20 protein-coding genes and 1 tRNA gene (1 of these 21 cut by a window edge) are annotated in these 57,671 nt (G+C 48.9%); 4 read left to right on the top strand and 17 right to left on the bottom strand.

Annotation, left to right across the window (positions count from 1 at the left end; all coding sequences use genetic code 11):
* The 8 genes from NSQ37_RS16125 to NSQ37_RS16160 all read right to left on the bottom strand — a co-directional run.
* On the bottom strand, positions 1-1,774 hold the start of the coding sequence (locus NSQ37_RS16125; protein ID WP_085342060.1) for a non-ribosomal peptide synthetase. 2,030 nt of this gene lie to the left of the window's left edge; only the first 1,774 of its 3,804 coding nucleotides appear in the window; its start codon is at positions 1,772-1,774; its stop codon lies off the left edge, out of view.
* An 18-nt stretch (positions 1,775-1,792) separates the two neighbouring features.
* A complete protein-coding gene (locus tag NSQ37_RS16130; RefSeq protein ID WP_327941847.1) occupies positions 1,793-12,568 on the bottom strand; it encodes a non-ribosomal peptide synthetase in 10,776 nt (3,591 codons plus the stop codon).
* Positions 12,569-12,593: 25 nt separating this feature from the next.
* Positions 12,594-20,243, bottom strand: a complete 7,650-nt coding sequence (locus tag NSQ37_RS16135) for a non-ribosomal peptide synthetase (RefSeq protein ID WP_099566786.1) — start codon at positions 20,241-20,243, stop codon at positions 12,594-12,596.
* 15 nt (positions 20,244-20,258) lie between these two features.
* Entirely contained in the window at positions 20,259-27,956 is a 7,698-nt protein-coding gene (locus NSQ37_RS16140; protein WP_099566787.1) for a non-ribosomal peptide synthetase, read from the bottom strand.
* Positions 27,957-27,981: 25 nt separating this feature from the next.
* On the bottom strand, positions 27,982-35,640 hold the full coding sequence (locus tag NSQ37_RS16145) for an amino acid adenylation domain-containing protein (RefSeq protein WP_341124157.1): 7,659 nt from the start codon (positions 35,638-35,640) through the stop codon (positions 27,982-27,984).
* Positions 35,641-36,120: 480 nt separating this feature from the next.
* Positions 36,121-37,596: a D-alanyl-D-alanine carboxypeptidase/D-alanyl-D-alanine endopeptidase gene (gene dacB, locus NSQ37_RS16150; protein WP_025284824.1), complete on the bottom strand. Its 1,476-nt coding sequence runs from the start codon at positions 37,594-37,596 to the stop codon at positions 36,121-36,123.
* Between the two features lie 18 nt (positions 37,597-37,614).
* The gene (locus NSQ37_RS16155) at positions 37,615-38,583 is read right to left on the bottom strand and encodes an aldose 1-epimerase (protein WP_015239977.1); all 969 of its coding nucleotides are present in this window, start codon (positions 38,581-38,583) and stop codon (positions 37,615-37,617) included.
* 115 nt (positions 38,584-38,698) lie between these two features.
* Positions 38,699-40,087 (bottom strand): MATE family efflux transporter, encoded by a 1,389-nt coding sequence (locus tag NSQ37_RS16160; RefSeq protein WP_007407362.1) that lies wholly within the window; start codon positions 40,085-40,087, stop codon positions 38,699-38,701.
* A gap of 228 nt (positions 40,088-40,315) precedes the next feature.
* Here NSQ37_RS16160 and NSQ37_RS16165 point away from each other — a divergent pair, with 228 nt between their 5' ends.
* Entirely contained in the window at positions 40,316-40,858 is a 543-nt protein-coding gene (locus tag NSQ37_RS16165; protein WP_099566789.1) for an IseA DL-endopeptidase inhibitor family protein, read from the top strand.
* Positions 40,859-41,003: 145 nt separating this feature from the next.
* On the opposite strand, the gene NSQ37_RS16170 is transcribed toward NSQ37_RS16165, so the two are convergent.
* The 3 genes from NSQ37_RS16170 to NSQ37_RS16180 all read right to left on the bottom strand — a co-directional run bounded on the left by NSQ37_RS16170 (position 41,004) and on the right by NSQ37_RS16180 (position 42,209).
* Positions 41,004-41,076: transfer RNA gene (locus NSQ37_RS16170), tRNA-Arg, on the bottom strand.
* Positions 41,077-41,118: 42 nt separating this feature from the next.
* Positions 41,119-41,664 carry a site-specific integrase gene (locus tag NSQ37_RS16175; RefSeq protein ID WP_003153850.1) on the bottom strand — a complete coding sequence of 182 codons (546 nt, stop codon included), beginning with the start codon at positions 41,662-41,664 and terminating at the stop codon, positions 41,119-41,121.
* 314 nt (positions 41,665-41,978) lie between these two features.
* On the bottom strand, positions 41,979-42,209 hold the full coding sequence (locus NSQ37_RS16180; protein WP_003153848.1) for an excisionase family DNA-binding protein: 231 nt from the start codon (positions 42,207-42,209) through the stop codon (positions 41,979-41,981).
* A 243-nt stretch (positions 42,210-42,452) separates the two neighbouring features.
* On the opposite strand from NSQ37_RS16180, the gene ggt reads away from it, so the two are divergent.
* Entirely contained in the window at positions 42,453-44,228 is a 1,776-nt protein-coding gene (gene ggt, locus NSQ37_RS16185; RefSeq protein WP_326365264.1) for a gamma-glutamyltransferase, read from the top strand.
* A 46-nt stretch (positions 44,229-44,274) separates the two neighbouring features.
* Here ggt and NSQ37_RS16190 read toward each other — a convergent pair whose 3' ends face one another.
* The 4 genes from NSQ37_RS16190 to NSQ37_RS16205 all read right to left on the bottom strand — a co-directional run bounded on the left by NSQ37_RS16190 (position 44,275) and on the right by NSQ37_RS16205 (position 49,112).
* On the bottom strand, positions 44,275-45,450 hold the full coding sequence (locus NSQ37_RS16190) for an MFS transporter (protein WP_007407356.1): 1,176 nt from the start codon (positions 45,448-45,450) through the stop codon (positions 44,275-44,277).
* A 143-nt stretch (positions 45,451-45,593) separates the two neighbouring features.
* Positions 45,594-45,896 (bottom strand): ArsR/SmtB family transcription factor, encoded by a 303-nt coding sequence (locus NSQ37_RS16195; protein WP_003153841.1) that lies wholly within the window; start codon positions 45,894-45,896, stop codon positions 45,594-45,596.
* Between the two features lie 46 nt (positions 45,897-45,942).
* A complete protein-coding gene (gene thrS, locus NSQ37_RS16200; protein ID WP_326365265.1) occupies positions 45,943-47,862 on the bottom strand; it encodes a threonine--tRNA ligase in 1,920 nt (639 codons plus the stop codon).
* Positions 47,863-48,245: 383 nt separating this feature from the next.
* A complete protein-coding gene (locus NSQ37_RS16205) occupies positions 48,246-49,112 on the bottom strand; it encodes a LysR family transcriptional regulator (protein ID WP_015239982.1) in 867 nt (288 codons plus the stop codon).
* A gap of 118 nt (positions 49,113-49,230) precedes the next feature.
* On the opposite strand from NSQ37_RS16205, the gene NSQ37_RS16210 reads away from it, so the two are divergent.
* Positions 49,231-50,211, top strand: a complete 981-nt coding sequence (locus NSQ37_RS16210) for a zinc-binding dehydrogenase (RefSeq protein WP_015239983.1) — start codon at positions 49,231-49,233, stop codon at positions 50,209-50,211.
* A 323-nt stretch (positions 50,212-50,534) separates the two neighbouring features.
* Here NSQ37_RS16210 and gltD read toward each other — a convergent pair whose 3' ends face one another.
* Both gltD and gltB read right to left on the bottom strand, forming a co-directional pair.
* Positions 50,535-52,016, bottom strand: coding sequence for a glutamate synthase small subunit (gene gltD / locus NSQ37_RS16215; protein WP_012117713.1), 1,482 nt, complete (start codon positions 52,014-52,016; stop codon positions 50,535-50,537).
* A 16-nt stretch (positions 52,017-52,032) separates the two neighbouring features.
* Positions 52,033-56,592 carry a glutamate synthase large subunit gene (gene gltB / locus NSQ37_RS16220; RefSeq protein ID WP_253612924.1) on the bottom strand — a complete coding sequence of 1,520 codons (4,560 nt, stop codon included), beginning with the start codon at positions 56,590-56,592 and terminating at the stop codon, positions 52,033-52,035.
* A 145-nt stretch (positions 56,593-56,737) separates the two neighbouring features.
* Here gltB and NSQ37_RS16225 point away from each other — a divergent pair, with 145 nt between their 5' ends.
* Positions 56,738-57,640: a LysR family transcriptional regulator gene (locus NSQ37_RS16225; RefSeq protein WP_082998582.1), complete on the top strand. Its 903-nt coding sequence runs from the start codon at positions 56,738-56,740 to the stop codon at positions 57,638-57,640.
* The last annotated feature ends 31 nt before the right edge of the window (positions 57,641-57,671 follow it).

The raw sequence follows: 57,671 nt of genomic DNA on the forward strand, positions 1-57,671 counted from the left end.
GAGCTGCAGCCGGGATAGAGATGATGTGAGAAAAGTCAATGTCAGTCTCAATCCCTTTTTGTACCGTTAACAGCTGTGCTCCGCTCTCAGTGAGCATATCGGCGATCCTGTCGGTTGGCAGTTCTGCATCAAGAGGAAGGTACGTCCCTCCCGCTTTCAATACAGCGAGAACAGCGATGATAAATTCCGGTGATCGTTCGGCCAGAATCCCGGCAATTCCTTTTGGCGCCAAACCGTTTTCCAGCAGGGTGCGGCCGAATGCAGTTGACCGTTCATCGAGCTCCCGGTACGTCATCGTCAGCCCGCCGGCGTGAAGCGCCTGATGGTCCGGGGTTTTCTTCACCTGTCGGCTGAACAGGCTGATGATGCTTTCACCTCTTTCATAAGTTGTTTTCGTGTCATTAAATTCGCCGATTATTCTTGATTTTTCCTTTTGTCCGAGCATCGGAAGCCGATCAGCCGGAACATCGGGATTGAAGGCGGCGCCGCGCAGAGCTTCTTCCAAGTGTCCTTTTACGCTCTCTATCCATACTTCGTCATAAACGTTCGCATTGTAGCTGAATTTGATGAGCAGCTCATCGCCAGGCGCTATGATGAGGTTAAAATCGTAGCCCGATTGTTCCGAAACGTTGACATTCCCGATCCGGAACGGTGCATCCGATTCCTTTTCCGCGTCTTTCATCTGCTGCTGAATCGGATAATTTTCAAACACGATGATATGGTCAATTAAATCCTGTTTCAGCTCAGTCTGCGATTGGATGTCAGCAAGCGGATGATAGCTGAACGCCTCTGAATCAAGCATTTCTTTCTGCAAGCGGCCCAGCAGTTCTCTAAAGCTTTCGTCACCCGTTTTAATGCGTACCGGAACGGTATTGATAAACAGCCCGATCATGCTTTCCACGCCGTCAATGACGGAAGGCCGCCCTGATACGACGGCGCCGAATACGGCATCATCCGTCCGGTTGTAGCGCTGCAGCATCAGGCCCCATACAGTCTGCATAAGAACCGCGAGCGTAGCGCCCTCTTCTTTGGCGATGGTTTTCAGCTTGTCCGTCAGGTTTTGATCTATAGAAAACAGCAGCTCTTCCTTGCGGTAGCCTTTTTCCTGGGGACGGGCCGATATTTTCGGGAGTCCTGAGGGTGTCTCGCAGCCTGCTAAATATCCTTTCCAATACTCAGAAGCCGCGTCTTTGTCCTGATCCGTCAGCCATGTAATATAAGAGCTGTAAGGCTTTGCGGGCGCCAGTGTGACGGGTGAGCCTGATTCAATCGCCCGGTACATATGCATGAATTCCTGAAGGACGATGCCGAGGCACCAGCCGTCCATAAGGATGTGATGGTGGCTCCAGACGCATACATATTTTTCGTCAGCCGTTTTAAACAAAGAAACACGCATCAGCATATCCTTTTGCAAGTCAAAGCCTTTTAAGCGGTCACGTTCCTTAAATCGCTGTAAATAGATGCTCTGTTCCGCTTCCTCCAAATGTGTAAGATCTTCGCGGTGCAGCCGGAATTCCCGCTCACGCAGCACAACTTGGCGGGGGCCGTTCAGCTGAGCGACATGAGGTAAAAAAACCGTTCTGAAAATATCGTGGCGGCTGATGACAGACTGTACGCTTTGCTCAAACAATTCCGGACGAAGCCGGCCTTTTATGGTGAAGACGGATTGCTCGATATATGCAGCCCCCTCCTTTTGCAGAAAGGAATGAAAAAGCATTCCTTCCTGCATTCGGCTGAGGGGATAAATATTTTGGATATTTTTTGTTTTGTCCATGTGTTCCTCCCGCTCGGTTTAGTGGAAGCTGAGTAAGTCGGCAATATCCTGCAATGCTTCCTCAGTCAGCTCCCGATCATCAAAGTCACTGACGGTCTTCTCCGTATCGGTTTTGCTGAGGCAGTGTTCCGACAGTTTCAGGAGATAATACCGGCAGCTTTCGGACAGCCGTTCGATCGTATCTTGCCGGAAGCGCTCCGTTTCATAGGAAATGCTGACGGTCATCCGGCCTTTTGCCGCAATCGCGCTGATTTCAAGTGACTGCTCCCGTTTCCATGTATCTGTCACATCATCTCCGCCTCCCAAAGGAGAAAACTGAAACGCGTCAGGCTGTTCCGTTTCTGCCGGGTTCCCGCCGGGCGCATCGAATTGTCCGAGATAATTAAAGCTGATCTCCGGTGCTTTCCCGAAAGTCATCCCGGCAAGCTTCGGCGGTGTTAAATATTTGAGGACGCCGTATCCGTTCCCTTTATCCGGAATGCGCCGCAATGTGTCTTTGACGGTTTTCAATGTGCGAATTTCATATTCTTCAAGAGGTTCATAAACTCCGCTCCGGAAAAGCACCGGGTAAATGGAAGTGAACCACCCCACTGTCCTGCTGATGTCCGCACCTGCCTGCTCCGATTGGCGTCCGTGTCCTTCAAGGGCGATTTTCAAAGCGTGCCGCGGCGACCACTTTTGAATGGCAAGCACGGCGGAAGCCAAAAGCACATCTTGCGTATCCGTATTGTAGGCGCTGTGTACATCTTTCAACAGGGCGTCCGTTTCACTTTCTGTCAGAGTGAAGGATACCGTGTTCCGTTTTTTTGCAGGAGTTTGAGATAAATCTGCCTGTTCGTAAGGAAGACTTTCTGTTTCATAGTGTTCAATCTCCCGCCAATACTCCGCCTGCTGAAGAAGCTGTTTACTTTCCGCATAATCGGCCAGCTGCTCCGTATATGTTTTGAATGACATGGTTTTCGGAGGGAGTTTGATTTCCTGTCCAGAGATGGCCTGTTCATAAGCAGAAGCCAAGTCTTCCAATAAAATCCGCCATGATATCCCGTCGACAGCGAGATGATGGACCGTCAGAAACAAGTAATCTTCTGCTTCAGAGCGGAACAGCCCCGCCTGTACCAGCGGCCCGTTCTCTAAATCCATGTTTCTCTGAAGCTCTGCGACGCGGCGTTTTACAAAACGTTCCTTCTCATGCTCATCGCCTTCCATTTCTAATATGGTCAGGCTGTAAAGCTGTTCATCTGCGAGGTCAGCCGGTCTGTTGAAGAGGAGAAGACCTTTCTCTTCGTCTTTTATGCAGACAAGGCGCAAGGCATCATGATGTACGGTAATGGCTTTTAACGTTTTCCTCAGAGCCTCTTCATCTATTGAATTTGCTCTCGTCAGCATGACGGACTGGTTAAAATGATTTGCTTCCTTCATGTCTTGTGTGAAGAACCATTTGTGAATCGGCGACCACTTCACTTCTCCTTCTGCAGGAGCTTGGCTGACCGGCTGCCGCTCTGTACGGACATAAGGCGCCAGCTCCCTAATTGTCGGCCGGCTGAAAATATCTTTTACGGCGATCTGTTTTCCTGCCTGATGTAATCGGGCTGATACTTGCAGGGCTTTGATGGAATCGCCGCCCAGTTCAAAAAATGATTGATCCGCGGCAATGTTTTCAGTTCCGAGCACTTCGCTCCAAATCGCGGACAGCTCTTTTTCCATGTCGCTTTCAGGCTCGGTAAATGCCTGTCCGGTGTGCGCTTTTTTCCGCGGCTCAGGAAGCGCGCGGCGGTCAAGCTTCCCGTTCGGTGTGACAGGCAGTGCTTCAAGTGTTTCAAAGAACGCCGGCACCATATAAGCGGGCATTTCATTTCTGAGCGCCTGCTGCACGGTTTCACTTTCTGTTCCTTCTTCTGTCACGATATAAGCGCATAGTTCCGTTTGGCCTGCTGATGCGGTATGAGCGGTGACGGCTGCTTCTTTGACACCTTTTATGCCTGTTAAGGCGGATTCAATTTCTTTCAGTTCCACCCGGTAGCCTCTGATTTTGACTTGCTCGTCCATTCGGCCGATATATTGCAGCGTGCCGTCCGGCAGCCATTTTGCCAGATCACCCGTGCGGTACATGCGCCGGTTCTTCCGGAACGGGTCTTGGACAAAGGCTTGAGCCGTTTGCTGAGGAAGATTGCGGTACCCTCTTGCAAGACCGGAACCCGAGATGCAAAGTTCTCCCGTTACACCGATCGGCTGCGGATGATCTCCGTTTAAAATATAAACGTGTGAATGCTCAATCGGACGGCCGATCGTAATGTTCTCACTTTGTTCTATATGTCTTGCCGCTGTAGTGGCGACGCTGTTTTCCGTCGGGCCGTACTCATTGGCAAGCTCCGTGTGTGGACAAACTGATAAACTGCGGCTGATAATGTTTTGGTCGACAGCTTCTCCCGCTAATGTGACAATTCTGAGAGACTCTGCATCCCCCGGCTCCAGTACGTCAAGCAGTGTACGGTACAGTACGGGAACAATGATCATGTGAGTGATGCGGTAAGATGCAAGATAGTGTTTAATAGCAAGAATATCTCTTGCTTCATCTTCGGCTAAAACGGCCGCTTTCGCACCGGAAATCAGCGGTGTGAACATGCTTGTTACAAACCCGTCAAAGGAAAATGAAAAGAGCTGAAGAATCGTATCTTTCTCATTCAGATCATAAAATCCGCTCCGCCATTGAAGGGTTTGGCTGACGGATCGATGTTCGACCATAACCCCTTTCGGCCTGCCTGTCGTTCCCGATGTATAAATGATGTAAGCCAAATCTTCCGGTGCTGATAATGACTGGACCGGCGAAGCATCCTGTTCTTGGATATCCTCCAGTGCGAGCACTTCACCGTTAAAACGATCAGGCACTTGTTCTATCGCACCGTGTGCGGTAAGGAGAAGCGCTGTGCCGCTGTCCGAGATGATATATTGCTTGCGTTCCTCCGGATATTCAGGATCTATCGGGACGTAGGCTCCTCCGGCTTTCCAAACCCCGAAGACTGCCGCTACTTGTTCCGGCGATCTTGGTATCACAATGCCGACGGCTGCATCAGGTCCGATCTGCCGTTTTTGCAGGGCTCTGGCGATTTTATTCGACCAGTCATCTAATTCTTTGTATGTGATCAATGTTTCCCCGCTGATAAGGGCCGCGGCATCAGGTGTTTTTCGCGCCTGGGTGATGAACAGTTCATGAACTGTTTTTTCAGGCAACTGTTGATCCGTCATGCCGTTAAAGTCTGAAAGAATCCGGTTCCGTTCCGGAGCAGTCAGCATGCTGATCGCTTGTAAAGAAGTTTCCGGTTCACGGACAATGTGTTCAAGCATCGTCATAAAGTGGGAAGCCCAGCGCTGCATTGTTTCTCTCCGGAATAAAGACGCCGCATATTCAAACAGAAAATGAATCTGTCCTTTGCCTTCAGAAGCCTGCAGAGTGACATCAAATTTGGAAACCGGACGGGACACGTCCGCAGGCTGAATATGCAAACCGTCCAACAGCAGTTCCTCATGCTCTATATTCTGGACGACAAGCATGGCGTCAAACAGCGGATTGCGGCTTGTGTCCCGCTGCACACCGAGCCGTTCCACAAGCTCTTCAAACGGATAGTCCTGATGCTCATATGCCTCAAGCGCCGCCTGGCGGACTTCTGCCAAGTAATCGGTGAACCGTTTGTCTCCTTTCGGCTCCGTTCTGATGGCCAGCGTGTTGACGAACATGCCGAGAATCGGTTCTAGGTCTTTGTGCGGACGCCCGGCAATCGGCGAGCCGACGATGATGTCTTCCTGCCCGCTCAATCGCGCGAGTAACGTATTGTACGCGGCGAGAAGCACCATATACAAAGTGGAGCCGTGATCCCGGGCGATGCGGTGAAGGCCGGATGCCGTTTCAGCGTCAAGCGTGCACGATACGCTGCCGCCCGCAAAGCTTCTGACCGCCGGACGGGGCTTGTCAGCCGGAAGCTCAAGCACCGGAAGCTCTCCTTCAAGCCGCTTCAGCCAATACGCTTCCTGCTTCTGGTACCCTTCTTTCTCCTGAAACGACCGCTGCCAGACGGCATAGTCTTTATATTGAAGGCGCATCGGCGCAAGCGAACGGCCTGCGTACAGCTCGCCGAATTCTTTTATCAAGGTGTTGACGGACACACCGTCAGAAATAATATGATGCATATCCGTTAATAAAAGATGACGTTCGTCCGATTCTTTCACGAGGGCCGCACGGAAGAGCGGCGCTTCTTCCAGACAAAACGGCCGGACGAATGCGTCAGCTGACTCGGCCTCATCCAGCTGAAACGGCACGCTGTCATGGATGCGCTGCACCGGTTCGCCGTCAGGCCCCGTTTCAAAGGACGTTCTGAGCGACTCATGCCGCTTAACAAGCTGCCGGAACGTCTCCTCCAGCCGGCCGCGGTCAAGCGGGCCCGTCAGTTCCAGCACAGCCGGCATATTGTAGCCGACACCGCCGTCTTCAAGCTGCTGGAGCACATACATCCGTTTCTGCGCCGAAGACACCGGGTAGGTGTCCTGTGTTTGCGCAGGCTGAATCGCTTCATACGGGCTCTCTTCCAAGTCCTGAATAACCGAAGCGAGCTCTTCCACCGTCGGCCGGGCGAAGATGTCCTGTAACGGCACCTGAACACCGAACTCTTTGGCGATGCGGGAGACGAGAGCCGTCGCTTTTAACGAATGGCCGCCCCGCTCAAAAAAGTGATCCCGGATGCCGACGGGGCCGTTTTTCAGCACCTCTTCCCAAAGGGCGCAAAGCTTCATTTCCGTGACGTTCCGCGGGGCGGTGTACGCCCGTCTGTCTGCCGCTCCGCCGGGAGCCGGCAGTGCGCGGCGGTCAAGTTTTCCGCTCGGCGTGACCGGCCATTCGCTCATCTTTATGAACTGAGCCGGCATCATGTAGGCCGGAAGGCGTGTCGCAAGCTCCGCCCGCACGTCATCGCTTTCCCGTCCTTCGATATAGGCGTAAAGCGCGGTTTCGCCGTGTTCGGTCCGGGCGGTGACCGCCGCCTCACGAATGCCGTCGATGCGCCGGATCGCCGCTTCGATCTCTCCCGGTTCAATCCGGTAGCCGCGGACTTTCACCTGTCCGTCTGAACGTCCGAGCCATTCGACTAGGCCCTCTTCTGTCCAGCGTGCGATATCGCCCGTCTGATACATGCGCTCTCCCGGATAAAACGGATCATCGAGAAAACGCTCCTCCGTCAGCTCAGGCCGGTTCAGATAGCCCCGGGCCACCCCTGTCCCCGCGATGTACAGCTCTCCGATACAGCCCGGCGGCAGAAGCCGTATCTTTTGATTTAAAATATACAGCCGCATGTTATGCCCGGAAATGCCGATCGGAACATTGTGAAATTCTTTTCCTTGCGGCAAATCAAAGTACGCCGCTTCTACTGTCGCTTCCGTCGGACCGTAGGAATTTGTCAATTCCGTTCCCGGCAGAAGGTCATAAAAACGGGAAACCAGGTGCGGGCCCAATTGTTCGCCGCCGGCAAAAACCCTTTTTAAGCAGGTTTTTTTGATCGGCTGTTTTCTGGAATTTATATATTCCAAGAAAGCATGAAGCATGGATGGCACAAAATGAGCCGCCGTTATGCGGTTATTCTCCAATGCGTTCAGTATCATTTCAGGGTCTTTCTCGCCGCCTTGCGGAAGGAGGAAAACAGAAGCTCCCGCGATCGGCCACCAAAACAGCTCCCAAATCGAAGCGTCGAAAGAGTATGATGTTTTATGCAAAATGATGTCAGAATCACTTAATCCATAACGCGTTTGCAGTGAGTATAAAAAGTTTACGGCTGACCGATGTTCAACCTGCACGCCTTTTGGGCGTCCCGTAGAACCGGATGTATAGATGATATAAGCCAATGAATCAGGTTTTACCGGAACGTTAGGGTTGGCCGCAGCTTCAGGGTTTCCTGTTTGTCCGCTTTTCAGAGAGATCGTTTCTCCCTCAAAAAGATCTGGTGCGGAAAGTTCTGGTTCTGCCAGTAAGAATTTCACGCCGCTGTCTTTCAGTAAAAAGCGAATCCGCTCTTCCGGGTAATCCGGATCAATCGGCAGATATGCACCGCCTGCTTTTAAGACAGCGTAAATGCCGATCAGCATGTCAGGAGAACGCCGGCCCATAATGGCGGTTTTATCCTCCAGCCTTATCCCGCGCTTGATCAGCTGATGCGCAAGCTCGTTTGCCCTTTCGTTCAGTTCCTGATACGTAATCGAAATGTCATCAGTTAAAATTGCCGGACGGTCCGGCGTTTTTTCAGCCTGATGTTCCAGCAGATCATGAAGAGACTGATGAAGCGGAAACGCTGTTTTCTGCAAGGGGCTGAAATCTTGAAGCAAAGACACTTCTTCTTTTTCTGTCAAAACAGAAATATCGTCTAATTCCAAGCCCGGATCAGCCGCGGCGTTTTCGACAAGTGTCGTAAAAAATCCCGCCCATTTTTGAATCGTTTTTCTCTTAAACAAATCGGTGCTGTATTCAAACTGGCAGTATAATTCACCGGCGTTTTCAGAGATGTACAGTGATAAGTCAAATTTAGAAATCGGCAGGCTGACGTCTGCCGGCTGCAGTTCAAGTCCAGCTGCCCTAAGCTTCTGCTGTTCCATATTTTGCAGCGCAAATGTTGTGTCAAACAGCGGATTTCGGGACATGTCCCGCGGCACACCGAGCTTATCGACGAGCTCTTCTAACGGGTAATCCTGATGTTCGTAAGCCTCAAGCGCTGTTTGGCGAATTTCCTTTAAATATTCTTTGAATGTCATGCTTCCGTCGGGACGCGTCCTGAAAGTAAGCGTATTGACAAACATGCCCAGAACGGCGTCAAGGTCGGCATGAGGCCTTCCTGCAATCGGAGACCCGACAATCATATCTTCCTGTCCGCTTAAACGGGCTAACAGAACCGTGTACACACCGAGCAGCGTCATATACAGTGTGCATTTGTTTTCTTTCGCCAGCTTTTTCAACTGTGCTGTATGTTTTTCATTGATGACAAATGACACCCGGTCACCGGAAAAGCTCCGCACCGGGGGACGCGGCTTATCAGCCGGCAATTCAAGCACGGGAATCTCACCGGCAAGCCGATTCAGCCAGTACTCCTCTTGTTTCCGATATGCGGCGCCCGCCATAAATGATTGCTGCCAGACGGCATAATCTTTGTATTGAATCCGTAACGGCGGCAGACTTCTCTCAGCATACAGCTCACTGAATTCACGTATCAAAAGATTGACGGATACGCCGTCTGAAATAATATGATGCATGTCAGCTAAAAGCAGATGCCGGTCTTTTTCTATTTGGACAAATCCTGCCCGGAAAAGGGGCGCTTTGCCGAGATCGAACGGCCGGATAAACGCTTCGGCTGATTGTTCTTTTGTAAATGCAAACGGCACGTCGTCATGAATCCTCTGCACAGGCAGGCCGTTTTGTTCTTCAAAGGACGTTCTGAGCGGTTCATGCCGCCGGATCAGTTCCTTGAACACGGCTTCCATCCTATCTCGGTCAAACGGGCCCTTCACCTCTAAAACGGCTGGAATGTTATAACTGACACCGCCATTTTCAAGCTGGTGAAGGACGTACATCCGTTTTTGGGCGGATGAGACAGGATATGTTTCTTTCATTTCTGTCTTTTCTATGGATGCGAACGGGTTCTCTTCTGCTTCACTGATGATTTTGGCGAGTTCTTCTACAGTCGGATGGCTGAAGACATCACTCAGCGGGATTTGCACACTGCACTCTTTAGCTATTTTTGCAACGAGTGCCGTCGCCTTTAATGAATGGCCGCCAAGCTCGAAAAAGTGATCGTGAACGCCGATCGGTCCGGTTTGAAGCACTTCTTCCCATATGCGGGTAAGCTTCAGCTCGGTCACATTCCGGGGAGCTGTATATTGACGGCCCGCTGCGTATGCCGAAGCTTCCGGAAGGGCCCGCTGATCGACTTTTCCGTTCGCAGTGAGCGGAATTGAGTCAACAAAAGCCCATTTGACCGGAATCATATAATCAGGCAGCTCTTTCGCCAAATCACTTCGCAGCTGAGAAGGATCAGTCGCTTGTGAGACGCTGCAGTAGGCGCATAATTCATTTTCGCCCGACTCATTCGTTTGAATCAGAACAGCAGCTTCTTTCACGGCATGATGATTTGCCAGGACGGTTTCAATTTCCTTCGGTTCAATCCGGTACCCTCTGATCTTCACTTGATCATCTGTCCGGCCGATGTATTCAATTTGGCCGTCCGCACGCAGTCTTGCCAAATCTCCGGTCCGGTACATGACGGCGTCCGTTCTGAACGGATCCGGCAAAAATTTCTCTTCGGTCAGCGCCGGATTGTTCACATAGCCTCTTCCTGTATTCGCCCCGGAAATATACAATTCTCCCGCAATTCCGAGAGGCTGAAGCTGCCTATTTTTGCTGAAAATATACATCTTGTTATGATGGATCGGTTTCCCGATCGGCGGATGTTCAGGTATGTCATCTCCCGCAGAAATCGTATACGTTGAAACCACATGAGTTTCTGACGGGCCGTAATGATTATGCAGGTGCATACCGTGTAAACGGAGCGTCTGCCTGAACAAACGCGAAACGGTCAGCTGCTCCCCGGCCGTAATGACATGCTTCACACAGCGGGGAAAAGACTGTGCATAACCTTCTTCATTGAAAAGCATCTTGACAAACGCAGTCGGGAAAAACACAACTTCCGTGTTGTGCTGATCAATAAAAGAAAACAGCTGAGAAACATCCCGTTTGATTGATTCCGGCACGATACAAAGGGTGCCGCCGCTCAAGAGTACTGAAAATAACTCCTGATAGCAGACGTCAAACGCCACAGATGCGTACTGCAGCACATTTGTGCAAAAATCAATGTCTGTGTTCGTCAATTGGTCAGAAAGCAGGTTGGCCATATTTTTATGTTCGAGCAGCACGCCCTTCGGTTTTCCTGTCGTACCGGATGTATAAATCATATAAAGAAGGTCGTCCGCCGTATTAATGGATTGCACATTGCTTCCGTCCGCTTCCGTCCCGGCCTCTTCTATGTATGTAACTTGCAGCGTTTGTTCCGCGGGCACTGACTGATGCCGCTCTGTTACAACATGGACGCAGCCGCTGTTTTCAATGACATATCGAATACGCTCCTTTGGACTGCCCGGATCTATCGGGACAAAGGCGCCGCCCGCTTTTAAAATACCGAGAACAGCCGCCGCTAAAGAAGGGGAACGGCCGAGCATGACGCCTACCGGTTCCTCCCGCTTTAATCCGCGCTTTTGCAGCAGGCGGGCCAGCTTATTAGCCGATTCGTTCAGCTCTTTGTACGTTACTGACTCGCCTTCATACCGAATCGCGATTTGATCCGGCGTTTTTGCGGTCTGCCGTTCAAACATCGCATGAACCGTGTCATATTCAGGCTTTTCGGTCTCTTCAGAAATCGGTGCGAGCAGCTGCGCTTTTTCCTCTGGGGTTATGATTTCAAGCTTGTCCGGCGTGATGTCCGGTTTGTCGAGAACCTGGGAGACGATGTGTGCCAAATGGCCTTTGATATTTTCGATGAATTGGCGGTCATACACACTTGAATCGTATCTCATTTTCAAGTGAATCTCGTCACCCGGCGCCACCATAAGATAAAAACTGTAATTGGTTTCGTCTTCCATGCTGAAATCATGGATGTGAAAAAGGTCTTTCGTATCCCCCTTGCTGTTCAGCACATCAAGCTCCTGTTCAACCGGATAATTCTCAAAGACAAGAATATGATCAATTAAGCCTTGTTTTACCTGTGAATTCGCCTGTATGTCATAAAGTGGGTGATAGCTGTAAGCCTGTCCTTTCAAAGCGTCCTTTTGCACGTTTTTGATCAGCTTTTGAAACGGGATATTTGCCCCGCTGATCCGGACAGGCACGGTATTAATAAACAGGCCGATCATTCGCTCGATGCCTTCGATTTCAGACGGCCTTCCGGAAATGACAGAACCAAAAACCGCATCTTCTGTCTGGTTATACGCCTGAAGCAAAATGCCCCAGAGCGTGTGGAAAATGGTGCTCAGCGTGACCTCTTCTTTTACGGCCAGCTCTTTCAGCTTAGCCGTGTCCTCTTTTGAAAAGGAAAACGTCACTTCCTCTTGTCTGCTTTCGCCGGCTTTTTTCTGCTTCGGCAGAACAGTCTGCTGCTCAAAGCCTTCAAGGTACCGCTCCCAGTACGAAGCGGCTTTTTCTTTATCTTGCTCCATCAGCCACTTGATGTAGGTCCCGTACGGCACAGCGGGCTCAAGCGTTAACGGTGTCCGGCGGAGCCGCGAGGCGTATATCTGGAAGAACTCTTTCAGCACGATTCCGAGACACCAGCCATCCATAATGATGTGATGGAAACTCCATATGCACGTATATTCACATTCACCGGTTTGAAGCAGCGTCACCCGCATCAGCATGTCTTTTTGCAGATGAAATCCTTTCTTACGGTCTCTTCGTTTGGCTTCTTCAATATGCTTGATTTGATCAGCCTTGTTTAAATTGGTGAGATTTTCCTCAATGATGCTGACGTTCCGCTCTTTTAATACGACCTGCTGCGGCACTGACACGTTCTGGCTGATAAAGATCGTTCTGAAAATATCATGTCTTTCGAAAAGGGCATGAACGCTCTCTTCAAACACGCGGGTGTCAACCTTCCCCGTTATTGAAAAGGAGGCCTGCTCGGCGTAAGCCTGTGATTCCTTTTGCAGGAGGGAATGAAAAAGCATTCCTTCCTGCATATAAGACAGCGGATAAATATCCTGAATTGCATTCTTTTTTGTCATGTTATAATCTCCCCGTCGCCTTTTTCTACAGTTCCTCGACAAAACTCGCTATGCTGTCCAAATCATCAGATGTTAACGTTTTGCTGCTAAAATCACTAACGGTTTTTTCTGCTTCCTCTTTGCCTGTGCAGTGCGCCATAATATCACGCAAATATTGCTGTAAAGTTTGCAGCAGCTGTTCCATCGTTTCTTTGCGGAAGCGGCTCGGCGGATAGCTCAAACTGAAGTGAAGTTTGTTTTGTGCGGCCATCGCGCTCATTTCCACCGCTTGTTCCCGCTGCCATGTCGGCGTGATGTCGTGCCCGCTTGCAAGACCGGACAGACTGAACGTGTGCTGATCTTCTGTATCATTGAATTGCCCTAAATAGTTAAAGCTGATTTCAGGCGCTTGTCTGAAGCGGATTGTTTTTTGTTCAGGCGGTGTCATGTATTTTAAAATGCCGTAGCCTATTCCTTTATCCGGTATTCTTCCGAGTGTGTCTTTGACCGTTTTTACCGCCGTTCCAAGCTCAGCGCCTGCTGTGTTCAAGTCAATGAGCACCGGATACATGGAGGTAAACCAGCCTACGGTGCGGCTGATGTCGAGCTCCGGCATGATGTGCTCTCTCCCGTGCCCTTCCATCGCGATGCGCAGTCTGCCGCCCCCTGTCCAGTCCCGTAAAGCCAAAGCTGCGGCAGTCAGAAGAATATCTTGCGTATCGGTATGGTAGGCCCGGTTGACCTGCTGAAGCAAAACGGACGTTTCTTCTTCTGTAAGCGTAAAGCTTACCGTTTGCCGAATGCTGTCGGCTCCCGTCTGATGCTGCGGTTTTTCATAAGGAAGTTCGGCAGCTGTTTCTTCTTCAATAAAACGCCAATATTCTTCTTCACGCATCAGCTTGCTGCTTTTTGCGTATTCTGAAAGCCTTTCAGCGTATTGCTTAAACGAATCGGTCTTTGGCGGAAGCTGGACCGGCTGACCTTTTACGGCTTGAGTGTAAGCGGCAGATAAATCCTCCAGCAAAATACGCCATGACACTCCGTCAACCGCCAGGTGATGTACGGTGATGAATAAATAATCCCCGGACCGGGTTTTGAACCAGCCGGCTTTTAATAACGGGCCTTTTTCAATATCCATCCGCTGTTGGAGCGCAGCGACTTCACTTTCTATTTCTTTTTCCCAAGTATCTGTCTCAGACAGATCCCAAATGTCCAAGCTGTACAGTTCATCTTTTTGAATACCGTGATTGATTTGTCTGAAACTTTCGTTTTCTGTACTGACGGTGATCCGGAGTGCATCATGATGAATGACAAGATGCTGCAAGGCTTCTTTGAGCGGCTGTTTATGCAATGCGTCAGAGCTGAACATCATGACGGACTGATTGAAATGATTTCTGTTTTCCATCCGCTGTGATAAAAACCACTGCTGAACGGGTGTCCAAGGAATGTTTCCTTCCACCGGCCGCTGATCGATGACTCTTTCCGCTTTCCGGATAAGTGGCGCGAGCTCCTTAATGGACGGATGCCGGAATAAGTCACTCGCCGTCATTTTCCACCCATAGCGTCCGAGCCGTGCGGAAACTTGCAGCGCTTTGATTGAGTCGCCGCCCAATTCAAAAAATGAGTCCTCAATCCCGACTTGTTTTGCGCCGAGCACTTCCTGCCAGATCACGGAAAGCTGTTCTTCGAGCTCATTGCGGGGAGCTGTGTACGCGGTTTGAAGCGCGAGCTCCGGTTCGGGCAGATTTTTCCGATCCAATTTACCGTTCGGCGTAAGCGGCAGCTTCTCAAGTTCCATCATATAGGCCGGAACCATGTAATTCGGCAGTTGCTGAGAAAGTGAAGAACGCACTTTTTCTGTATCCATGTCCGCCTGCAGACTCATATATGCGATCAGTTCTTTATTGCCGGACTGCCCGGTTCTGACTGACACGGCGGCTTCTTTCACGCCGTCCAGGCTCCTCAGTGCGGCTTCAATCTCTCCCAGCTCCACCCGATAACCGCGGATTTTCACTTGATCATCCATCCGCCCGGCATATTCGATCGTTCCGTCCGGCAGCCAGCGGGCTAAATCTCCGGTGCGGTACATCCGTTCTCCGGGAACAAAAGGATTAGGGACAAATTTTTCTTCCGTCAGTTCAGGGCGGCCGAAATATCCTCTTGCCACACCGTCTCCGCCCGTGCATAATTCGCCGATGACGCCGATCGGCTGCGGTGTTCCCCTGCTGTTTATGATATATGCGGTTGAATTTCCGACAGGGCGGCCGATCGGGATTGAATGATCGTATGATTGTTCAATCAAAAAGCAAGTCGAGAACGTCGTGTTTTCAGTCGGTCCGTATCCATTCCATACTGAGAGTTGCGGCAGCGCACTCCGAACCCGGTTTACATGGCTTGGGGACAGTGCTTCCCCGCCGATAATCAATCGGGATAATCCGGAAAACACGTGTTCATTTTGTTCTGATAAATGGTTGAACAGAGACGATGTCAGCCACAGTGTCGTAATGCCGTTTTGCTGTATAAATGTTTCCAGAACATCCGAGTCGAGATAGGTTTCCTGGTCACTTACATATAAAGAAGCGCCGTTTAAAAGCGGACCGAATATTTCAAATGTCGTAACGTCAAATCCTAATGATGAAGTAAACAATAGTCTGTCTTCCGGCGTAAAATCAATATAATTGCTGTTTTTCACAAGGCGGATCACGCTTCGCTGTTCAATCATGACGCCTTTTGGCGCACCTGTTGATCCGGACGTATAAATCATGTAGGCCAACGATTCAGGTCCGCCGAGCGGTTCGGGATTTTCTGAACTCAAGCCGGCCTTTGTTTGAATATCCTCTATGAATAAACGTTTTCCTGAAAGCGGCAGACCGTCAAGTTTATCAGATTGGAGAAGAATATCAGCTTTACAGTCTTTAAGCATCCATTCAGCCCGTTCCCGCGGCACATCGTCACCAATAGGCAAGTAGGCGCCTCCCGCTTTTAATATTCCGAGGATTCCGGAGGCAAGCTCTGTTGTGCGGCCGGTTAATAAGGCGACAACGCTTTCCGGACCGACGCCATTTGATCGGAGAGCCGCCGCTATTCTGTTAGCCCGTTCGTTCAGCTCACGGTATGTCAAGATTTGTCCATCATATACAACTGCCCGGGCATCGGGGGTTTCTTTTGCCTGCCGCTCAAATAAACGGCTGATGGTTTCGTGTCTTGGGTAATCGCTTTTCGTCTGATTAAACTGATAAATGACGCGATTTGTTTCAGCATTATCCAGTACGTGAATGTCACCAAGCGGTATCGCTTGGTTTTCAATTACTTTTGTAAGAATACGTGTAAAATAACAAAGCCATTTTTCAATTGTCTGTTTTTGATAGATATCTGTATTGAATTCAAAATCAAAGCTGATGGAACCGTCAGACCCTTCTGACGCGTAAAGCGTGGCATCAAACTTTGCGGTTTTATGACTTGTATCCGCAGCTTGAGCCAAATGCAGCTTATTTAACACCAGGGATTCACGCTCCATATTTTGGAGCACAAACATAACGTCAAACAGCGGATTGCGGCTCGTGTCCCGCTGCACACCGAGCCGTTCCACCAGCTCTTCAAACGGATAGTCCTGATGCTCGTACGCTTCAAGCGCGGCCTGGCGGACTTCTGCCAAGTAATCGGTGAACCGTTTGTCTCCTTTCGGCTCCGTTCTGATGGCCAGCGTGTTGACGAACATGCCGAGAATCGGTTCAAGGTCTTCATGCGGACGCCCGGCAATCGGCGAGCCGACGATGATGTCTTCCTGCCCGCTCAATCGCGCGAGTAACGTATTGTACGCGGCGAGAAGCACCATATACAAAGTGGAGCCGTGATCCCGGGCAATGCGGTGAAGGCCGGATGCCGTTTCAGCGTCAAGCGTGCACGATACGCTGCCGCCCGCAAAGCTTCTGACAGCCGGACGGGGCTTGTCAGCCGGAAGTTCAAGCACCGGAAGCTCTCCTTCTAGCCGCTTCAGCCAGTAGGCTTCCTGCTTCTGGTACCCTTCTTTCTCCTGAAACGACCGCTGCCAGACGGCATAGTCTTTATATTGAAGGCGCATTGGCGCAAGCGAACGGCCTGCGTACAGCTCGCCGAATTCTTTAATCAAGGTGTTGACGGACACACCGTCAGAAATAATATGATGCATATCCGTTAATAAAAGATGACGTTCGTCCGATTCTTTCACGAGGGCCGCACGGAAGAGCGGCGCTTCCTCCAGACAAAACGGCCGGACGAATGCGTCAGCTGACCCGGCCTCATCCAGCTGAAACGGTACGCTATCATGGATGCGCTGCACCGGTTCGCCGTCAGGCCTCGTTTCAAAGGACGTTCTGAGCGACTCATGCCGCTCCACAAGCTGCCGGAACGTCTCCTCCAGCCGGCCGCGGTCAAGCGGGCCCGTCAGTTCCAGCACAGCCGGCATATTGTAGCCGACACCGCCGTCTTCAAGCTGCTGGAGCACATACATCCGTTTCTGCGCCGAAGACACCGGATAGGTGTCCTGTTTTTGCGCAGGCTGAATCGCTTCATACGGGCTCTCTTCCAAGTCCTGAATAACCGAAGCGAGCTCTTCCACCGTCGGCCGGGCGAAGATGTCCTGTAACGGCACCTGAACACCGAACTCTTTGGCGATGCGGGAGACGAGAGCTGTCGCTTTTAACGAATGGCCGCCCCGCTCAAAAAAGTGATCCCGGATGCCGACGGGGCCGTTTTTCAGCACCTCTTCCCAAAGGGCGCAAAGCTTCATTTCCGTGACGTTCCGCGGGGCGGTGTACGCCTGTCTGTCTGCCGCTCCGTCGGGAGCCGGCAGTGCGCGGCGGTCAAGCTTTCCGCTCGGTGTGACCGGCCATTCGGTCATCTTTATGAACTGAGCTGGCATCATGTAAGCCGGAAGGCGTGTCGCAAGCTCCGCCCGCACGTCATCGCTTTCCCGTCCTTCAATATAGGCGTAAAGCGCGGTTTCGCCGTGTTCGTTCCGGGCGGTGACCGCCGCCTCACGAATGCCGTCGATGCGCCGGATCGCCGCTTCGATCTCTCCCGGTTCAATCCGGTAGCCGCGGACTTTCACCTGTCCGTCTGAACGTCCGAGCCATTCGACTAGGCCGTCTTCTGTCCAGCGTGCGATATCGCCCGTCTGATACATGCGTTCTCCCGGGTAAAACGGATCATCGAGAAAACGCTCCTCCGTCAGCTCAGGCCGGTTCAGATAGCCCCGGGCCACCCCTGTCCCCGCGATGTACAGCTCTCCTGCCACGCCCGCAGGCTGGATGGTTCCTCCGCTATCTAATACATACAGACGGGCACCCGGAACGGGTTTTCCGATCGGAAGCCTTGTCCGTCCGCTGTCCCGTTTTCGGTCACAGACGTAAAACGCCGCATCAACCGTCGCTTCTGTCGGTCCATAGCCGTGAATAAGCATCGTCTCCGGCAACAGATCTGCAAACCGGGCAGCCGTAAGCGGGGAAAGAGCTTCGCCTCCGGCAAACACGCGTGTCAGTGTTCTGCCGAGGCGTGTTCTTGTTTCCTCAGGCTCCGTTTCCAGCGCGTCTAAAAAGCTGTTGACCATTGCCGGAATAAAATGCGCGGTCGTCACCTTTTCTGAGGCAAACGCTTCAATCATCCGCACAGGATCTTTCTCCCAGCCGGCCGGAAGCAGATACACGGAGGCGCCTGACATCGTCCACCAAAACAATTGCCAGATGGAAGCGTCGAAAGAAAAGGATGATTTCAGCACGATAATATCCTCTTCCGTCAACGGGAACTGCCCTTGCATCCCTGATAAAAAGGCGGCGGCCTGACGGTGTTCAACAGCCACTCCCTTCGGTGTTCCCGTCGAACCGGACGTATAAATGATATAAGCGAGCGAATCGCTATCCGCTTCGTCAGAGACAGCCCCTGTCTCCGTCTCGCCTGTCAGAGAAGAAAGAGACACTTCTAGCGTTTCTCCGGAAAAACCGGAAACGGATAACCCCGGCTGTGCAAGCAGGAGACAAGCGCCGCAGTCATCGAGCATATAGCGCAGCCTGTCCTCAGGATACTCCGGGTCAAGCGGCACGTAGGCGCCGCCCGCTTTTAACACGGCAAGCACAGAAACCACCATCTCCGGCGAGCGTTCAGCGAGCACGCCGACCATGCTTTCTTTGCGGACGCCTTTTTGTCGGAGCCGAACGGCGAGCCTGTCTGTGTACTGGTCAAGCTCGGCGTACGTCAGCATACCGCCCGGAAAACGGAGCGCCGGACGATGCGGCGAAAGCGCGGCACGGCGGGTAAACAGCCCGTGAAGCGTCGGAGCCGGCGGTTCAACCGTTTCTGTACGGTTAAACGCATCCAGCATATTTCTGGCTTCACACGCATCAAGCAATGCGATCTCGGAGGCGCTCATTTCAGGGTCGGAAATGACTGACTTCATCATATGCCGTAAAAATGTTTCAATATTCTTCATAAAAACACGATCGTATATACCGGTATCAAAGTTTAAGCGGATATAAAGAGAATTTCCCGGAATCACCTTTATGCTGCATCCGTAGTTTGTGACTTCCTCCATCGTGAAATCTTCTACCGCAAAATCAAATGAACCTGCCTGACTCACATTTTCAATTTCACGCTGGGCCGGCACATTTTCAAACACGATAATGTGGTCAAACAGCGCTTGCTTCAAAGGGCTTTGCGCCTGAATGTCATACAGCGGATAATAGCTGTACGCTTCTGCTTGCAGCGTCTCCTGCTGCAAATGCCTGACGAGCTCCAGAAAAGAAAATGAACCGCTTTTCACCCGCACGGGAATCGTATTAATAAACAGGCCCACCATTTTTTCCACGCCTGCGAGATCCGACGGCCGGCCGGAAACGACAGAACCGAAAACGGCGTCATCACAGCGGCTGACACGCTGCAGCAACAGGCCCCACAGTGCCTGGAACACTGTATTCAGCGTTGCTCCCGCCCTTGCCGCAATGTTCTTCAGCTCATTTGTCTGCTCTTCAGAAATGGTGAAAACCGCCTGCTCAAGTTCGCCATTTGGTTCTGCAGATTTTTTCGGAAGAGACGCCGATTGCTCAAGATCGGCAAGTCTCGTTTTCCAAAAAATCTCGGCTTCTTTACGATCCTGCTTCATGAGCCATTTAATATACTTTCCATATGGCTGAACAGGCTCGAGAGACGGGAGCCGTCCGTCTCCGAGAGATTGATAGATCATCAGAAATTCCTTCATGACAATTCCGAAGCACCAGCCGTCCATGACGATATGATGATGGCTCCATATACAAACATAGCGTTCAGGCGCTTTTTTCAAAATGGAGACTCTCATGAGAGGGTCTGATTGCAAATCAAAGCCTTTATCTTTATCTTCTTTTCTGAATCGGTCGGCATATTTATCTTGTGCCTTCTCGTCCAAATGAGAAATATCATGAAACTGAACGCGGCTCGGCCTGTTTTTCAACACGACTTGGCGGGGCTTCGCCACATTCTTATGAATAAATGTCGTACGGAAAATATCGTATCGTTCAAAAACAGCATCTATACTTTTTTGGAATCGTTCCCGGTCAAGCTGTCCGCTGATCGTAAACACCGCTTGTTCGAAGTAGGCTCTTGAGTCATGATCCAACAGAGAATGAAAAAGCATGCCCTCCTGCATAAAAGATAAAGGATATATATCTTGTATTTCCGGTTGCTGCCCCATTGCGCCACTCCTTTTCTATAGTTTGTTGACGGCTCCCATAATGTCACTCAGATCTTCCAGCGTTAACTCCTCGTCACTGAAATCAGCGGCGCTCCATTCACGCTCCTCTTTGCCTGTGCAATGCGTGATGATTTGCTTGAGAAAGGCATGAAAATATCCCGTCAAAACTTCAATCGTTTCTTTTTGATACTGAAAACGGTTGTACACGACATGCATGCTGAGACATTCCGACGATACGGAGCCGCTGATATCAAGTGTGTACGGACGTTCCCAGTCTGGGCTGACTTCATTTCCCGCTTTTACGGGAGAAACACCAAAGCCGCTGGAACGGATTTCACGGTCAAACTGTCCCAGATAGTTAAAACTGATTTCAGGAGAATCGGATTCAGTCTCTTCCCAGAGTTTGCTTATATACTTCAGCACCCCGTATCCCGCTCCTTTATGCGGAATGCGGCGCATCATGTCTTTTGTCCGCTTAATGTGATAGCCGAGCCGCTCGCCGTCATCAGCCTGATCTTGAAAACTTGCGTCAACCAATACCGGATAAATTGACGTAAACCAACCGATGGTTCTGCTGATATCAAGATGCTCCAAGTGCTCTTCCCTTCCGTGGCCTTCCATGCTGATTTTGAATGTCTCGTTTCCGGTCCATCTGTTCAGCGCAAGGCTTAACGCGGCAAGCAATAATTCACCCGTCTCTGTTGTGTATGCTCTGTTCGCTTCCGTTAACAGCTGCTCAGTCTCCTGTTTCGTCAATGTAACGGTCATCACATCTGTATCTTTCAGAAGATTGGAAGAGATGCGGGCATCTTTCGGAAGCGGTTCGACCGCCGCTCTTTCTCTTTCGGACCAGTAGTCTGCTTCCTGTAACAGCCGGCGGCTTTTTGCATAATCAGAGATTTGCTTCGCGTAAGTCTGATAGGAATCGGTTTTTGCCGGAAGCGCGGTTTCTTTTCCTGCGAGCGCCTGCCTGTAGCACGCGGTGAGATCTTCAAATAAAATCCGCCATGATACACCGTCAATGACAAGGTGATGAATAGAAAGCAGCAGATGATCGCCATCATTAGCGTGAAATAATCCGACAGCTACGAGCGGACCCGTCTCCAGCCGAATGGAAGTTTGAATACGGGCGGCCGCCTGTTCAATTGCGGCGTGCTCCTCTTGTAATGACCCTTTCCCTCTCACGTCATGCGTTTCAAACGTAAAGAGTTCTTCTTCAGAAAGGTTTTCCGCTCTGTTGTATTGAGTCACCGATCCGTTTTGCGTGCCGCATACGATCCGTAATGCGTCATGATGAACCGCGAGCTGTGCCAACGCTTTTCTCATAGCAGATTCATTGATTCTGTCCGCACTGCGGAGCATTACGGACTGATTAAAATGATCATGCGGCAATGATTGCGACAAGAACCAGTGCTGGATCGGCGTCAGCGGCACGTCTCCCGTGACGGGAGCCTGATCAATCACGCGGCGGACTTTCCGGAGCCGCATCGATACTTCTCCCAGTGTCTGATGCTCGAACAGCTCGCGGACGGTCGTTTCATAGCCCTGCTGTTTCAGCCTCGCACATACTTGCAGCGCTTTAATCGAATCCCCGCCGAGATGGAAGAAATGAGCATTGGGGCCGAGGCCTTCAACACCTAAGAGTTCTTCCCAAATGTCAGCCATCATTTCTTCAGTTTCATTTCTCAGGCTGATATCATCTCCAAGGCTATCATTTAATTCAGGCTGCGGGAGCGCCTTCTCGTCCAGCTTCCCATTCGCCGTCAGAGGCAGTTCATCAAGCTCTATCAAGCGGGCGGGAATCATATATTCCGGCAGAAAAGCTCTGAGAGAGGCCTGAATCTCTGCTTCTTTTATCTTTTCGTTCCCGTGTAAGACCGCGTATGCGTAAATGGAGTGCTGACCGTGCTGATCAGCACGTGTGATCACGGCGGCCTCTTTCACGGAGGAAAGCTCTTGCAGCGCTGATTTAATTTCTCCCAGCTCAATTCTGTGGCCTCTGACTTTTACTTGCGCATCTTTCCGCCCGACATATTCCAGCTCTCCATTTGAGAGTCTTTTGGCGATATCACCCGTCCGGTAGAGCCGCATGCCGGAAACGTGCGGATTCGTGATGAAACGGGAGGCGGTTAAATCATCCCTGTTTACATATCCCCTCGCGACGCCTTCCCCGCCGATATAAAGCTCACCGGGAATTCCGATCGGCTGCGGATTCATATAGGCGTCCATAACAAAAGCATGAAGGGTTTCCAGCGGTCTGCCGATATTGCTTTTGTTTCTCTCAATATCATCCATATTCAGTTTTTTGCATGTGACGTGAACCGTGGTTTCCGTAATACCGTACATATTAACAAGCTCCGTCTCCGGGTACTTCTCTTTCCAGCTTTTCAGCATGCCGGGCTGAAGCGCTTCTCCGCCGAAAATGACATATCGAAGCTTCAGCTTGTCCGTATGCCCGGCCTCTTCATGAATGAGTCCGGAAAAAGCCGTCGGCGTTTGGTTCAGCACCGTTACGCCTTCACTTTGCAGCAGCTGCCGGTACAAATACGGATCACGGGCTGTGTCTTTCGGCACGATAACTACCTTTCCGCCGTATAAGAGCGCGCCGAATATTTCCCAGACAGAAAAATCAAAGCAATAGGAATGGAACAGCGTCCAGACGTCTTCAGAGCCGAAATCAAACGGCAGTCCTTTATGTGTGATAAGACTGATGACATTGCGGTGTTCCGTCATAACGCCTTTCGGTTTTCCGGTTGTGCCCGATGTGTAAATCACGTAAGCCGGCTGTTCAGGCGTTATTATTTCTTTCGTTCTGTCTGCTGAAACGGATTCAGGCTTATCGATGTATAAAACCGGCAGCCCGTCCATTCCGGATATCCCAAGACCCGATTGCGTCAACAGAGCACGCGCGCCGCTGTCAGTCAGCATAAATGAAATCCGCTCGTCCGGATAGTCAGGATCAATCGGCAGATAAGCACCTCCCGCTTTTAAAATACCGAGAATCCCAATCAGCATATCCGGAGATCGTTCGGTCATAATTCCGACAATCTGTCCGGAGCGGATGCCGTTTTCCGACAGCATATCGGCGATTCGATCCGCCTTTTCATTGAGCTCGCGGTAGGTGAGACGCTCATCAGACATGACGGCTGCAATTTGATCCGGCATTTTTTCCGCCTGTGCTTCAAATAAACTGACAATCGTTTCATGCCTCGGATACTCCGCCGTTTGATTTTCCGCTTGAAGAAGCATCTGCCGCTCGTTTATGCCCAGCAAATGAATGTCAGACAGCTTCCGCTCATCATCCGATGCGATTTGTCCTAAAAGCTCTTTAAAATGACCGGCCCACCGTTCGATCGTATCCTTTTCAAACAACGCGGTACTGTATTCAAAATGAAAATCCAGTGAGCCATCCGGCCGTTCCTCGGCATGAAGCGTCAAGTCGAATTTTGAAATGTCATGCTTCACTGCATGTGAAGAAACGGATAAGCCCGGAAGGTTCACTTCGAAATCATCACTGTTTTGCAAAACGAGCATGGCATCAAACAGCGGATTGCGATTGACTTCCCGGTGTGTATCAAGCTTTTGGGCAAGTTCTTCAAACGGGAAGTCCTGATGTTCGGCCGCGCCGAGGGCGAGCATTTTCACCTCTTCTAAATAAGCGCGGAATGTCTTATCCCCTTTCGGCCTGCTTCTCATTGCCACGGTATTTACAAACATGCCGATGACCCCGTCAAGCTCAGCGCGGCTTCTGCCGGCCGCAGGTGAACCGACGACAATGTCTTCCTGCCCGCTCAATTTAGAAAGGAACAAGGAGTAGCTTGCCAAAAGAATCATATACAGTGTCGAACCCGTCTCATCCATGAGCTGGCGCAAGTTCTCCGCCGTTTCCTTTTGAAGGCGCGTTCGAACCGCGGACCCGCTGAAATCAGGAAGCTGCGGGCGCTTTTTATCGAGCGGCAGATCAAGTACGGGAATGTTTTCCCCGATCGTCTCCAGCCAATAACGCTCATGTCTTTTGAATTCTTCAGCGGCAAACCGCTCATGCTGCCAGACGGAAAAATCTTTGTACTGGAGTTTTAACGGCCGCAACTCTTTTCCTCTGTACAAATCCGTCAATTCTTGAATCAGAACGCTCATTGACACACCGTCTGCGATAAGATGATGCATATCAAGCAGCAGAAAATGACGTTCTTCAGTAACTTTGGCTAAAGTCACTCTCAAAAGCGGCGCTTTTTCCACGTCAAACGGTTTGACGAAAGTTTCCATCACCTCTTGAAGAAGGTTCCCGGATGGCATGTGAATCTCTGTGAGGTCAAGATCGACATGTGCATGTATTTGCTGCATCGGCTCCCCGTTTCGTAAAACAAATGAAGTGCGTAACGCTTCATGCCTTTGTAACAGCGCTGAAAAGGCTTCGTGCAGGCGATCCCGGTTGAGTCTGCCGCTCAGTTCCAGACAAGCGGGCATATGATAGCCCGTACTGTCCGCTGCAAGCTGATGAAGGGCATAGAGCCTTTTTTGCGCAAAAGATAGCGGGTACAAGTCCTTTGCCACAGCAGGCGTGATTTCTGCATATTCTCCTCTTTTCCTCTGTTCAAGGAAGCGGGCCATGCTCTCGATGGTCGGATGTTCAAAAACATGGCGGACGGCAAGTTCAATTTGCAGCCGTTTATGTATGTTTGAAACAAGCGACGCGGCTTTCAGCGACTGTCCGCCGATTTGGAAGAAATCATCTCTCATACTGATGTGTTCCCGTTTCAGCACTTCTTGCCAAATAGACAGCAGCTCAGTCTCAAGCATTGTGCGCGGAGCTTGATAATCACCGGTTCTCTCGGCTTCTTTCGGCTCAGGAAGTGCGGCCCGATCAAGTTTTCCGCTCACAGACAGCGGCATTTCCGTTAATTTGGTAAAGCTTCCCGGTATCATATAAGCAGGTAATCTCCCGGCCAATTCAGCGTGCGGTTTAAATGTCACACCCGCATTTTCCAGTACGACATAAGCTGCAAGCTCCTGTTCCCCGTCCGCCATTTTGCGCACGGTGACTGCCGCCTCTTTTACCCCGGACAGACTTCTGAGTGCCGTTTCGATTTCTCCTAATTCAATTCTGTAACCTCTTACCTTCACCTGATCGTCAAAGCGTCCCATGTATTCAATCGTTCCATCCGGTAAAAATCGGGCTGCATCTCCCGTTCTGTAAAGCCGTTCACCTTCACGAAACGGATGAGGGGTAAAGACTTTGTCCGTCAGCTCTTTTTGCTGAAAATATCCGTCCGCCAGACCTTTTCCGGAAATACACAGTTCACCGACGGCTCCGACCGGCTGCAGCCGATCTCCGTGCATCATATAGACAGAAGTGTTGGCAATCGGGCGCCCGATCGTAATCCGGCTGCTTTTTTGCAGGTTGCGCAGAATCGTCGTGGCCACACTGTTTTCCGTCGGGCCGTATTCATTCAGCAGCTCGGCATTCGGGCATATGCCGCGGCTCGCTTCCACGATATCAGGAGTGGCCGCTTCCCCGGCAAATGTCACCACCCGAAGCGTCTGCGCATCCTTTTTCGTCAGCGAATCAAGCAGAACGCGATACAGAGACGGAACGATCAGAAGATGGCTCACTCCGTGTCGGGTGATTTTCTGTTTTATTGAAAGGACGTCTTTCGCATCATCTTCATCAGTTAACAATACACAGGCGCCCGACAGAAGCGGAGTGAAAAGACTCGTTAATGACCCGTCAAATACGTATGAAAAAAGATGAAGCGCTATGTCCCCTTCTGTCATCCCGTATTCTTCACGCCGCCATTGCAATGTATTGCTGATCGCTTTGTGTTGTACAAGCACCCCTTTCGGCCGGCCTGTCGTTCCGGAGGTGTAAATGACATACGCCCAATTTCCGCTGTCAGATACCGGCGGAAGCGGTGAAGTCTGCTGGGAAACCGTTTCCTCCATGATGACGACGCTGCCCTTGAAATGCGGCGGAATGAGGGGGAGCAGGTCTTTTTCAGTCACGAGCAGTGAGGCTTCACTGTCTCTCAGTAAAAATGAAATCCGTTCAGGCGGGAATTCCGCATCAATCGGCATATAGGCGCTGCCCGACTTCCAAATTCCGAGCAGAGCGGCAACCGTACTCATTGATCGGCGCAGCATAACAGCGGTGATCTGGTCGGGGCGTGCGCCTTTTTCCCTTAACGCATGCGCAATCTGATTCGCCCGCTGATTTAATTTCTTGTAGCTCCAGCTTACCCCGTTATATCTCAACGCCTCTTGGTCAGGCGTTTTTGCCGCCTGTTCTTCAAACAGCCCATGAACGGTTGTCTCAGGGTACGGACGGTTCGTTTCGTTAAACGAATGAATCAAGGCTTCTTCCTCTGGAGGCACGAGACTGATGCTTGATAAAAGCCTGTCCGGATCTTCCGTTACACAGGAGATGACCTCCAGAATATGCCCTTTGATCCGTTTCATGTCTTCCCGATCGTAGATGCCCGCATTGTAGCTGAATTTCACATAAAACTCTTCTCCCGGAACGATGACGACGTTAAGATCGTAATTGGTTTCTTCCGCCATCGAAAAGTTTTCAAGTGAGAGCGCACTGCTTTCCGTTTGCTTCCAGCCGTTTACCGCAGTCTGCATCTGAACCGGATAATTCTCAAAAACCAGGATGTGGTTCAAGAGATCTTGTTGCAGGCCGCTCTCGTTTTGGATGTCATAAAGCGGATAATAGCTGTGCTCTTCCGCAGCGAGTGACTCTTTCTGCACCTTTTTGAGAAGAGAAGAAAAAGTCATATCCCGAGCCGCGCGCACCCTTATCGGCACGGTATTGATAAACAGTCCGGCCATGGATTCGATGCCGGCGATAGCTGACGGCCTGCCGGAAACAACTGAACCGAATACCGCATCTTCAGTGCCGTTGTAACGGTGGAGAAGCAGTCCCCAAATGCTCGTAAATAAAGTATTCAGCGTGACCCCGGTGCTTCGGGCAATGTCTGTCAGCTTTTGCACGGTTTCAGACTCAAGGGAAAATTGAAAATGCTCAGATGCATAACCGTTTTGCGCCGGCTTATTCTTCGTTTGCGGAACGGAAACGACTTCTCCGTAATCTTCCAAGCAGCGCGACCAGAACGCTGACGTTTCTTCTTTATTCCGGCTTCGGAGCCATTTGATATAAGAACTGTAAGGAGCCGGACTGCTGAGGTTTACAGGCCGCCCGTTTCGGATCGCATAATACATGCTGAAGAAATCTTTCAGCACAATGCCCAAGCTCCAGCCGTCCATCATAATGTGATGGTGAGTCCAAACGCATGTATGGCGGTTTTCTCCCGTTTGAAAAAGAGTCAGGCGCATTAAGGGGCCTTTTTGCAGATCAAAGCCCTTATTCCGGTCGGTTTCCTTGAATTCCTTAATGATGTTTTGCTGCTGTTCTTCCGAATAATCTGAAATGTTCTCAGTCTGTACGGCTGTGTCACGGCGTGAAAGGACAACCTGCTGCGGCCCTTCAAGGTCAGGCACTTCTTTTATGAAAATCGTTCTGAAAATATCATAACGGCTGACAAGCATATCCAGACTTTTTTGGAATGTATCAATGCATAAGTCCCCGCTGACTGTAAACGAAATCTGCTCGACATATGCGTTTGATCCGGAATCCAGAAGCGAATGAAACAGCATGCCTTCCTGCATATATGATAAAGGGTAAATATCTTGAATTTCTGTCGCTTGTGTCACGAATGCCACACACCTTTTTATGAAATTAAAGTCCTTTTACGAGATCTTCAATGCTTGATAGTGCTTGAGCGGTCAATTCTGTATGGCTGTAATCCGTTAATGTTTTTTCCCGCTCTTTCTTGCCGGAACAGTGGGCGATGATGTCCTCGATGTGAGTATGGAAACGATTCATGAAGAACTCGATTGCCCCCGGTGCAAATACATCGGTATAAACGGCTTTTACCTCCAGTTGCCCGGCCGCCACCATCGCGTTAATATCCAGATCAAACTCGCGGATGCGCCCGGCCGCTATATCATGCTGCGGCTTGAACGGTGACATCTTCAGCGTTCCCTCAAGACCGTCAAACGCACCGAGATAGTTAAAGCTTATTTCTGGGTCTTTATAAAGAATGTTTCGCGAATATCTCAACAGCCCGTAGCCGGTTCCGTGATAAGGAACCCGTCTCATCATGTCTTTTACCGTCTTTATGCGGTGAGCGGTTTTTTCGCCTGAGCCGCCCGGCACTCTCATATCCAAAAGCACCGGGTAAACAGATGTAAACCATCCTGCTGTTCTTGACATATCAATGTCAGGCATATGCCCTTGGCGCCCGTGCCCTTCAGTGCTGATAAGGATCTGTTCAGAACCCGTCCACTCATGAAGCGCCATTCCAAGCGCCGTTAAAAGCAATTCATGAACATCCGTTCCGTATGCCTGCTGTGTTTCCAACAGCAGCTGTTTCGTGACTTCGCTGCTTAATATCCACGATGCCGTGCGCGCGTTTTCCTGCAATCGTCCGGCGTTTTCATCAGTTATTTTCGGCAGCGGCGCTGTTTCACTAGACATCACGCTGTCCCAGTATGCGGCTTCCTCCAGCAATGCTTTGCTTTTGGAAATGTCAAAAAGCTCTTCGGCATACTTTATATAAGAATCGCTTTTCGGCGGCAGTTTGATTTGTTTGCCTTCCAATGCCTGCTGATAAGCTGTCTGCAGATCTTCAAGCAATATCCTCCATGACACGCCGTCCACGATAAGATGATGAATCGTTATAAGAAGATGGTCGGCTTCCTTCTGCCGGAACACTCCGAGATGAAGCAGAGGCCCTTGATCAAGACGCATAGCCTGCTGTATTTCTTTTTCCTCAGCGGCTATCCGTTTTTCGGGCTGCGTTTCTTCTGAAATATCTATGACGTTAAGCGTAAAGATTTCTTCATACTGCTTTGTGATTCCGCGATTATATTGAACCGTTTCCCCATGCTCATTTTCAGTGAAAGTCATTCGCAGCGCATCATGATGTTCTGTCAGCGCGCAAACCGCCTGATACAGCGCATCTATTTCGAGGCTGTCTTCACTGCACAGCATGACCGCTTGGTTATAATGAAGCTCAAACGCACCCGGCTCTTCAAAAAATCTCTGCTGGATCGGTGTCAGCGGAGCGCTTCCTTCTATCGGCCCCTGATCAGCCGTTGCAACAGCCGGCATGAGGTGCTTCGCGAGTTCTGCAATCGTCGGGAATTGAAACAAATCGCGGATCGACATGTTCCAGCCTTCTCCGGCGAGTCGGGCTGACACTTGAAGCGCCTTAATGGAATCCCCCCCAAGCTCAAAGAAAGAGTGATGAATTCCCGCTTTCTGAATATGAAGCACATCTTCCCAAATCCGGCATAACATCGCTTGTTTTTCATCGCCGGGCGCGACAAATGCCTGTGATGAATGTATCTCTTCTGCCGGCAATGCCGATTTGTCAAGTTTGCCGTTCAGTGTCAGGGGCATGCTGTCTAAACCGATAATATGGGACGGCATCATATAAGCCGGGAGCTCCTGCATTAGAGACTGGCGAAGTGATGAGATATCGGCCTCTTTAGGAACGATGTATGCCGCTAATCGGGCTTGTCCTTCAGCATCTTTCATCACGGTAACAGCCGCTTCTTTGACTTGATCGTGTTTCAAAAGCACACTTTCAATTTCTCCCGTCTCAATTCTGTAGCCTCTGATTTTTACCTGCTTATCAATCCGCCCTTTAAAACGAAGAGTACCATCCGGCAGCCAGCAAGCCTGATCTCCGGTTCTGTAAAGCGTTTCTCCCGTTTGTAATGGGTCACTGAATGCGTCCTCTGTCAGCTCAGGCTGTCCCCAATATCCTTTTGCGACGCCGGCGCCCCCGATATACAGCTCTCCGAAAACGCCGATCGGCTGGACCTGTTTGTCTTTGTTTAAGACGTACATTTGCACATTCGGAAGCGGAACACCGATCGGCACATCATCTTCCCGCGGCTTTTCGCTCATTTCGGCTTCATAATACGAAGAATCAATTGTCGCTTCTGTTACACCGTAGCTGTTAATGATCCGCATTTCTTTTCCGAAGCGTTCATGAAGCGTATAAAAATCCTGCGACTTGATCATATCTGAACCCAGTACCAGTATTTTTACGCTTCGCAGCGCGAGCTTCCGGCGATATATATATTCCATAAACGGAACAATCAGCGCGGGTGTCGACTCCATAAACGTGATACAGTGCTGATCAATGAGCTGATAAAGCTGTTGTGGCTCAAGCCGGACGTCATCCGGACAAATGACAAGCGTTCCCCCGTTTAGCAGGGCGCGTGCAAGATCCCCAGAAAATACATCAAATGAGAAACTCGCCATCTGCAACACTCTGACCGGTATAAGATCAAGCTCATAAATCCTGCGCCATGCAAGTGCTGCATGCGTAAAGCTGCGATTTCTGACTTCGACTCCCTTCGGCGTTCCCGTTGTTCCCGAAGTATATATGATATATGCAGTATCATCCGGTGACGCTGACGGCTGAATATTCTTTGCACAAATATCGTATTGATCTTCATGATCAAGCTGAATGAGAAATAAATTGTGATCCGTCAGCTGTGAAGCAAGTTCTTTGTATTCTGACTGCACCATCAAGACGGATGCCGCGCTGTCTTTTAATAAATAGCGAATCCGTTCCTCGGGATAATGGGAGTCAACCGGTATATACGCCCCTCCCGATTTCATGACGGCAAGAACACTGACGATCGCTTCAATCGAGCGGTTTGCCAATATAGCTGCTCTTTTTCCCGGACCGAATCCATTTTTGTGTAATGTTCGCGCAAGCCGATTTGCCCGCTCATTAAGCTGCGAATAGCTGATCTGTTGTGCTCCTTCAATAACAGCGGTCTGATGAGGCGTTTCTTCTGCTTTCTCTTCAAACAACTGGTGAAACAGTTTGTGTTTTTCCATGAATTCGGTTTGTGTGTTATTAAACTCAATCAGTAACTTTTGTTTTTCTTCTTCATCCAAAATGTCAGCTTTCAATAGTGTGACTTCCGGTTCGGCGGCAACATGGCGCAAGAGATTCAGTAAGTGGCCCATCCAGCGTTCAATCGTTTCTTTCATAAAAAGCTCGGTGCTGAATTCCATTTCAAAGCGGATGTTTCCATCGGATTCAGCCGCTGATAAGGTCAGGTCAAAACTTGATACATCATGTTCGGTATGCTCTGATCGCGACGCTTTCAGACCGGCCAGATTTATCTCCTCTCGCTCCATATTCTGAAGAATAAACATCGCATCAAACAGCGGATTGCGGCTCATGTCCCGCTGCACCCCGAGCCGTTCCACTAGCTCTTCAAACGGATAGTCCTGATGCTCATACGCCTCAAGCGCGGCCTGGCGGACTTCCGCCAAGTAATCGGTGAACCGTTTGTCTCCTTTCGGCTCCGTTCTGATGGCGAGCGTGTTGACGAACATGCCGAGAATCGGTTCAAGGTCTTTGTGCGGACGCCCGGCAATCGGCGAGCCGACGATGATGTCTTCCTGCCCGCTCAATCTCGCGAGTAACGTATTGTACGCGGCGAGAAGCACCATATACAAAGTGGAGCCGTGATCCCGGGCGATGCGGTGAAGGCCGGATGCCGTTTCAGCGTCAAGCGTGCACGATACGCTGCCGCCCGCAAAGCTTCTGACAGCCGGACGGGCCTTGTCAGCCGGAAGCTCAAGCACCGGAAGCTCTCCTTCAAGCCGCTTCAGCCAATAGGCTTCCTGCTTCTGGTACCCTTCTTTCTCCTGAAACGACCGCTGCCAGACGGCATAGTCTTTATATTGAAGGCGCATCGGCGCAAGCGAACGGCCTGCGTACAGCTCGCCGAATTCTTTAATCAAGGTGTTGACGGACACACCGTCAGAAATAATATGATGCATATCCGTTAATAAAAGATGACGTTCGTCCGATTCTTTCACGAGGGCCGCACGGAAGAGCGGCGCTTCCTCCAGACAAAACGGCCGGACGAATGCGTCAGCTGACCCGGCCTCATCCAGCTGAAACGGTACGCTGTCATGGATGCGCTGCACCGGTTCGCCGTCAGGCCCCGTTTCAAAGGACGTTCTGAGCGACTCATGCCGCTCCACAAGCTGCCGGAACGTCTCCTCCAGCCGGCCGCGGTCAAGCGGACCCGTCAGTTCCAGCACAGCCGGCATATTGTAGCCGACACCGCCGTCTTCAAGCTGCTGGAGCACATACATCCGTTTCTGCGCCGAAGACAAAGGGTAGGTGTCCTGTGTTTGCGCAGGCTGAATCGCTTCATACGGGCTCTCTTCCAAGTCCTGAATAACCGAAGCAAGCTCTTCCACCGTCGGCCGGGCGAAGATGTCCTGTAACGGCACCTGAACACCGAATTCTTTGGCGATGCGGGAGACGAGAGCTGTCGCTTTTAACGAATGGCCGCCCCGCTCAAAAAAGTGATCCCGGATGCCGACGGGGCCGTTTTTCAGCACCTCTTCCCAAAGGGCGCAAAGCTTCATTTCCGTGACGTTCCGCGGGGCGGTGTACGCCTGTCTGTCTGCCGCTCCGCCGGGAGCCGGCAGCGCGCGGCGGTCAAGTTTTCCGCTCGGCGTGACCGGCCATTCGCTCATCTCTATAAACTGAGCCGGCATCATGTAGGCCGGAAGGCGTGTCGCAAGCTCCGCCCGCACGTCATCGCTTTCCCGTCCTTCGATATAGGCGTAAAGCGCGGTTTCGCCGTGTTCGTTCCGGGCGGTGACCGCCGCCTCACGAATGCCGTCGATGCGCCGGATCGCCGCTTCGATCTCTCCCGGTTCAATCCGGTAGCCGCGGACTTTCACCTGTCCGTCTGAACGTCCGAGCCATTCGACTAGGCCGTCTTCTGTCCAGCGTGCGATATCGCCCGTCTGATACATGCGTTCTCCCGGGTAAAACGGATCATCGAGAAAACGCTCCTCCGTCAGCTCAGGCCGGTTCAGATAGCCCCGGGCCACCCCTGTCCCCGCGATGTACAGCTCTCCTGCCACGCCCGCAGGCTGGATGGTTCCTCCGCTATCTAATACATACAGACGGGCACCCGGAACGGGTTTACCAATCGGAAGCCGCGTCCGTCCGCTGTCCCGTTTTCGGTCACAGACGTAAAACGCCGCATCCACCGTCGCTTCCGTCGGCCCGTAGCCGTGAATAAGCACGGTCTCCGGCAGAAGATCGGCAAACCGGGCAGCCGTAAGCGGTGAAAGAGCTTCCCCTCCGGCAAACACGCGTGTCAGTGTTCTGCCGAGGTGTGTTCTTGTTTCCGCAGGCTCTGTTTCCAGCGCGTCTAAAAAGCTGTTGACCATCGCCGGAATAAAATGCGCGGTCGTCACCTTTTCTGAGGCAAACGCTTCAATCATCCGCACAGGATCTTTCTCCCAGCCGGCCGGAAGCAGATACACGGAGGCGCCGGACATCGTCCACCAAAACAATTGCCAGATGGAGGCATCGAAAGAAAAGGATGATTTCAGCACGATAATATCCTCTTCCGTTAGCGGGAACTGCCCTTGCATCCCTGATAAAAAGGCGGCGGCCTGACGGTGTTCAACAGCCACTCCCTTCGGTGTTCCCGTCGAACCGGACGTATAAATGATATAAGCGAGCGAATCGCTATCCGCTTCGTCAGAGACAGCCCCTGTCTCCGTCTCGCCTGTCAGAGAAGAAAGAGACACTTCTAGCGTTTCTCCGGAAAAACCGGAAACGGATAACCCCGGCTGTGCAAGCAGGAGACAAGCGCCGCAGTCATCGAGCATATAGCGCAGCCTGTCCTCAGGATACTCCGGGTCAAGCGGCACGTAGGCGCCGCCCGCTTTTAACACGGCAAGCACAGAAACCACCATCTCCGGCGAGCGTTCAGCGAGCACACCGACCATGCTTTCTTTGCGGACGCCTTTTTGTCGGAGCCGAGCGGCGAGCCTGTCTGTGTACTGGTCAAGCTCGGCGTACGTCAGCATACCGCCCGGAAAACGGAGCGCCGGACGATGCGGCGAAAGCGCGGCACGGCGGGTAAACAGCCCGTGAAGCGTCGGGGCCGACGGTTCAGCCGTTTCTGTACGGTTAAACGCAGTTAACACCCGTTTCTTTTCATTTTCATCCGCCATATCAATATGCCGAATCAGCCGGTCTGGATTTCTAACGGCATTTTCAACGATCGTCAGCAAATGAGTTTGAATGCGTTTGATTGATTTTTCAGTAAATAAAGCGGATTGGTAATCAAAATTCAGCTCAATCAATCCCGTATCTGTCCGCTCCTTAATTAAAATGGACAGCTCATTTGCCGTATGCCCGCTGAAAAACATCGCCGTTTCATAATCGAAACCTTCTGCCTGACGCCACGCGAGAGGCTGGTATTGCATCGAAATCCCGGTGATATTTTGCAGGTCGTGATGAATCTGCCTTAATTCATTGACAAAAAGATTGTAAGGATATTTCTGGTGCCGCATAACAGACAGCTGCTCTTTTCCTACGCTGCGGACAAAGGACAGGAACTCCGCATCAGGATCTGCCGTCATTCTGATCGGCAGTGTGCTGACGAACATGCCGAGCATATCCTTTTCGAGCCTGGAGCCCCGGTTTCCGTAATAAGTGCCGATGGCAATATCCTTTTTAGCCGTCAGACGGCTGATGCATATGTATAACGAAGCCATAAACAGAGAGATGATGCTGATATTATTTTCTTTGCAAAAACGCCGGATAGATTGTTCTAAGGAGTGAGAAAGAGTGATAGTATCTCTGGAAGCCGCAGTGCTTTGTCTAAGATGAGAGGTTCGTTCCGCCAGTGAAAGGTGTTCCGGAACGGTTCGGTATGTTTCAGTCCAAAATGAACGGTCTTTTTGAAAACGGGAAGACTGTAAGTATTGCTGTTCTTTTTCCATGTAGCTGAGATAGGAAGGTCTGTGATGTTCAGTTAAATCCTCGCCCCGCATGATCTTTTGGTAGATGTCAATGAGCTGGTTGCCGAGCAGGTTGAGCGAGATGCCGTCCATGATAATATGGTGAAATTTTGAATAAAGCCAAACTTCTTTGTCTGACATGACAAGAAGAGTAAATTGATACAGAGGTGAATGAAACAGCTTGAACGGAACACGAGTCTGCGTGTCAATCCATGCGTCCCGCTCTGCCTGATCAGTATGAGTAAAATCAACAGTCTCTAGAGAAATCGGCCGATGCCCCGCCAGATACAGCTGGGGTTCTGATCCGTCCCCTTCTGTCAGTTGAAACCTGAGCGAATCATTTTGCGAGATAGAAAAATCTAAAGCCTGGCGCAGTACGTCAAAATCGATGTCCCCCCTGAATTTGACGCATGCCGCGAGATTGCAGATACTTGTGCCCGGTTCGAGCAGCTCCGTAAACCACACTCTTCTTTGTGCGTGAGTTAAAGAATAAACAGTGTTCTCCAATGGAATCCCTCCGCTTCAATTTAAGAGGATAAGAAAGTGAAATAATTACAATTAAATTTCGACAGCATATGACTTAATCATCCATATAAGCATTATTTTAAAACATATTTTAGAAATCACAATAAAAAATTAAATTTTCTCTAACATTTTTTAGAATATAGTATATATTCCTCACTTCACTTCTTCATTTCTATAATCTTTATACCATGTAAAACGGTATGTATGCATACTATAAACTGGTTCTTAAACACTATAATAAGGAATAAAATGTATAATTAATTGCGCTTTTAAAAAGGTTTTCCTCCCGAAAAGAAGTTTTATGTTAAAAAATGAATAATCGGTGAACATGTAAGAAAGCGGTATGTAAAAAAAAAGGAAGGATATTGCCGATATTACTTTTTGAAAAGATTGATTCATAATCGCAATATAATGTTTTACAGACATCAAAAAAAGCCGAATCCTCTAAGGATTCGGCCCTTCTTATTGATTTGCCAGCACGACTGCGATTTTGTCTTCAATGTCTTTTCCGTCATCTTCGTCAAGCAGCCCGTTTTGAAGCACGGAAAAAATAAGCGTATCTCCTGTTTTTGTGTCTGCATAGCCGGCAATCGAACTGACTGATGTTAGTGACCCGGTTTTCGCTTTAATTTTGCCTTCTGCCGGAGTATTCTTCAGCCGGTTCCGAAGGGTTCCTCCCGTCATTCTGTCGCTTGCACCGGCGACAGGGAGCGAACGAAGGAAAGCCGGGTACCACTTTTCTTTCTGAACCGCATACAAAAGCTCTCCGATTTGGCCGGCGGATACGCCGTTAATATGAGAAACGCCGGATCCGTCTCTTGCAATCAATTCATCCGGATTCAGCCCGAACGATTTGAGTTCCGATTTCATCACGTCCAAGCCCTTTTCCCAGCTGCCCTCCCCTTTTTTCACTTTTCCCATTTCCTTGATCAGAATTTCGGCGTGTCCGTTGTTGCTCAGTTTCATAAACGGGATCAATAATTCTGAAAGAGGCATGGATGTCCGTGATGTGACGAGCTGGGTGCGGTGCGGCATTCGCCCTGTTCTGATTTTCCCTTTTACAGTTATACCCTGTTTAGTAAGCGCTTGTTTCCATAAATCTAAAGCATAGGACGACGGATCCCACACTGCCGCCCATTCTCTTGCCTGTGCCGAGCCGGCAGGTATGGTTCCCTTTATCGTAATCACATTGCCGCCGTGCTCCCGTTCAACCGTCAAATCTTTCTTTTCATCAGAAGCGACGGTTTTCACTTCATTTTTCACACGAACGACGTCCGTATGGGGAGAAATCGAAATGCGCGGCTTTTTACCGGGCTGTTTCGCCGGGCTGATTTCCGCAATCACCGTTCCGGTATCATAATCCTCATTTGGTGAAGCGGTAAGAGCTGATACTTGCGCGCCATAATATTGGCCTTCATCACTCCACGGAAGATCAACTGAATACCTGGTATCGTCATACCACGAATCATCCCCGACCAGATCTCCTTTAATGACTTGGATGCCCCTGGCTTTGACCTGTTTAGCCATCTTCTCAAAATCAGAAGCCAATAGGGTCGGATCACCTTTTCCCCTGAGATAAAGGTTTCCGCGCAGCTGTTTTCCTTTTACGGCGCCGTCTGCCCGTACTTCTGTCTTAAAGGTATAATCTTCTCCGAGAACGGAAAGCGCCGCAGATGCCGTCAGCAGCTTCATCAGTGATGCAGGCCTCAGCCGCATATCTTCCCGGCTGCCGAACAGCACCTCCCCTGTTTTTGCTGACCGGACACTGACGCCCGCTGAAGCTCCCTTTAAAGCAGGTTCTTCATCCAGAATGTGTTCCAGCTCTTTTTGCAAAGTATTTTTTTGTTCAGCCGCCTTAGCCGCATCATCAATATAAGGAACTGCGGCAATGATCAAAAGCAGAATCACCGCGCTCAAGCGTTTCACATATGTTTTCAATGTTATCCCGCCTCTTTCCTATTCTTCGTCATGCAAAATGGTGATCCTGGATGACGAAGCCGCTTCTTCGCCCGGTTTCAGAATCTGAAGCCCTGTCAGTGATGCAGGCTGATTCAGATTAAATGCATCTGTAACGGAAGTATAAGGCTCAAGACTGACAAACCCCTGCTTTCCGTCACCGTTATATACCACCCAATGCTTGAAAGACGTGTCTGCTTGATACAAAACGGATAATTGCTCATCCGGATGATAAATAACAGCTTCATTATTGCCGCCATTCCGTCCGGAAGAAAGAAAAACATCGTCAAACTGTTTATTTTTCAAAGACATCCCATGACGGAACGCTTCTTTATCAGGCACATCCAATAAACGGCCCGTCGGCACGAAACGTTCATTTAATTCCCACATGCGGTCAGCCGTCAAAAATAGACGGGATCGCTCTTCATTGAAAACAAAAGTTGAATGATAGCCGAGCCCCCAAGGAAAAGCCTCCGTTCCCTTATTCATAATCAGCGCCCGCTGCGTAAACACATTGTCTTTTAATGTATAGGTCATCCGGACAATGACATCGTGCGGAAATTGTTTATGAACACGGGGAATCTTTGAAAGATCAATTTCTGTTTCGACTTTCATTCCATCCCCCTCTTCTTTCGCTGCCGCCGCTTTCCAATGCTGATTGTGAAGAAAGCCGTGAATATGATTATGTTTATCCTCTTCGTTTATCTCGAATTGATACGCGCGGCCGTCAAAACGAAACGTCCCGTCCGTAATCCGGTTCGGCGGGAATAAAACGGGAATGCCGTACAGCATCGGTTTTTTGCGGAATTGCTCCGCAGTTTCCGGTTCTCTCAGAAGCCGCATACCGGTTCTTTTATCCCGAAGCGATATGACATTTGATCCCCACTCCGGCACAATGATGCATTCAGCCTGATCAGTCTCCGCTTTTATGGCTGAAACCCCTAAATAAGTCGTATGTTCAATCGTCATAAGCACCTGCCCTTTCCTTGTTTTCTAGCATGTATAGGAATTCCATTTTCTAAACTCATTTTCCTTCTCTAAAAAAAACATCGCCCGTATGAACTGAGCGATGTGCGGTAAAACCTTATTGAATCAATCGGGTAATCTGTTTTTTCTTCCATACAAACCGGTAATATCCGTATTGCAGCAGCAGGCTGACGACAAAAGCCGCCGGATAACCGACCCAAATGCCGAGAATGCCGAGATTCGTATAATGAGAAAGAATAAAGGCCACAGGCACTTCAATTCCCCAAATCGCAAAAATACTGATAATCGTCGGCCATAACACCGTACCGCTCGCCCGCATCGTTGCTGAAACGATCTGAGCGTGACCGAAAATCAAATAACTCCAAAGGGTAATCATAATCAGATTGCGGGCAATGTGGAGCGTGTCCTGATCTGTTAAAAACAAAGCAAGTATCTGCCGGGAGAAGGTATAAATCAGCACAATCAAAACCCCGCCGATCAAATAATTCAGGCCGATGCCGACTTTGATGACCTGTTTCAGCCGGCCGAATTGATTGGCGCCAATGGATTGGGCGGCAAAAATGGAAACGGCGATACCGAGGCTTACCGCCGGCATCTGCACATAACTCGCCACTTGGTTGACGACCCCGTAAGCAGCCGTCGCGTTTGATCCGTAATGATTGACAAATGAAATGACCGCAATTTCAGAAAGTGACACGAGAATCATATTGATGCTCGACGGAATACCGAGACGGAGTAAAAGCGCGAGCAGCTTTTTGTCCATTTTAAGAGAACGGAGCGCAGTCCGGTCAAATGCCAATGGATGTTTCCTTTTCCGCAAATAAACCATGAGTACGATAAATGTCACGATGTTTGAAATCACGGTTGCATACGCCGAACCGTAAATGCCGAACTTCGGAAGTCCGAAAAGCCCGAGAATCAATAAGGGCAAGAGCCCGATGTTTATGACTGTACTGACGATTAACGTATAAAACGGAGTCTTTGAATCTCCCGTTCCGCGTAAAAATGTCGTATACGCAAAATATAAAAACATCAGCGGCATTGCGCAAAACAAAATGCGCGCATATCGGACACTGACATCTATTACGTTTTCCGGCGTTCCCATCAGCCGCAGAATATCAAGCGTAAACACACTGCCGACAACTGCCAGAACAACACCGAGCATAAAGGTAAAAGTCAGTGTAGTGCCGACAATCGCCTTCATCCTCTCTTCGTTTTTCGCGCCGTAAGCCTGCCCGATCAGAATGGAACTTCCTGAACCGATTCCGATCGTAAAGGAGATCAGCAGAAAAAACAGCGGAAAAAAAGACGATACAGCGGCAAGCGCATCGACTCCGAGCCACCTTCCGACAAATACCATTCCGACCAATTGGCCGACAGATTGCAATACATTGCTTAAAAGCAGCGGCACTAAAAACAGTGACATCGATCGCCAGACTGACTGGCCGCGGCCTTCCGCTGTTTCTAAATGATCTTGTACTTCCATATGTAGGACTCCTTTTTTGATTTTCTTCCATTTTATTATTCAGCAGACAGCTTGTAAAAACCTTTTGTTCAATGAAACTCTTTATCTTTTTCTCACGTCTTACATGGAAATAAACCATAAAAATAAAAAGTCCGGAAAATATTTCTGAAAAGGTATTGTAATCTTACCGTAATTATTGTAACATTTGTAACATAAGAGAAAGAGATTGATTGAAGGAGAGATTATATCATGAAAAAATGGCTATTATTCCTCACTACTATTACATTGATTCTGTCATTGGGCACTGCGGCGACTGCAAAAAATGCACCTAATGACCTTACACAAAAACAAGCACTTCAGCTGGCCCTGTCAGCGAGAGAACATTTCTGGAATACAATGAGCGGCGGTGCGCTTAAATCAAACGCAAATTGCTCATCTGAACCGTTTGAATATCAAAATCTGCAATATGTATTTATGTGCAAAGACCTCGGAACAAAAGCGAAAGCCGTAAAATATCTGACACCCGCTTTTACAAAGCAAGCGATTGACAAAGGGCTCAAAGATTACCACTTCACTGTAAAAGACGGCAAATTGGCTGTTCCGGTCGGCGACGGAGATAACCTCCTGAATTGGAAAAAAGCAAAAATGACCCTTCTTTCTAAAAAAGGAAGCGTCCAAACATACCGCTTCACTGTACCCACTCTTGACGGTTCTCTGTCAGCAAAACGCGATGTTACATTCGTAAAAGAAAACAACGTTTGGAAAGTCAATCAATTTGATGCTGTCATATAAGAAAAAGCCCGCTTGCTTACAGCGGGCTTTTTTCACATCATTTCCACCAGGTTTTCACAAAATATTCAACTCAAAACCCCCTTGTATAACAAGGGGGTTTTTGTTTTACCGACATTATTAAGCTGCGCCTATCTCATACAAAAAACGCTCTAGGAGAGATTCGAACTCCCGACCTGCAGTTTAGGAAACTGCTGCACTATCCGCTGTGCTACTAGAGCCTGCTTCTATTATAGTAACGCTGGCGGCCGTTTTTTTCAAGTCTACAGCCCTCCGAACACTTTATAGGCGGCTCTCGTCGTATCTTCATCTATTCCGATATAACGCATTGTAATAGACGGAGAAGAATGATTCAAAATCCTCTGCAGTTCAGCAATGTCTTTTGTCCTCTGATAAAAATGATACCCGAACGTCTTTCTAAGCGTATGCGTCCCGATTTCCTCCAATCCGCAAGCGGCAGCCGCTTCCTTTAATATTCTGTATGCCTGAATCCGGGATATGGGCTTATTCGTCCGTTTCGATTTAAACAAATAGTCATCCTCTTTCATGTCTTTTGTATAAGCGTATATGTCGGCCTTTAAAGACTCCAGTATCAGAATTTTTCTTTTCTTTCTCGTTTTGCTTTCGGTTGCCCACACATGGTCTTTGTTCCTGACATCCCTCACGCGAAGCGGCAGAACATCAGAAATCCGCAGTGCGCTGTTCATGCCAAAAATAAATAAAAAATAATCACGATCACTTTTCTTCATTAAATACTGTTTGACTTCCTGGATCTTCTCCAAACTTCGGATCGGCTGTACGATATGCATCAAAAAACCCCTTATAATAGTAAAGTAACATATTGAGCTTTATGTTACTATTATAGACGAAACCCGTTGAATGATAAAGGATAAAGGGTCTTATGTAACATAATATACATAGTGTTACATAAGGTGAATCAGATACGCAGTTTCAACAAATTCCTCAAAAACATCATTTTCAGCCCAGTGACGAGATTTTAAACAAATAGAGACCCAAGGCATTAAAAAATGAAAACAACGGCCTTAAAATGAAATCTGAGCATCCGTTTTTTTGTGAGCAACCGAAAAAAATGCAAAAAAAAGACACAATATGAAATTGTGTCCTAGTCTTCATCTTTTACATCAATGTCTTCAGGAAGCGGCTCATTTAAAAACTCTTGAATCATTTCCTTATATTTTTCCAGCTGTTCGAGATGGGTTTGAAATTGTTCCTTGTTGATTAAATATTGCTGCCCGTCATGGACGGCCCTTATTTTATTCGTCAAAACAAGATTGTGCACATATTCTTCAGGAAGACTGGTAAACTCCGCTGTCTCTTTGATCGTTAAATACATGGCTCACGTTCCTTTCATATGTCATGTGAGTGAATTCTGTTTTGTTTATTGTAGCTTATTTTTTGTCTTTATGCTTGTTTCACAGCTTTTTCAGTCCGGTTTCCCATTTAGCCTATTTGCGACTGATTACATTCACACAGAAACTCCGGCTTTTTACGCACCGGACTATTCCGTTTGTCACTTGTGAAAACAGCACATTTTACTTACTCTATAATTGTAAGCGGAAAACAAAGGAGGCAGACTATGAAAAAGAAAAAGTTTATGAATCTCTGTTTTATCGTTCTGCTCAGTACGTTGCTCGCGGCCGGAAGCATCCCTTATCACGCTCAGGCTAAGAAACACCCGTTTTCCTATGACGACTACAAACAGGTAGATGTCGGCAAAGACGGCATGGTTGCCACCGCCCATCCTCTCGCTTCGCAAATCGGTGCAGACGTGCTGAAAAAAGGCGGCAATGCAATTGACGCCGCGGTTGCCATTCAATTCGCATTAAACGTAACTGAACCGATGATGTCGGGAATCGGCGGCGGCGGATTTATGATGGTTTATGATGCGAAGACGAAAGACACCACCATTATCGACAGCCGGGAACGCGCACCGGCAGGCGCAACACCGGATATGTTCCTTGACGAAAACGGCAAAGCCATCCCTTTCTCCGAACGCGTTACGAAAGGGACTGCAGTCGGTGTTCCGGGAACATTAAAAGGACTTGAAAAAGCGCTCGACAAATGGGGCACACGCTCCATGAAACAACTCATCACCCCTTCCATTAAACTTGCCTCAAAAGGCTTTCCGATCGATTCGGTTTTAGCTGATGCCATCTCAGATTATAAAGACAAATTATCACACACTGCTGCAAAAGACGTGTTTCTTCCGGACGGAGAACCTCTGAAAGAAGGAGACACACTCATCCAAAAAGACTTAGCCAAAACATTTACAGCTATTAAGTACAAAGGCACAAAAGCATTCTATGACGGAGCATTCTCCAAAAAGCTTGCGGAAACAGTGCAGGAATTCGGCGGCTCAATGACAGAAAAAGATATTAAAAACTTCAATGTGACGATTGACGAACCGATCTGGGGAGATTACCAGGGCTATCATATCGCAACTGCTCCTCCTCCAAGCTCGGGCGGTGTTTTCCTGTTGCAAATGCTGAACCTCCTGGATGATTTTAAGCTTTCTCAATATGATATCCGTTCTTGGCAAAAATATCAGCTTCTCGCAGAAACGATGCATTTGGCTTATGCTGACCGCGCCGCATTTGCCGGGGATCCAGAATTCGTCAACGTCCCTCTCAAAGGCCTCTTGAATCCAGATTATATCAATGCCCGCAGACAGCTGATAGATATTGATAAAGTCAATAAAAAACCGAAAGCCGGCGACCCTTGGGCCTATCAGGAAGGTTCTGCAAACTATAAACAAGTGGAGCAGCCGACTGACAAACAAGAAGGCCAAACGACTCACTTCACGGTAACTGATCGCTTCGGCAATGTCGTATCTTATACGACAACGATTGAACAGCTGTTCGGTTCCGGCATTATGGTTCCCGGATACGGCGTTGTGTTGAATAATGAGTTAACAGACTTCGATGCGGTGCCTGGCGGCGCAAATGAAGTGCAGCCGAATAAACGTCCACTCAGCAGCATGACTCCGACTATTTTATTCAAAAATAACGAACCTGTCCTGACTGTCGGCTCCCCCGGCGGAGCAACGATTATTTCTTCCGTCCTGCAAACGATCCTGAACAAAGTTGAGTACGGCATGGATCTGAAAGCGGCGGTCGAAGAGCCGAGAATTTACACAAACAGCATGACATCCTATCGATATGAAAAAGGAGTGCCGGAAGAAACCCGCACAAAACTGAACGAAATGGGGCATAAATTCGGCAGCAGCCCGGTTGATATCGGTAATGTGCAAAGCATCCTGATTGACCGTGAAAACGGCACCTTCACCGGAGTTGCCGACTCAAGCCGAAACGGAGCCGCAATCGGCGTAAACTTGAAAAAACATACAAAATAACAAGATAAAAAGCCTCGTTTCTCAAGCTGAGAAACGAGGCTTTTGTTTATTCTGCACTGTATTCAGATGAGGTTTTTTCAGACGTTAATGACGCAAGCGAAAGCACACCGCACATCGCGATGACAACACCCGCTGATCCGATCCATGTCACTGATGCAAGAGACAGATGAGTGACAACAATGCCCCCGATGCCCGCCCCGGCCGCCATAGCCAGCTGCATGACAGACTGGTTGAGGCCAAGTAATACACCCGATGATTCAGGCTCCATCGTTGCCAAATGATACTGCTGAGCAGGCCCAGATGACCAGGCGGCGAAGGACCAAAAAATAAGCACTGCCGCCGCTCCGAAAGCAGAATGTGTGACAAACGGCAATAACATGAGCATGATAGCATGAAGCGCCATTCCGCCGGTTAATGTCATACGCGCCCCCCATTTGTCTGCGCTGAAACCGCCTGCTTTAGAACCGGCAAGACTTGCAACACCGAAAATAAGCAGCAATGTACTCAGTATTCCGCTGCCGATATGAGTGACGTTCAGTAAATACGGAGAAAGGTACGTATACGCAACCGAATAGCCTCCGAGCCAAAAAAACGTAATGGCCAGCCCGACAGCCACCTTTCGTTTCTTCAAAAGAGAAAATTGCTGAATGAGCGGCACCGGTTTATCTCCTTTTATCTCAGGCAACGCGAAACGTATAATAAGCATGGCAATGATTCCGATTGCCGCAATTCCGGCAAAAACCACCTTCCAGCCAAAAGCTTCAGACACGGTTCTTCCGATCGGAACACCGATAATGAGCGCCGCCGTAAACCCCATAATGACGGTTGCGAGAGAACTTGCCTGTTTTCCCGGGGGAGCGATTTTTGCTGCGATCGTAAGCGCGGTGACCACCACGGTTCCTGCTCCAAGCGCCATGATCACCCGCGCTCCCGCAAATAAGCCGAATCCCTGCACAAGGAAAGAAATGATATTCCCGATAACAAACAGCCCAAGAGCATAGATCATAAGCTTCCTTCTATCCAGTTTTGCTGTAAGGGCCATCATGACAGGTGTTCCGATTGCATAAACAAGTGAAAAAATCGTAATCAGCTGCCCTGCCGCTGCCACAGTAACTCCCAAGGAACCTGCAATTTTATCAAGCATCCCTGATATCACATATTCAGACGTCCCCACTAAAAAACTGATAATTGCCAAAATGTAAATCTTCCAGGTATTTTGCACCTGACACACTCCTTCATTGATGATTTATATAAAGATATATTGTGATATATCGATATAAAGAGTTGAACAAACAGAAACAAATCGCAATATGTCGATGTGTAGTCGGAAAAAGAAACTGAATCCCTCTTCTAAAGGATTCAGCCCTACATTTCGCGCTGAAAATAATCGGCCATCGCCTTTATCGCGTCTTCATCTCTTTTATAATAGGTGTATTTGCCAATCCGTTTTGTTTGGATAAGGCCCGCCCGCTGAAGGATGGAAAGATATTGAGACGCCGTTGACTGTGTCATCTGAAGCTTATCGGTGATCTGGCTGACACATACTCCGATCTCATTCATATCAATGCCATCATGCGGGGCGAAGTGACGGTCCGGCTCTTTCAGCCATTGCAAAATCTCAAGCCGTGACTCATTAGACAACGCTTTAAAAACATCAATAGGTTTCATACGCTTTATTATATCGTGATTTTACGATATGTCAATATTGTTTTTATTAAATCTCTATTTTTTGTTTTGCCTCTCTTATGATCCGGGAAATAAAATCACTCACATTCTCTTCAAATGTGTCTTCCCGCCCGTATTGCCTTACATGTACAGATTGATGGCGGCACTCTCGATCTCCCACAACAGCAATATACGGTATTTTTTTCATTTGTGCTTCTCTGATTTTATAGCCGAGTTTTTCATCGCGCTGATCAAGCTCAGCCCGGATACCCGCTTTCTTCATTTGCCGGTGCACCTGTTCTGCGCAGTCCCGGTGTGCGGTGTTTGATACTGGGATGATTTTTGCCTGTACCGGTGCAAGCCATAAAGGGAACGCTCCCCCGAAATGTTCTGTAATGATTCCGAGAAATCTGTCGAGAGATCCGAATACCGCCCGGTGAATGACAACAGGACGGACTTTTTGGTTTTTTTCATCAATATATGTTAAATCAAATTTCTCCGGCATTTGAAAATCCAGTTGGACAGTGGCGCATTGATGGCTCCGGTTCAGCGCATCTTTTATATGAATATCAATTTTCGGTCCGTAAAATGCACCATCTCCCCGATTAAACCGAAAACGATATCCCTGTTCTTTTAATACTTTTTCTAATGCGCTCTCAGCCCTGTCCCACAAGTGTTCGCTTCCCATGTAATCTTCCGGTCTTGTTGACAGCTCAATATCATAGGAAAAACCAAATGCGGTGTACACCTCGTGAATAAGCTGCAGCGCCGAAGCGATCTCACTCTCGATTTGATCCTGCGTTACAAAAATGTGTGCGTCATCCTGGCAAAAAGATCTGACGCGGAGCAGGCCATTAAGCGCCCCGCTGAATTCGTGACGGTGCACCTGACCGAACTCAGCCATCCGAATCGGAAGATCACGATAAGAACGAAGCTTTTCTTTAAATATGAGCATGTGGCCGGGGCAGTTCATCGGCTTTAACGCGAAGCGCTGATGATCGGCTTCTGAGAAATACATATTCTCTTTATAATGTTCCCAGTGACCGGATTGCTCCCAAAGACGCTGGTTCATCATCATAGGGGTGCGCACTTCCTGATAATGATAGGCATCCTGCTTTGAACGCAGAAATGATTCAAGCGTGTTTCGGATAAACTGACCGTTCGGCAGATAAAAAGGCATACCCGGCGCTTCTTCCGAAAACATAAAAAGTTGTAACTCCGCTCCCAATTTCCGATGATTTCTCATCTCCGCCTCTTTCAACAGCTGAAAATGTCTGTTCAGCTCCTTTTCTGAGGAAAATGCTTTTCCATAGATACGCTGGAGCATTTTTTGGTTGCTGTCGCCGCGCCAATAAGCCCCTGATACATGAGTGAGCGAAAAAGCTTTTATCTGTCCGGCAGACGCCAAGTGCGGACCCCGGCATAAATCAATGAATTCGCTCTGGCGGTATATACTGATTGTATCAGTCTGCGGAATACCGGCTAAGAGCTCAAGCTTCAGCGGTTCATGAGCAAACAGCTGCTCTGCCTCTTCTCTGGAGATTTCTTCTCTGATAATTTCCGGATTTTCCGAAATGATTCGGTTCATCTCTTTTTCAATGACGGCCAGGTCTTTTTCAGTAATTGTTTCATCCATATCAAAATCATAATAAAAGCCATTTTCAATAACGGGTCCGATCCCTAAACAAACCTTCGGATACAGACGTTTTACCGCTTGCGCCAATACGTGTGCTGCTGTGTGTCTCATCACTTCCAGTCCCGCTTCAGACTGAAAACTGCACAGTTCAATCGCCGCGTCAATCTGAATGCTTCTTCTAAGGTCAAATAACGATCCGTTTATCTTTCCGGCGGCAGATGCCTTTTTCAGACTCGGACTGATTGATTGTGCGATCTCTTCTAACGTAACGCCTTTCCGGTATTTTTTTTGTTTCCCATCAGGAAAAGTAATCACAATGTGTGGCTCCTTCACGGTCTGATCTCTCCTTTATTTTTAATAAAATAAAAAACACACTCATCCCAAAGCTAGGGACGAGTGTGTGTCAGACCCGCGGTTCCACCCAAATTCCCGCCACTTCAAGTGACGGCTCATTTTTGCCGTAACGCGGCTATACGGTATCGGCTGCTTTCGTTCACCAATACAGCTCAAAAGGCGGTAAGCTCATTCTTCGTGCCGGGAAGGTCTCAGCCGTGCCTTCCCTCTCTGTATGGCCGGTTAAAATGTCTCATGTCCTTATCATTGCAGATACTTTATCCGAAAAACTTTCTTTTATTATACATAAATTTTCCGAAAAAGAAAGTTTTTTTAAGAAAAACCAGAACGAAAAAATTGGCGTACACAGCTGTCCTGTTTTCTCATCTTCCGTTCGGTAATGCTTTTAATCCATTCAGCAGTTCTTCAAACGCCGATGTCAAAAATAAATCACTCCGGTAGATGAATGATATATTCATATCCCGAAACTGTTCAGGAAGCTCATGAAGAAAAAGATTTTTCCTGTTTTGAAAATAACGGACGGCTGATGTAGGCAGAAAGGAAACCCCCATCCCCGCCTGCACCGCCCCAATAATGGCTTCCAACGTACCGAATTCAATGATTTTATGTGCGGGTACTGCTTCTTCTTTCAGTATGTTTTTTATTTTGCGGCGGTGCGAACAGCCCGTGGCAAAATACAGAATCGGCTCTCGCAACAAGTCTTGCAAACTGCCTTCCCGCTTATTTGAAGCCAAGACCAATTCTTCTTGAAATACAGCGACTTGTTCAAGATCTTCGTATTCGACCGGACCATAAACAAAAGCGCCGTCCAGCTCATAGTGTAAGACGCGCTGCACTAAGGTATGTGTATCACCGGTTGACAGAGACAGCTGTACTTTCGGGCAGCGGCTGCAATACTCTGTGAAAAATTGAGGGAGATGGACGGCTGCCGCCGTTTCAAGAGAACCGATTCGAAGCGGGCCGTTCGGATCGCCTGCCTCTTGCGCCGTTTTTTGCGCCTCATGCAGCAATTGAAGGATTCTGTCTGCGTCTTTCAATAAGTTTTCACCTGCGGGCGTCAGCGTCATGCCCCGATTTGTGCGGTAAAAAAGCTGTGTTTGCAATTGCCGTTCCAGCTGCTGAATCCTGTTTGTCACATTTGATTGAACATAATGCAGGCTTTCTGCCGCCTTTGAAATACTTCCTTTGCGGGCGACAGCCTGAAAAATCTTTAAGTCTCCGCTTTCCATGTAAGGGCACCTTCTTGCTATGAATTTTATTGATAGCGGGCTATCAATTTTCATTTATTTACTGCAGCTGATACAGCCTGTAAAATCTTTCTCATCAATCATAAAGGAGAGAAGAATGATGAATGCCCTTATCATACACGAAAATGGCTTTGATTTCAGGCAGGCACCTGACAAAAGGCCGGGAAACGGCGAAGTAAAAATAAAGCTGAAAACAGCCGGATTAAACCATCGTGATTTGTTTTTAATGAAAAACCACGAAACCGGAAACCATGAATTTACTCTCGGTTCAGACGGCGCGGGAATCGTAACCGAAATAGGACACGGCGTCCGGTCTCATTTACTGCATGCAGAAGTCATCATCAACCCGGTGCTGAATTGGAAGACTGTTGAGGACGTACCGGCCGTCCCTGACATTTTAGGCGGTCCGAGCGACGGAACATTTTCACCTTATGTCATCGTTCCTGAGGAAAATGCCGTTTTAAAACCCGAACACCTGACTTGGGAGGAAGCGGGCGTGCTGCCGTTATCAGCATTAACCGCTTATCGCGCCTTATTTACAAAAGGACAATTAAAAAAAGGCGAACATCTTATCCTTCCGGGCATCGGAAGCGGCGTGGCAACATACGCCTTATTAATGGCAAAAGCTATCGGAGCGACAGTCAGCGTCACCTCCCGCAGTGAAAACAAAAAACAAACCGCACTGTCATACGGTGCAGACCGGGCGATTGACAGCTACGGTGACTGGAATGAGGCGCTGAATGGCGAAAAAGCAGATATCATACTTGACGGTGTAGGCCCCGCCTTATTTCAACACTATCTTGACATTATGAAACCGAATGGCCGGATCGTAACATTCGGCGCCAGTTCAGGCGATCAGCTCGGATTTCCTATTCGCTCGCTGTTTTTTCCGCAGATTCATATTCTCGGTACATCAATGGGAAGCAATGAGGAATTTGCGGATATGCTGGAATTGGTAAACCGCTGCGGCATCCGTCCCATTATCGACCGCATGTACCCTCTCAGTGAAGCAGCTGCCGCTTTTAACAGAATGCGGGAAGGACGGCAGTTCGGCAATATCAGCTTACGTTTGGATGTCTAAAAAAGAGGAGCGGACCCGTCCGTTTGCTTATTTGTTTATAAGCGTTTCCGCTTGAAATTCAATATGTTTTTCTTCATCAATTAAAATCTGCCCGCAAATCGACTGCATACACACAGAGCCCGTCAGCAGCACCGTGGTCGACTGCTCAAGGCTTGCAAATCGTCTCAGTCTGCGGAAGAAAACAATCTCTCCACTCTGTAAAACAAAATTCCATATATTATCTTCCACGTTACCTTTATATGACCAATAAAGGAAGAAGGAGGTTTCATTTCAATACGAAAAACCGGCTGATCCCAGCCGGTTTTATAAATAAACCCCTTTATTTACGGTAAAACAGTGCTCCCCATTAAATAACTGTCGACTTCGCGCGCTGCTTCCCGGCCTTCATTAATCGCCCATACAATCAGGCTTTGGCCCCTTCTCGCATCCCCTGCGGCGAAAACACCGTCAACATTCGTTTTATAATCCCCATATGCCGCCTGAATTTTATGATTTGCCGAATCGACACCGAACTGTTTCAATAATGGCTGTTCCGTCCCTTCAAAACCGATGGCGATGAACACCAGCTGAGCAGGCCATACTTTTTCTGTCCCGGGCAGTTCATGAAATTCATACTTTCCGAATTCGTTTCTGACTTTTTCCATTTGAATGGTGTGAATCTCTTGTAAGCGGCCCTGCTTATCGGCCACCATTTTTGTCGTCTGAATTGAATATTCTCTCGGGTCTTTGCCGAACTTTGCCTGCGCTTCTTCATAGGCGTATTCAAGGGTAAAGACGTGCGGCTGTTCAGGCCACATATTGTCGTTCGTGCGCGTTTGAGGAAGTTTAGGATGTTTCCCGAACTGGTGCACGCTGCGCGCTTTTTGGCGCAGCGCGGTTGCCACGCAGTCAGCTCCTGTGTCTCCTCCGCCGATTACGATGACGTCTTTCCCTTTAGCGTCTATATATTGTTTGTCTTTAAAGTTGGAATCTAAATAGCTTTTCGTCGCCAGTGTTAAATAGTCCATCGCATAATGGACGCCTTTTGCTTCCCGGCCTTCAATCAGCAGATTGCGCTGCTTTTGGGCGCCTGTGCACAAAATGACGGCATCAAATTGATCTTTCAGCTCATCTGCCGTTATGTCAACGCCGATTTCGGTATTTGTTACAAAATCTATACCTTCCTGCGTCAAAAGTTTAATACGGCGTTCGACGACACTTTTCTCAAGCTTCATGCTCGGAATGCCGTACATCAGCAGACCGCCGGCTCTGTCGGCACGCTCATAGACCGTTACGGAATGACCGGCTTGGTTCAGCTGATCAGCGCTTGCCAGACCTGCCGGGCCTGAACCGACGACAGCGACTTTTTTACCTGTGCGTTTCGCTGGAATTCTCGGCTGAATCCATCCGTTCTCAAAACCTTTGTCAATGATCGTCCGCTCGATGTTTTTAATTGAAACAGCCGGATCTGAAATAGCCAGCGTACAAGATCCTTCACAAGGAGCGGGACAGACCCGCCCTGTGAATTCAGGAAAGTTATTCGTTTTCAGAAGGCGCTCCAAGGCTTCTTTCCAGCGCCCCCGATAGACGAGGTCATTCCACTCCGGTATCAGATTATAAATCGGGCAGCCGGACGTAAAACCGTTGATATCAGCGCCGATTTGGCAAAACGGTGTGCCGCAATCCATACACCGCGCCCCCTGCCGCTTTGACGCTTCATCTGAAAATGGAGCCGAATACTCTTTCCAATCCTTTAAGCGAGTGAGAGGGTCCCGCTCAGCCGGTTTTTCTCGTTTTTCTTCCATGAATCCAGTTGGTTTCCCCATGTTCCTCTCCCCTTTCTTACTGTACTACCGCTTGTTTATGGACTTTGGCAGGCGTTTGGTGAACCTTTGTATTGGCTTCAAAAGCATACATAATTGCGTCTTCTTCTGATAAACCCGCCGCTTTTTGTTCTTCGATGCTGAGGAGCATTTGTTTATAGTTTTTCGGAATGACTTTGATAAAGGTTTCTGCGGCTTTTTCCCAATTGTCCAGAAGATCTGCGGCTTTTTTGCTGTTTGTCAGCGCCGCATGCCGTTTGACCATTTCTTGCACTTCTTTGATCTCCGCCTCATCCATCAGCTTTTCAAATGAAATCATTTCCATGTTGCATTTGCGTTTAAATGCTTTGGCATCATCACTCAGGACGTATGCGATACCGCCTGACATTCCCGCCCCGAAGTTTTTGCCGACTTCGCCGAGGACGACAACCCGGCCGCCTGTCATGTATTCACAGCCGTGGTCTCCGATACCTTCTACAACGACATTGACTCCGCTGTTACGGACTGCAAAACGTTCACCTGCGCGCCCGTTAATGTACGCTTCCCCGCTTGTTGCTCCGTAAAATGCGACGTTCCCGATAATAACGTTATCGTGCGTTTCACAATTGAAGGCATCAGGCGCTTTCACGATGATTTTTCCGCCTGAAAGCCCTTTGCCTACGTAGTCATTTGAATCCCCGTTCAAATGAAGCGTCATCCCTTTAGGGACAAATGCTCCGAAACTCTGTCCGGCTGATCCGGTAAAATGAAGTCTGATCGTATCATCCGGCAGGCCTTCCGCTCCGTAGCGTTTAGAAATTTCACTTCCCGTCACGGTCCCGGCTACGCGATTTGTATTATTGATCTTGATTTCAGCTTCCGCTTCCTGACCGGCTTCAATTGCAGCCTGCACCGCCGGAAGAATAACCGTCATATCAAGCGACTCGTCGATTTTATGGTTTTGCGCCGTACGGAAAGTGCGTACGCCTTCAGGCTGGTACAGCAGTGTGGATAAATCAAGCTGGCCCGCTTTCCAATGCGCTTTCGCACGTTCACTGACATGTAGAACGTCTGTCCGTCCGATCATTTCATCAAGCGTCTTAAAGCCTAACTGCGCCATATATTCACGCACTTCTTCTGCGACAAACAGCATGTAATTTACGATATGGTCAGGATCGCCCATGAATTTTTTGCGGAGCTCCGGGTTTTGCGTCGCGACACCTACAGGACATGTATCTAAATGGCAGGCGCGCATCATGACGCAGCCGAGAACGACAAGCGGCGCTGTAGCAAAGCCGAATTCCTCCGCACCGAGCAAGGCGGCCATTACGACATCTCGGCCTGTCATCAGCTTACCGTCCGTTTCCAATACCACGCGATCCCGTAAACCGTTCAGCATCAGCGTTTGGTGAGCTTCTGCAAGACCAAGCTCCCACGGAAGACCCGTATGTTTAATACTTGTTTTCGGTGACGCGCCCGTTCCGCCATCGTAGCCGCTGATGACGATGACATCCGCAGTGCCTTTTGCCACACCGGCCGCAATCGTGCCGACGCCGGCTTTTGACACGAGCTTGACGCTGATTCGCGCGCTTCGATTTGCATTTTTCAAATCATGAATCAGCTGCGCCAAATCTTCAATTGAATAAATATCATGGTGAGGAGGCGGTGAGATCAGCCCTACACCTGGTGTAGAACCGCGGACATCCGCGACCCAAGGATATACCTTGTTGCCCGGAAGCTGACCGCCTTCTCCCGGCTTCGCCCCTTGCGCCATTTTGATCTGCAATTCATCCGCATTGACGAGATAATGGCTCTTTACGCCGAAACGGCCGGAAGCAATCTGTTTAATCGCACTTCTTCTGTCGTCGCCATTTTCATCCGGAACGAAACGTTTCGGGTCCTCGCCGCCTTCTCCGCTGTTGCTTTTTCCGCCAAGCCTGTTCATCGCTATCGCTAAAGCCTCATGGGCTTCCTTGCTTAATGAACCGAATGACATCGCTCCTGTTTTAAAACGTTTCACGATGGAAGCAGCTGATTCAACTTCCTCTAATTTTAAAGGCTTGCGGTCTTCTTTGAAGGCGAACAGATTGCGTAAAAATCCGATTCGTTCTTCATCCGCTGCATGAGAATACTGCTTAAACAGGCTGTAATCATTTTTGCGGCAGGCCCATTGCAGCGTATGGATGGTTTTCGGGTTGAAAGCGTGGTGCTCTCCTCCGTTCCGCCATTGGAATTCACTTCCCGGATCAAGGGTTTGGCTGTAATCATCCTTGTACGCCGCTTGATGGCGCTGTTTCGCTTCTTGCGCAATCGTCTCGATATCGATTCCGCCAAGCTGAGATGCAGTACCGGTAAAGTATTTGGCGATAACGTCTTCACCGATGCCGACCGCTTCAAAAATTTGGGCGCCCCTGTAACTTTGCACAGTTGAAATCCCCATTTTTGACATCACTTTCACGACGCCTTCTGTTACGCTCTTTCCGTATTTGCTGACAGCTTCTTCATACGGAATATCAAGCCGGCCTTCATCGATTTCCTGCTTATACGTAGCGTAAGTCAAATACGGATTGACAGCATCTGCACCATACCCGATGAGAGCCGCAAAGTGATGAACTTCACGCGCTTCCCCGGATTCAACGATAATGCTTGCTTTTGTTCGCAGGCCTTGACGGATCAAATGCTGATGCAGCGCACTGACGGCCAAAAGCGGCGGAATCGGCGTCAATTCCTTACTCATTGCCCTGTCAGATAAAATTAACAGAGATACGCCTTCCTTGATCGCTTTTTCCGCCTGCTGAAACAAATCCTTCAGGCCTTTTTCTAGGTCATCGGAAAACAGCGTGCGGATGTTCTGGCTCTTAATGTCAGGATGCACAAGTGTTTTCAGCGCATAAAACTGTTCGTTTGATAATACAGGAGTATACAATTTTATGCGGCGTGCATTTCTTTCACTCGGATGCAGCAGATCGCCTTCAGCTCCAAGCCAGGTCACCGTAGAGGTCACAAGCTGCTCGCGGATCGCATCAATCGGCGGGTTTGTGACTTGCGCGAACAGCTGTTTAAAGTAATGAAACAGTGATTGGGCGCGGTCGGATAAAACGGCGAGCGGCGAATCATTTCCCATAGAGCCGAGCGGGTCCTTGCCTTCTTTAATAACAGGAATTAAATACTTCTGAATATCTTCATACGTATAGCCAAACGCTTTTTGACGGACGAGAAGATCATCGAATTGTTCCTCTTCCCGGATTTCCGGGTCAGGATTCACTTGAACCAATTCTTCTTCAAGCCATTTTTGATAAGGGAATTCATTGGCAATTTCTGTTTTCACTTCTTCATCTGAAATAATCCGGCCTTCTTCTAAGTCAATGAGCAGCATTTTTCCGGGCTCCAGACGTTTTTTATGAAGAATGGTCTCCTGCTCTACTTCAATAACGCCGACCTCAGATGAGAAAATAATATGGTCATCTTTTGTCACATAGTAACGTGCCGGACGCAAGCCGTTACGGTCAAGGATGGCGCCGATCTGTTTTCCGTCCGTAAACGAAATGGCGGTCGGCCCGTCCCACGGCTCCATTAAAGAGCTGTGATATTCATAAAAAGCCCGTTTCGCTTTAGACATGTGAGTGTTTTCCGTCCATGGTTCCGGAATCAGCATCATTGCCGTATGTGCCGGTTTCCGCCCTGCCATCACGAAAAATTCAAACGCATTATCAAGAATGGATGAGTCACTGCCCTCAGCATTTAGAATCGGCAGCACTTTGTGAAGATCGTCTCCGAAGCTTTCTGAAACGAACTGCTGCTCCCTCGCTCTCATCCAATTGATATTGCCCCGGAGCGTATTGATTTCTCCGTTATGAATCAGATAGCGGTTCGGATGGGCACGTTCCCAAGTAGGAAAGGTATTTGTGCTGAACCTTGAATGCACGAGTGAAAATGCAGATACGAAGGTTTCATCCTGCAAATCCAAATAAAAAGCGTCAACCTGCTCAGGCGTTAACAACCCTTTATAAACAATAGTCTGGCTTGACAAGCTTGCGAAGTAAAAATCAAGCTGTTCTTGAACGCCCCAATTTTCCGCCTGCTTCCGGATGACATACAGTTTGCGTTCAAAAGCAAGGCTGTCTTTCAAATCGTTTGCGGCGCCGATGAATACTTGACGCACATATGGGCAAGTGCCTTGTGCCACTGTTCCGATTTTTCCGACATTTACAGGGACGGTTCTCCAGCCGAGAACGATCTGTCCTTCCTGCTCAATGAATGCATTCACCTGTTTTTCGATCTTTTTTCTTTCCTCTTCATTTTGCGAGAAAAAGACCATTCCTACCCCGTAACGGCCTTTTTCCGGCAGTCTCATTTCTCCGCACTCTTTCTTAAAAAAAGCATCAGGGATCTGAACCATCAGGCCGGCGCCGTCACCCGTATTCGGATCACTGCCCTGTCCTCCTCTGTGATCCAGCTGGCAAAGCATCTTCAGTCCTTTTTTGACAATGTCATGTGAAGGTTTCCCTTTTAAATGGGCATACAAGCCGATTCCGCATGCATCGTGCTCAAATTCCGGACGGTAGAGACCTTGTGCTTTCGGCATTTGATTGTAAGTCATAATTCCTCTCCCCCGATCAGTTTCCGTTAATTATCGGTCATAAAATCTGACAACTTTAAATTAATTGTAAGTTTTCAAAACAATATAAACAATATATAATTTAGATCAAATACATCTCAAAATGAGATAGATAGGTGTGAACGCAATGGAATTACGCCAGCTTCGGTATTTTGTGGAGGTAGCAGAACGGGAACATGTGTCAGAAGCGGCTGATCATCTGCATGTCGCACAATCCGCCATCAGCAGGCAGATTGCAAATCTTGAAGAAGAGCTGCAAGTCACTTTATTTGAACGGGAAGGCAGAAATATTAAATTAACGCCGATCGGCAAACAATTTTTAGAACATATTAAAACGGCGATGAAAGCAATTGATTACGCGAAGGAACAAATCGATGAATATCTTGATCCGAATCGCGGAACCGTCAAAATAGGATTTCCGACGAGCCTTGCAAGCCAGCTTTTGCCGACGGTGATTTCGGCGTTTAAAGAGGAATACCCGAACGTTGAGTTTTTGCTCCGCCAGGGTTCTTATAAGTTTTTAATCGAAGCGGTAAGAAACAGGGATATAGATGCGGCGCTGCTCGGCCCCGTTCCGACGGAATTCCCCGACATAACAGGCAATATCTTATTCACGGAAAAGATTTACGCGCTTGTTCCGCTGCATCATCCGCTTGCCAAACAGAAAAATATTCATTTAATTGATCTGCGCGGCGACCAATTTGTTTTATTTCCTGAAGGGTTTATTCTCCGTAACATGGCGATTGACGCTTGCAGACAGGCCGGCTTTGCGCCGCTTGTATCGACGGAAGGCGAGGATTTAGATGCCATTAAAGGATTAGTCTCCGCGGGGATGGGAGTTACTTTATTACCTGAAAGCACCTTTGCAGAAACCACACCCCGGTTCACGGTCAAAATTCCGATTGAATTTCCTCAAGTGAAGCGCACCGTAGGCATTATTAAACCAAAAGGAAGGGAACTGGCTCCGTCTGCAAATGATTTCTATCATTTTGTCATTCAATTTTTCTCCAAACTTGAACAATATCAATAAAAAACAAACCCGAGCTTCAAAACGAAGCCTC

It is taken from the genome of Bacillus sp. FSL P4-0334 (assembly GCF_038004825.1).
GTDB classification, from domain to species: domain Bacteria; phylum Bacillota; class Bacilli; order Bacillales; family Bacillaceae; genus Bacillus; species Bacillus velezensis.

What these genes read in the sequence shown, in the direction of transcription:
- NSQ37_RS16130 (WP_327941847.1), bottom strand. Translation starts at nt 12,568, where the DNA reads ATGACAAAAAAGAATGCAATTCAGGATATTTATCCGCTGTCTTATATG.
- NSQ37_RS16135 (WP_099566786.1), bottom strand. Translation starts at nt 20,243, where the DNA reads ATGGGGCAGCAACCGGAAATACAAGATATATATCCTTTATCTTTTATG.
- NSQ37_RS16155 (WP_015239977.1), bottom strand. Translation starts at nt 38,583, where the DNA reads ATGACGATTGAACATACGACTTATTTAGGGGTTTCAGCCATAAAAGCG.
- NSQ37_RS16160 (WP_007407362.1), bottom strand. Translation starts at nt 40,087, where the DNA reads ATGGAAGTACAAGATCATTTAGAAACAGCGGAAGGCCGCGGCCAGTCA.
- NSQ37_RS16165 (WP_099566789.1), top strand. Translation starts at nt 40,316, where the DNA reads ATGAAAAAATGGCTATTATTCCTCACTACTATTACATTGATTCTGTCA.
- NSQ37_RS16175 (WP_003153850.1), bottom strand. Translation starts at nt 41,664, where the DNA reads ATGCATATCGTACAGCCGATCCGAAGTTTGGAGAAGATCCAGGAAGTC.
- NSQ37_RS16180 (WP_003153848.1), bottom strand. Translation starts at nt 42,209, where the DNA reads ATGTATTTAACGATCAAAGAGACAGCGGAGTTTACCAGTCTTCCTGAA.
- ggt (WP_326365264.1), top strand. Translation starts at nt 42,453, where the DNA reads ATGAAAAAGAAAAAGTTTATGAATCTCTGTTTTATCGTTCTGCTCAGT.
- NSQ37_RS16195 (WP_003153841.1), bottom strand. Translation starts at nt 45,896, where the DNA reads ATGAAACCTATTGATGTTTTTAAAGCGTTGTCTAATGAGTCACGGCTT.
- NSQ37_RS16205 (WP_015239982.1), bottom strand. Translation starts at nt 49,112, where the DNA reads ATGGAAAGCGGAGACTTAAAGATTTTTCAGGCTGTCGCCCGCAAAGGA.
- NSQ37_RS16210 (WP_015239983.1), top strand. Translation starts at nt 49,231, where the DNA reads ATGAATGCCCTTATCATACACGAAAATGGCTTTGATTTCAGGCAGGCA.
- gltD (WP_012117713.1), bottom strand. Translation starts at nt 52,016, where the DNA reads ATGGGGAAACCAACTGGATTCATGGAAGAAAAACGAGAAAAACCGGCT.
- gltB (WP_253612924.1), bottom strand. Translation starts at nt 56,592, where the DNA reads ATGACTTACAATCAAATGCCGAAAGCACAAGGTCTCTACCGTCCGGAA.
- NSQ37_RS16225 (WP_082998582.1), top strand. Translation starts at nt 56,738, where the DNA reads ATGGAATTACGCCAGCTTCGGTATTTTGTGGAGGTAGCAGAACGGGAA.